The following is a 57,671-nucleotide window of genomic DNA, read 5'->3' as shown; positions in this document are numbered from 1 at the left end:
AATCAGCATTATGGGTAAGCATACTTTGTTTAAAGTGCCCGTATTAAAGCAGTTACTACAGTGGATGGGCATAATACCTATTGATCGTAGTGACAAAGGCTCAGTGCTACAAACCAGTATTGATAAATTCAAAAATGGCGAACCACTATTTTTAGGTTTATCGCCTGAAGGCACGCGTGACTATACTGAAAGCTGGAAAACTGGATTTTATTATCTAGCACTAGGCGCTAATGTGCCGATTTTGCCAGTGGCGCTTGATTACAATACTAAAGAAGTACGCTTTTTATCTCTGGTATATCCTACTGGCGATATCGAAGCTGACTTGCCAAAGATTTATGAGCAATATCGTGGTGTGCTGCCTAGACATCCTGAGCGTCTATCGCAGCCGCTACAGGACATCAACAACACTATTGAATAATCAGTTAGCACTAATGATCGGTTAAAACTGTGGCTGACCATTTGAAGCGCTAACGCCGCCATCAACAGGTAGATTGACGCCAGTGATCATAGCCGCATCGTCACTGGCTAAAAAGGTAATAGCTGCAGCGATATCTTCAGGGCTGGCAAGGCGACCAAGGGGACAGCGGGCTAAAAATTTCTCAGTCTTAATTTCATTATCTTGAATGGCGCTAGTCATGTTGGTTTTAGTTACGCTCGGGTTGACGGCATTCACTCTCACCCCATCAACGCCATGATCTAGCGCTAAAGTTCGAGTTAGATTACTGACACCAGCTTTTGCGGCGTTGTAAGCTGCCATGTTCCAGTCACCGCCGACCCCAGAGAGCGAGGAGACATTAACAATGTTACCTTTGGAGGCGATTAACTGAGGCATAGCCGCTTTGCAAACGTAGAAAGTACCGTTTAGATTAATATCTATGGCCGATTTCCACTGTTCAGCAGACAGTTCAGTTATTTTACCTTGAGTTGCTTTGCCAGCGTTATTCACTAGCACATCAATCCTGCCGAATTTTTCTACTACTAGTGCTATCATTTCTTGCACTTGGTCTTCTGTACTAATATCACAAACCACCGTTAAATAATTATCAACGTGAATCCAAGTACGATCTTTGGGAAACTCTTTAGCAGTGTCTTGCAAGGTCTTAAGAGTACGGCCCACTAATACCACATTAGCGCCTTCATTGGCGAAGCGTAGGGCGGTTGCACGGCCTATTCCTGAGCCGGCTCCAGTAACAATAACCGTTTTTTCTTTAAAGCGTTTCATGATCTCTAATCCTTGTGGTCATAAAGCAGGGTTTTATGAATGCATTTAATAATTGGTTAAAATACTATATTTTTACTTCTTGGTATATGGTGTTTCATCATAGCAAGTCATGATTATGAAAGCGACAGCTTGTCAGGCAGACATTTATTGCCTTTAGCCTGAATGACATTATATTGTTAACAGTTCTAGCCATCATAAGTGATAACTATAGGGCTAGTAGCTGCTAATGTCTCGATTAATAGCGTAAGGGCTTGATAAGCACCCACAAAAAAAGACAGCCTAAGCTGTCTTTTTTATATCGATAAATAGACGTCTATAAAAGCTTATAGGTTAGTATCATCATCAACTAAACCGGTACCAGGCAATAAGCTCTTTTTAGCATTATTACTAATATCGGTAGTATTAGTATGAAGAGTACTAGTATCTACGATATCTGTGCGCAAATCGTTAGTAGAAGTTGTTGCTGCTGAAGGCGTGTTATCACGAACAGACTCTGCAACTTTTTCTTGAGTAGATTTACTAGGAGTAAGTGCTGATTTTGCTTTAGCTTCTTTATGTTCATCATCCATCTTATCTTGCATTTTACGCAGGAAACGACCGGCAGCTTCTTGACCACCAAGACCGAATGATAGAGCAAAAGCTACTGCTACTGCGCCTAAAGTTAGACCAAATGCTAAGTTAACGATAGAGTCAGCGATACCCATGGCTTTTAGACCCATAGCTAATACTAAGCCCATAATTAATACACGGACGATATTGGCTAGGAATTGTGAGCCTTTTTCAGAACGTTCAACCACACCAGCAATGATATTAGCAAGCCAGAAACCGATGAATAGGATAACTGCGCCTAATATGATGTTGGCACCGAAAGCGATAAACATAGTAATAATAGCGGAGATAGGTTCGAAACCTAACAAATCAGCTGCGGCGATAGCAGCAAACAACATAGCGAAGAAGATAATCGCATAGCCAACTAGATCAGAGATCTTTTTGTCGCCCATGGTTTCTTGCAAACCTACTTTGGCAGGCAATTGATTGATCTGAGTGTTCTCTAATAAGCCTTTGATGATGTTAGCGACCATACGTATGACATAATACGTCACTACTAAGATAGCAGTTGCCATAAAGATATTAGGCAGTGCTTCCATGATCTTATTAAGCATGTTGGTTGCAGGACGAGCGATTACTTCAATTTTCAAAGCATTTAAGGCCGCGATGATAGTTGGAATAATGACTACTAAGAACGCTAAAGAACCAGCGATATTAGGTAAGCTGTTTTGCTGACTTAAACCTGCTTTTGAAGCAAGTTCTTGTACATTAAAGGTAGAAACAAGATTGGTTACAATACCACGTACAACCTTGGCGATGATATAACCCACCACAAAGACCACACCAGCAATAAGAATATTGGGGATAAAGTCAAAAATCTTGCCAACCATGTTAGTTAATGGAGCAAACAAACCATCAAGCTCTAATTGACCTAAAACCATAGTTAGTACGATTAATAAAATGAACCAATAAACTATGTCAGCGATAGTGCTGCTCATAGGCTTAACGCCAGCATGACTGCTTAGGCGCTCATCCATAGTCGTTTTAGCTAACGCTGCAGTAATAGCAGTACGTACTACAGTGGCGACAACCCAACCAATGATACCAACAGCAATAGCTGCAATAAGATTAGGGATAAATGACAAGACTTGACCTACCATATTTGCAAATGGTGCTGAAATAGAATTTAAGTTCAGTTGATCGAGTGCCATGGAAATAGCGATAATAAAAATAAACCAAAACACGATTTTAGAAATAATACCTTCTAAGTCGTAAGATTTACCTGTTGAGGTGTTCATGCGCTGATTGATATTAATTCTTGCTAATACATTACGTACTAGCGACGCTATACCAAGGGCAACCAGCCAACCAATGATAAAAATCAAAATAGCACCGATGATAGAGCCGATTGGCCCGCCAAGATAACCATTAAACGATGTAAGCATTGGATTCATCCTTTGTTCCTCTAATTATAATATGTTAACAGTGAGGAGTTTAGCTCTTAAAGATTGTTAACATATAAATAGTATTTTTAATTAAAATTATTCTTGCGCTGATTTCATTGCTGAGCAGTAAAATCGTATTGTTGTGAGTAGCTAATAATAGGTATCAAAATAGACAATAGTCGTTAACTACTTAAGTACTGACATAACTACAGTATATACAATAACAGTAGCTATATATTTATAGTAAAGTCTACCAATCTAAATAATTGATGGAATACCTTTATTTTCAGTGGCTATGCTATGGATAGAAGTGCTTTAAGAATGGGCGACTATTATATTAACTCATACTGTCAGTGTTAATGAATAACCTGATAGAAGGTGGATATAAAGTTTACTCGGTAAGAATTTACATAAGATTGGTCATATTTTAGCAATTGAAATACTAATTCACAGATTATGAGTCATTATTTAACTAAATTCAGCTTAGCCGATCTAGCGGTATAGTTAAAGATAGAATGATTAACATCGCACTATAGTTGTGTGATAACTTGTTATCTTAGCTATCATAATTAACAAGAACTATACACTGTATCGATAATTTCATCTTATTAATAGCCCATAAAACTAAGATTTGTTATGATGTGATTCAGGTAAAAACTAATTAATGTTCTGATCATTCGAGAGTAATATATGAAAAAAATCACCACTTTGACTTTTAGTGTGCTGGCCAGTGCTATGCTATTAACTGGTTGTAATACTAATACCAAAGAAACTGCTGCCGCTAGCATATCAGTAACTGAGCAAAGTACAGCTGAACAAAAAGTAGGCTATAGCTTGGGTTATATGATGGCTGAAGGCAACAAAGAGTCTATTGCTGATTTAGACATCGATACCTTTGAAAAAGGCTTCCGTGATGGTTACGAAGGCAGTAAGTCAGCTTTGACTAAAGAACAAATGGAAAAAGTATTGACGGACTATCAAAAAGTACAAGAGGAGAAGTTTGTGAAAGATATGGCAACTAAAACTGCAGAGAATAAAACTAAGGGCGCAGCATTTTTAGCTGAGAACGCTAAAAAAGAAGGGGTTAAAGTAACCGCTTCAGGCCTACAATATAAAGTGTTGACTCCTGGTACTGGCAAATCACCAAAAGCTACTGACGTAGTCGAAGTAAACTACGAAGGTAAATTGATTGATGGTACAGTGTTCGATAGCTCATATGAGCGTGGCGAACCAGTTGAATTCCCGTTGAACCAAGTTATTGCTGGCTGGACTGAAGGCGTTCAGTTAATGAAAGAAGGTGCAAAGTATGAATTCTATATCCCTTCTGATATTGCTTATGGCGAGGCTGGCAATCAAGGCATCGACCCTAACAGCACGTTAGTATTTGTCGTTGAACTACTAAAAGTAAAATAATTGAAAATACAATAACTGAAAATACAATAACTGAAAATAACACTGTATTTTAATAAGTTATTTTAACCTTATAAAAAAAGCCCTCATATTTATAGTATGAGGGCTTTTTTTATAAGGCTAATAGCGGACATTAAAGCGACTATCTATAGCTTTTTCTGGAATACTTTAGAGTTACGTCCATTATGGTATTGCTGCTGTCGGGATTCAGGTAAAGCACTAGCGTCAACTTCTACAAAGCCTTGCTCTACAAACCAATGCGCAGTACGAGTAGTCAATACAAAAAGTTTGAGTAGTCCATGACTGCGAGCTTGTTGCTCCAAAAATGCCAATAGATCAGTACCGCGACTGCCTTTACGATAATCAGGATGGACGGCGACACAAGCCACTTCTGCTGAATCGTCATCTAATGGATGCAATGCGGCGCAGCCTAAAATCATACCATCACGTTCAATCACACTATACAGATCAATCTCTTGCTCTAAGCGCTCGCGTGAACGGGCTACTAGAATGCCTTGATCTTCTAAAGGGGCTAATAATTCTGTCAGACCAACGACGTCATCGATATTGGCATGGCGAATTTCTTCATAAGGGTCATGGCTAATTAGAGTGCCAGAACCATCACGAGTGAATAATTCTTCCAGCAGGGCACCGTCTTTGGCATATGAGATGATATGGGTGCGATGCACTCCCTGACGGCAGGCACTACTAGCACAATGTAAGAAATAATTAATTTCATTATTAATATCACGCTCACGCAAGAAGCGATCGACTTCATTAGGAATCATCTCATGAAGTGGGCGACCATTGTCATTAATATCAGCCTCTTCGCCTAAGAAAATAAGCTTATCTGCGCCTAGCGCTACTGCGGCACTAAGAGCGACGTCTTCAGCCAAGAGATTGAATACTTCGCCAGTAGCTGAAAAACCCATTGAGCCTAGAATAACAATATGATTATGCAGCAGATTGTTTTTTATCGCATCAATATCTATCGAGCGAACTTCCCCAGTCATCTGATAGTCAACGCCGTCACGAATACCGTATGGGCGTGCTGTGACAAAATTGCCTGAGACAGCATCGATACGCGAGCCATACATAGGAGAGTTGGCCAAGCCCATTGATAGCTGCGCCTCAATTTGCAGACGAATAGCACCAACCGCTTGTAGAATAGGCGGCATCGCTGTACGTGGTGTGACTCGAATGTCTTTATGCAGTGGCGAGACAATACCAGCTTCTTGGAGACTATTCTCAATTTGTGGTCGCGCACCATGCACTAGTACCAGCTTAATACCTAAGCTATGCAATAACGCAAAATCATGGATAAGCGTACTAAAATTTGCATGTTTAACCGCCTCACCACCAAACATAATCACGAAAGTTTTGCCGCGATGAGTATTGATATAGGGAGCAGAATTACGGAACCAATGGACGTATTCAGGGTTTATCTTTGGCATGGCGCTAGTAGTCATAGTAGGAACACGAAGTATTAGAAAGAAAAAGGAAGGTTGAGTAAAGTTTTTATCGACTCTAAAGATTTACCATAGCAAAAAATAGGGTTGTGAGCTATCTTTTTATTTTAGAGTGCTAAGTCCAATTTTATACACAACCTAAACACGGGGTTAATATACCTATAAATACTTTTTGCTATGCTAATAGCTGTTATATTCTCTATATCTTAAAAACAATATAAAGTATAAGATTATGATAAAGATGCAGCCCTTTAGTGACTGATCGATAGTAATCGATATTCAGTGACTAATTTAAGCAGCCAAAAAGTCGCCTTTGAACTTGTAATCCTCTATTTTTATTAGTGTGGTTTTACCGACACCTTAATTAGGAACCCTAGATATCATGAAAAAAACCAACTCTTTTGCTAATCCTTTTGCCGCTTGGAGCGGTCATCGTCTATTCCATGTCGTTGCCGGTACGTTAGTTGGCGCAATGGTAGTTACGCAGGCGTCAGCTATGCTCCCAACGCCAGAAGCGGCTACTAATAACCCTGTCGCTATGCAAGTCTCAAGCAATAACACTAGTTCAAATGCTCAGGCGATCACTAGCAGAATCACTGCTTCGCTTATTAGTGTTGATGCTAACGGCCAAGAGCTGTTGGTTCCGGTAAATGAAAATACGCGTTTGCAGTCTGGTAATATCTTAGAGTATCAAGGGTTTTTTACTAATACCAATGCCGATCGCGTACGCAAGATGACTGTTAGTCTAAGCATTCCGCAACAAGTTGAGTTGTTGGGTGCTGTTACACCAGACTTTGCTTTTGCTAGTGTTGATGGTAATGCTTTTGCACGTATGCCACTACGAGGACAAGTCAATGGTCAGACTCAAGAGATACCATTACAATACTATCAGGCGCTACGCTGGAATCTAGAAGGGGTTGGCTTAAATGATACGGTGATGGTTAAATATCGTGCCCGAGTTAAATAAGTTACTTTAATTTTAAATCTGAAGCTAAATCTGAAGCTAAATCTAAAGTACAAGTCGATAGCCATTTTGTCGATTCAGTATCTAAAAGCACTATCATTGCTTATGGTAGTGCTTTTTTTTGCCATGTTTTTAGCTAGTCCTTTATTAGTACTCAGTTGAATAGTCCGCTAAGTGTCATCGTTCTTTCATATTCAGCAAGTACTATTATTAGTAGTGATATAACGAACTGTAGACAAGCGCAGTCAGCAGTCGCTCACTATTACGGCCAACTATTCATCAATAAGGACATTGCCAATGCTTGATGCCAACCATGCCTCGATACTAGCTAATAAAGATCAGCTGATCACTAAGTGGATAACAGTCGCGCCAGCAGACCAAAAATTAAGGCGTAAGCTAGCCCGTACCGCTATAAGCTTAGTGATGCCAGCCTTTTTTATAACTGGGTTAGCAGCTTGCAATGAGGATAACAATGGTATTAACGGTATGGGTGGTGGTATAGGCACTGGTGATGTTTCTGTAGGCAGCGTTTACTCTAAAGTGAATTTTGTACCTGCTGGTAGTTATGTCCATGGCAGCTTTGATGAGTCTGCTGCTGAAATTATTGCTTTTCATCCTGCTAGCCGACGCTCTTTTGTGGTCAATGCTCAAAATAAAAAGGTTGATGTGATTGATTTAACTGACATCAATAGTCCGACGTTTATAAGCTCGCTTGATGTAGCCGATATTGGTAGTACAGTGAATAGTGTGGCGGTGCATGGTGACATTGTGGCGCTTGCAGTACAAGCCAATATCAAGACGGATAAAGGTCATGTGGTACTGTATAACGCTAGTACTTTAGAGCGTATTAGTAGTATTGAGGTAGGCGCGCTACCGGATATGGTGACTTTTACTGCTGATGGCAATACGCTACTAGTGGCCAACGAAGGGGAGCCCGATGATGACTATATTATTGATGCTGAAGGCTCAGTAAGTGTGATTAATATTATCGATATCAATCGTCCTATCGTCAAGACCGCTAGCTTTGATAGCTATAATTCGCAGAAGCAGAGCTTAATCGATTCTGGTGTGCGCATCTTTGGTCAAAAAGCAGATGGCTCGATGAGTTCTGTAGCTGAAGATTTAGAGCCGGAGTATATTGCAGTGTCGCAAGATGGCAAGACTGCTTATGTGAGCTTACAAGAGAATAATGCCATTGCCTTGATTGATATTAATAGCGCTACAGTAACGGGTATTAAGGCGCTAGGGGCTAAAGATCATGCCCAAGTCAGTAACGAGTTAGACGTGAGTGATAAAGATGGCGCTATCCATATTACTACTTGGCCTATTATGGGCATGTATATGCCAGACGCCATAGCTACTTACTCTATCGGTAAAAAAACTTATTTGGTGACTGCCAATGAAGGTGATGCACGCGAGTGGGGTAACTTTAGCGAAGAGATGCGATACCCAAAAGGGCAAGTTAACACTGGCAAGTATGATGCTTCTGCGTGTCATGGACTGGACTGCGCAGATAAAAAAGCGCTAGGTAGGTTGGCCTTTTCATCAGTCATGGGCCGTGGTAATGATGGACTTTATAATACCTTATATAGTTTTGGCGCACGCTCTTTTAGTATTTGGGACACTGAGAATATGAGCACGCCTATCTATGATAGTGGCAGTCTCATGGAAAAATACATCGCTGAAAAATACCCTAATAACTTTAATGCTAGTAATGATAATAATGGCTTCGATAATCGTAGTGATAATAAAGGAGTAGAGCCTGAAGGCGTCACTATAGGTCAAGTCGGCTCGCAGACTATCGCTTTTGTAGGGCTTGAGCGTATCTCTAGTATAATGGCGTTTGATGTGACTGATCCCATAAACGTCAAACTGCTCGGTGAAATAAATACCCGTAGCTTTGATGACGCCAAATTATCGGCTGCCCATGCAGGGACGGCACTGGCTAATGCTGATGGCGATTTAGGCCCTGAGGGTTTGACCTTTGTCTCTAGTAAAAATTCGCCGTCTGGCAAACCGCTGTTATTGGTTGGCTTTGAGGTCAGTGGTAGCTCAAGAGTATTTGAATTAGATTTTCTAAAGTAAAAGTAATAGCGCACTCATATTCCTATGAGTATGGCTGGTGCAACTTGATATAAAAACAGGTTACGGCATTACTGTTGATCATTGAATTCTAATCGACTCCCCATAAGCTAACTATCGCTTATGGGTTTTTTTATCGCTCAAGATTATCCCGAGCCGCTAGAGCATTAATAAATAGGAGTTTACGCACTGAGGCAGGCTACTAAAGCAGGTTGCATCTTTACAAGTAGATACTGCTGCTAGCAATTAACTTAAAGAGTAGTGTACTTACTATTCGACTTCTCAGCGATCAATTGCTTGATAACCTTAATTTGTGAGGTAGTAGCCGTTCGACCTGCCTCGATCAAGGCACGACGTTGGCTGCTATCTAAAGAGCTAATATGACCGACGTCAGGAGTAATCACCACATCTGCCCGCTGCAGCTCGCCCGCTTTTGAGCGACTGCTGTTAGCAGCACCAGCATTGGCTGTAGACGCAACATTATTCTCTAACAAGCCCCAAAAGCTGGTTAGCGATGTGAGTGAACTCAGTTTCGATAGCTTATTAGCATTATTGCTCGAAGCAGGTGCTGTAACATCAACGGCGATAACCATATCCGCTCCCAATTCAATAGCACTATCAACTGGCACAATACTGATCACCCCACCATCAATATATTTTTTGCCAACAGTCTCTGGAATGCGTGGGGCAATAAAAATATTAGGCACGCTACAAGAGGCTTGTACAGCTAGTCCAGCATTGCCAGTAGTGAACACCGCCTTTCTTAAACTGTCTTTTTCTGCTGCTACAGCGGCAAAGGTAATAGGGAAATCCTCTATCGACTGCCCAGCTACTTTGGCGTTGATAAAGTTTTTGAGCTTAATACCTTGAATAAAGCCTTGATTGGATAGGGTGAAATCTATCAAGTCACTATCCGGAGTAGTTACCGCTAATTGCTCAAGATCATCAGCCGTCATGCCACTAGCGTAGAGACTACCAATTAAACTGCCCATGCTAGTACCCACTATTAACGTTGGGGTAATCCCATTCTCTTGCAACGCCTGAATGACCCCTACATGAGCGAAGCCTTTGGCACCGCCACCACCTAATACTAGAGCGACACTAGGTGCTTTTATAGCCGATTGAGTAGCGGAAACGGTGGGTGTCAGGCTGCTACAAGCGCCAGTAAACAGCGTCAAGGTTACGACAAGACTTAGACGCATAGAGAGCTTAGTAGTTAATAATACAGGCATAAAAAACCTTAATATAAAATTATTTTAATAAAAATGTTAGTATCTTAAGTGGTTAACAAATCAAAAAAACACTACTGTTTAATGCTTAGCATAATTCATTATATTATCAGCTATAATGCTAAGAGTAAGTTTTTTGCTAGCGGATTGATTATTATAATTTAATAGTATTAACTTCGCTGTCATAAGCTATGCCATCCTAAGCCGAAAGTATTAGGCAGAATAAATACTTTAAGCCACAGCCTAATGGTTTACGCTTAGACTGTCCTTAATAGCAGAGTCATATTGTTAGGATCTTTAATGCCCACACCTGCAACACAGTCAATCATCCGTCCTATAAATAACCAGCCTGCCTCAGCATTGGATATGTCGATATCTGCGCTGGGGGGTGTTGGACCCAAAGTCGCTGAGCAATTGGCACAATTGGGTATCGTACGCATATTTGATCTGCTTTTGCATTTGCCACGTGGCTATGAGGATCGCAGTCGTCTATTATCGATAGCTGATGTAGGGCATGGGCAAGCTGCGCTGATTACTGGTCGTGTGGTGCACGTCGATAATAAGCGTAGCGGTATGACGGTGATAATAGATGATGGTACCGGCACGGTAGGTTTAAGGTTTTTTAAGGTTTATCGTGGTCTACAACAAACCATGAGCTTAGGTACTGAGCTGCAATTATTTGGAGAAGTTAAAGTCACCCGCTATGGCAAGCAGATCCATCACCCTGAGTACCAAGTGATTACCGGCAATACGGCAGTGACCGATATTGGTTTGCAGCCTATCTATCCTACGGTAAAGGGACTGCATCAAAATAAGCTGCGTACGCTGATTAAACTGGCGCTGCAAACGGTGCGTAGTGAGGGTCTACCCATGACCTTATTAACTAGAGATGATTTTGCTACGGTTGCCGATTTGCCCTTAGCGCCTTTTCTAGCCCCGCAGATGGCAATAACCGAAGAGGTCGATGCAGAAGATGTATTTGCCACTCTGGCGCATAAAGTACCTGATAGCAGTGTTCAAAAAAACAATCCTGCTGTTTATGACCATACGCTTAGTAAGGGCCACACTACAGTCAACCCTCAGTCCGATAAGCTAGCAGCAAGCAATCTTAATAATAACGTCTATAATTTAACTATATTTGAAGCTCTAGTATTACTACATACGCCGCCTACTTATACCGATGCCACTCAGCAGTATAATCTGTTGACCCAACTAAGTGCACGTACCCACGCCGCCTGCCAGCGTTTGATCATTGAAGAGCTGACTGCTCATCAGCTAAGTTTATTGTATCGGCGTCAACAGTTGCATCAGTTTAAAGCGCCAAAATGCGCCAGCCAAAGCCCATTAACCGACAAGTTGTTTGCTGCTTTACCTTTTGAGTTAACTGGTGCCCAGCAGCGAGTTATGAAAGATATCACGGCTGATATGGCCACTTCTATTCCGATGCTAAGGTTGATACAAGGCGATGTGGGTTCTGGTAAGACTTTAGTAGCAGCTGGCGCGGCAGGTTACGCATTAGATAGTGGCTGGCAAGTGGCGGTTATGGCACCGACTGAAATTTTAGCCGAACAGCATTTATCAAATTTTAAACAGTGGTTTGAGCCGTTAGGTATTGGGGTTGGCTGGCTAGCTGGCAAGCAAACGGTAAAGCAGCGCCGCGAAGCTCTAGCAGCAGTTGCGGATAATACGGTGCAGATAGTAGTCGGTACTCATGCACTGTTTCAAGAAGCTGTGCAGTTTGCCAAACTAGGATTAGTTATTATTGATGAGCAACATCGCTTTGGGGTTGAGCAGCGTATGGCGCTGACTAACAAAGGGGTGGCTGGTAGTACGCCGCATCAGCTTATTATGACGGCTACTCCAATACCACGTACGCTGGCGATGAGTGTCTACGGTGATATGGATACCTCTATTATTGACGAGCTACCGCCAGGGCGCACACCGATCACCACGGTGACTATTGATCGTAATCGCCGTGACGAGGTCATTGAGCGTATCGCTATCAATTGCGCAGCTGGGCGACAAGCTTATTGGGTATGCTCGCTAGTAGAAGAGTCTAGTGTGCTTGATGCCCAAGCTGCTGAGGCTACTTATGAAGACTTAAATGAGCGCTTAGATATTCGTATTGGGCTAGTACATGGCAAGATGAAGTCGGTCGACAAGCAACAAATCATGCAGCAGTTTAAGGCTGGCGAGTTGGATTTACTGATTGCTACTACAGTCATCGAAGTCGGCGTTGATGTACCAAATGCCTCATTAATGGTCATCGAAAATGCTGAGCGTTTGGGTCTATCACAACTGCATCAGTTACGTGGACGAGTAGGCCGTGGCTCAACTAAGAGCTACTGTGTGCTACTTTACCAAAAGCCATTATCGGATATTGGTACTGAGCGCCTAAATGTATTGCGTGATAGCACTGATGGTTTTGTCATTGCGCAAAAAGATTTAGAGCTGCGGGGACCTGGCGAATTGCTGGGTAAGCGGCAAACAGGTAATATTGGTTATTACTTAGCGGATCTAATTCGTGATGAGCAGTTATTTGCGATTGCGCAAAGCCTAGCTAAGCATCTGATTAATGACACTGAACGCAAGGCTGATGTCAGTCAACTTATTCATCGCTGGATGCCAGAGGCAAGCCGTTATACTAATGCTTGATGTTTGATATTGATTGTGGATATTTGTGTTATTAATTAACGCCTGTATAGCCGTGTTAAAGTCATTGCAAGCTGTAGTCTAATGTCTCATTAAGGCTTGCCTCTTTTACTAACAGTCAATAAAGGTTAACTGGGAGTGTTGGCATTAGAAATGCCGTTGGGTTGGCTTTTATAAGCTATCGCTAATCCTGCAGAAAAATCGTCGCCATTATTAAAGCTAACAATGCTATCAATGCCATCAACGCCATCAAGGCCATCAACGCCATCAAGGCTACTATGACACTAATTAGGTCGCTAGCTTTATCGAAGTAGACACTTCTGTATTATCAAATACTGTTGCTACTGCCCCCTCTTCTAAAAATTCTAGATAAATCTATTATTTAAAATCCTGTTCTAAAGGCCTAGTCTCAATGACCACTCCTACGTCATTTCCCATCCTCACTCTCAATATTTTTAACAAGTTAACTTGTCCATTAAGTTATCAGTACTAGCTTTTCGCACCTATTTTATACCTGCTTTGCTTAATGATATTGTTGGGCAATAGCAGGATAGTGACTCTATAAGTTCTAGCTAATTTAACACCCTCAATGCAAATCAAGTATAATTACTAGTCATTGTTATTGAACAGTTTTTTATAGCCATCGCTTAATGTCATTACTGCCCCTGTTTATAGAGACCGATTATGAGTGACCTTCCAGATCTTAATAGTAAGCAAGCGCCTAATGCTAATGAGCCTAAGCCGGTAGTGGCGTCTGAACTACCGCCATATCGTCAGGTTGATAAAAATATACCCGCAGCAAAGCTACCAATATGGCTGTGGCCAGTATTGCTTGCGGTACTTATTGGTGGGGTATTGTTAGGTAAGTATTGGGGTGCTGATAAGGCCGATGATAGCGTCAATGGTAATGTTGGCACTACTAGTCAAACTACTAAGGCGCCTGAGGATAATAAGGCTAATGTTAGTGCTGAGCAAGCGGTACTATCAGTCGAAACCGTTATGCCAAGTCAAGATAATATCGGTAGTACGCTCAAAGCTGACGGCACTATTAGTGCCAAAGATATCGCTAACGTTAGCGCTAAAGTCAGCGGCGTGGCTATCGAACGAATATTAGTCGAGGAAGGTCAGCGCGTCAAAGCTGGTCAAGTATTGGCAATATTTGACACTGATGCTGTGCGTCAACAAATAGTGCAAGCAGAAGCTGATGTGGCTGAAGCTGAAGCTACGCTTGCTAATGCTAAGGCAGATGCGATACGAGTATTACCTTTGGTAGATATTGACGCTATCAGCAAACAAGAAGCCGATCGCTATCGTACCTCAGAGCTACAAGCGCGCGCAGCATTACAAGCGTCAAAAGCACGACTTAGTAGCCAAAACTTAGCCTTAAACAATGCGCAAGTAGTAGCTCCTGTTAGTGGCATTATCAGCGAAAAGAAAGTGGACGTAGGTATGGTTGCTGGTGGCGAGCCGTTATTCACTATTATAAAAGACGGTATATTGGAGTGGCAAGCTGACATCGATCCTAAGCTAATAGCAGACGTAAAAGTGGGGACTCCAGTGAAAGTGAGCTTGCCACAAGGCCAGTTAGTAATGGGCGAAGTACGCCGGATCGCGCCAACAGCTGATAATAATCGTCAAATCACTATTTATGCTAGTCTCGCTAGTAATTCAAATGCTCGTGCTGGTATGTATCAAACGGGTGAATTTTTATTAGGTAGCGAAAATACTCAAACGGTCCCTAATAGCGCGATTGTCAGTAATGATGGTTATGATTATGTGATGCTAGTGACCGCTATTGAGACTAAGGATAACAAAACAATAGGGAAAATTAAGCAGCAGCGAGTCACTTTAGGCGAGCGTTTAGGCAATAATGTGGCTGTTGTTGAAGCTTTGCCAGCAGGTAGTAGGCTAGTTAAGCAAGGTGGTAGCTTTTTAAATGAGGGCGATTTGGTACGTATTGTCGATAGTAAAGGTGCCGCTACCTCATCTTCTGCGCAAAAACAAGCGCAGGCCCCATTATGAACTTTAACGTATCCTCCTATTCAATCAAAAACCCATTAGTAGCGATTCTGCTATTTGTCTTGCTAACCATGGGCGGATTATTTGGCTTTCGTCAAATGAAAGTCCAACAGTTCCCTGATATTGATTTACCAGCGGTAGTAGTGACAGTGACCTTGCCTGGAGCAGCGCCGGCGCAGTTAGAAAATGATATTGCCAAAAAAATAGAAAATAAACTCACTAGCATTAATGGTATTAAACATATTCGCAGCACCTTACAGACGGGGGCTGCAACTATTGCTACTGAGTTTGTATTAGATAAAGATATCCAAGAAGCTGTCGATGATGTGCGCTCGGCAGTCGGAGAAGTACGTGGTGACCTCCCCGCTGCGGCGAATGACCCTATTATTACTAAAGTTTCTACCTCCGGCTTTCCGGTGGTTACTTATTCAGTAGCTGCTGACAATATGAGCGTTGAGGATCTATCTTGGTTCGTTGATGATACGATTACTAAGCGCTTATCTGATATCCAAGGGGTCGGCTCAATCAGCCGTATTGGTGGCCTTGAGCGCAAAATTACTGTAGCAGCAGATCCTATAGCCTTAAGTGGATTGCAGTTGTCTATCAGTCAGCTGTCACAGCAAATCTCTGGTATTCAGCAGGACAGCTCAGGTGGTGAATCGGAAGTCGGGAACAGCACCCAAACCATTCGAGTGTTAGGCGCTGTTGAGCGTGCCCGTGAGCTCAATGACCTACAGATAGCGGTTCCTACAGGCGGTACGCAAGCGCTAGGACGCATGGCTGAAGTCACTGATGGTCCTGACGACCCAAACTCTATCGCTAAGCTTGATGGAAAAGTGGTGGTGGCCTTTAACGTAGTGCGCTCGCGTGGTGCTAGTGAAGTGGAGGTGACTGAGCGTATAGATACTGAACTGGCTAAGCTGGCGACGGATATGCCTAATATCACGGTAGAAAAAGTCTATGATCGAGCAACGCCAGTCGCTGAGGACTATTCAGCATCATTACGGATGTTGATTGAAGGGGGGATTCTTGCGGTTATCGTAGTGTTTTTATTCTTACGAAATATCCGTGCCACTATTGTCACCGCTGTAGCCCTGCCACTATCGATTATTCCTACCTTTTTAGGGATGTATTTATTTGATTTCAGCCTCAATATTATCTCGCTACTGGCCTTGTCCTTAGTTATAGGGGTGCTAGTCGATGATGCTATCGTTGAAGTCGAAAACATCATGCGCCATTTACGCATGGGTAAGACGCCTTATCAAGCAGCGATGGAGGCAGCTGATGAAATTGGCCTAGCAGTAGTAGCCACCACTTTTACTTTGATTGCGGTGTTTTTACCTACTGCTTTTATGGGCGGTATTGTTGGTCAGTTCTTCCGTCAATTTGGTTGGACAGCAGCGTTGGCTATTTTTGCCTCGTTAATGGTGGCGCGTCTTATTACTCCAATGATGGCCGCTTATATCTTGCGTCCTGAAAAAAAGCACGTTGAAAAACAAAGCTCGATGATGACTGGCTACCTCAAGGTAGTCTCCTGGACGCTAAAGCATCGTTGGCTGACTATGGGTGCAACTTTAGTGCTGTTTGTCGCCTCGCTGGGATTAGTTAAACTACTGCCTACGGGTTTTATTCCTGATAATGATATCGACCAGACACGAGTAGCGATTGAGCTGACTCCGGATGTAGAATTGGCAGATACAGAACGGGTAGCCGCGCTGGCAAGTGAGCGTATATTAGCTTTGCCCGAGGTCACCCATATCTTTACCTCTATTGGTGAGGGACAAGCCTCTATGGGCTCAGAATCTAGCGGTGGTAAAGCTAAAAACATTGCTGGACTAGATATAGTATTAGCTCCACGAGCTGAGCGTGGCTCTAAGCAACAAATTGAACAACAGATCAGTTCGATATTGTCAGAAGTCCCCAGTGCCCGTTTCACTGTTGGCTTATCAAGCGGCGGTGAGACCGGTTATAATTTTTCGTTAACTAGTACTAGCCCAGAAGTATTAGAAAAAACCGTACAACAGATTATGAGTGATATTCGTGCTTTACCTATGGTGGGTTCGGTCACCAGTGACCGTAGTCTGCCACGTCAAGAGCTGACGGTAACCCCTGATCGCTTAGCGATGGCCGATAAAGGGGTGACTACCCAAGCTATAGCTAACACTTTACGTATCGCTACAGTTGGCGACTATGAGCAGAGCTTATCTAAGCTCAATTTAGATACACGGCAGATACCGATAGTAGTACGCTTGCCTGATATCGCCAAACAAAGCGTTAATCAGTTAGAGGGGTTATACGTACCTACTAGCCAAGCAACTGGACAAGGGGTGCGAGTAGGGGAAGTGGCCAGTTTAGACTTTGGTACGGGGCCTGCCCAAATTAAGCGACTGGATCGTGAGCGTGCTATTAGTATTACTGTGCAGCCTAATGATGGTGCGCTAGGTGAGCTAATAGAAGCGGTAAAAGGTACGCCAACTATGCAGAGTTTACCGGCCTCTATCACGGTGATTGATCAAGGCCAAGCCGAAAGTATGGCTGAGCTATTTAGCGGTTTTGTTATCGCCATGTCAGTCGGCATTGTCTGTATCTTAGGGGTACTGATCTTATTATTCGGCAAGCTATTGCAGCCTTTTACTATTCTTATGGCCCTGCCATTATCTATTGGCGGTGCTTTCGTCGGGCTAGTCCTTACTAAGAGTAGCTTATCGATGCCATCGATGATTGGCTTTATCATGCTGATGGGTATCGCTACTAAAAACTCTATTTTGTTAGTGGATTACGCTATTATTGCGCAAAATCGTGGGCTGATGCGCTTTGACGCTATTCTTGATGCTTGTCGCAAACGGGCACGGCCTATTATTATGACTACGATTGCAATGGGTGCTGGTATGCTGCCATTAGTATTTGGCTGGGGCGAGGCTGATCCGACCTTCCGTCGTCCGATGGCGGCCGCTGTGCTAGGCGGTTTAGTGACTTCTACATTATTAAGTTTAGTGGTGATTCCAGTGGTTTATACCTTAATGGACGATGTGTCAGGCTGGTTTAGCCGATGGCTGATTCCGCATGGTAAAAATGCTCACAATTCTAATGATGAACCACAACCTGTTATTGAAAATGATAAATAGTAACTGTTACCTATCAGGACAGGGCAATCAAAAAGTAATAGGTTGCGCTGTCAGCTTAGGAGCAAATACTAGCAGGATAAGTTTGAATTACTAACCGACTTGGCAACCTTACCAGCAAAGGAATCATCAGTCGCTGTGTATTATTGCAAGCCATAGCCCTTTATAGCAGTAGGCTAAGACTAAATAGATAAAGTCTTAGTCTTTTTTATGGGCTTGTTAAAGTCGATGACCATTAAAAAAGTCGATAATCTGTTACTCTGAGCTGACCGCCTTATCTTAATACCGAGCGAGACTAGCAATGAATGAATTAGTGCCACAAGGGACGCTTGCTCATAGCAATGCTTGGTTTATTCCTTTTTTATGCCTGTTAGTAGGTGGCTTACTATTGGGCATATCTACCAATTTGGCCAAGTACGCTAGCGAAATAGGGTTGACCCCATTAGCATTTTTGTTTTGGTCAATCTCTGGAGCAGCACTAATTCTATTAGTAGTAGCCTTAGTAAAAAAGGAGCATTTATCTCTTAACGCTCGTAGCTTGGAGTACTATACGATTGCCGCATTAGTCAGTGTTGCCGGCTCTAATTTGATTTTCTTCTCTGCTATTGCGCACGTAGGTGCTGGTTTTGTTGCTTTAATTATTGCTCTACCACCGTTGCTTACTTATCTGGGTGCTCTAGCGTTACGCATAGAGCGCTTTAGTCGCTTGCGTGCCTTTGGGGTGGCGGCGGCGTTAGCTGGAGCAGGAGTATTGGCTGCACGTAAGTTTGCTGCGCCAGATGCCAGCATATTTTGGATTTTGTTGGCGCTCTGTGGCCCTGTATTACTAGCTATCGGTAATATCTATCGGAGCTTACGCTGGCCGGATAAAGCTTCTGCAATTGCGCTTGCTCCTGGTATGTTGATTGCCGCTGCCTGTATCCTCGCTATCGTTGGAATGTTACCAGGTTTTTCCTTGGCGCTACCGCTTGGCGAAAGTAAGACTGGCGGATTAATATTGCTGCAGGCTAGTATTTTTGCTGCTCAATTTTTACTGCTATTCTTATTACAAAAGACTGGTGGCCCAGTGTTATTAAGCTTATTAGGAGCAGTAGGTGCAATAGTTGGAGTACCTATAGCGGTATTTTTGCAGGGCGAAGCGCCACCAGAGGGGCTTATTTTAGGGGCTTCACTGATTGGGCTTGGGGTGATTTTGGTCACTTGGGGTGGAGTAAAAATGGCGGCAGCCATCAAGAGTGATAGCTAAAGAGATAAATCATTACTAATAAAAGACCAAGGCCTCTTTAATCTTCACTAGTAAACCCTGCTGTTAGCTAATAAAAAAGGTATTAGTACTAAAATATTTAGGCTATACAAAATCATGAGATAGGGGGTTCTTCGAGCGTTATTAAAATACCTACGTCCACTAGTAAGATAGAGGGCTATAAATACAGGGCTATAAATAGAGAGTTATAAAAAGTCAGAAAACTATAATGTCGCAATAAATGCAGTTAACGGGTATAACAACATTAATCGCTGCCACAGTCTAGCCCTTTAGCTTGGTCAAATAGTCCAAGTTAAAGGGTCAGTTCATAATAAAACAGTGCTTTTTGCCTTCTACTATTTCAGTAAATTTTTAACTAGTGATTTCTATTGCTAGTTAGCTTGCTACTTTCATCCTCCTAGCGACAATCACTCAAAACAAATATGCGCCGCCTGATTACAGAAGGTTTGCTTACCATTTTTGAATCCTGCCAAGGCTTGTGCTACGGTTCTAATAGTTTCTACTGAATCCTTGGCTTCTACTACTACTAAAGTAGCCATTGCCCCTACTGCTATCTCAGTGTCGAGCGCCAATAACTTAGCCGCATTTTTGCTAATCATATCGAATGCCATTGCTATTTCATCATCGGTCGATAGCTGGGCGATATTGGCATACAAGTTGGCCATTCTAATCAATGAGGCGTCGCCGTAAGGGGTAAAAGCATTGAGGATATTATTAGTAGAAATCGTGGTATTAACTCCTAACTCTGCAAACTGATTAGCATTGACTGTGCCTCGGGGTATCAAAGACTCACAATCACTGCCATTGATATAGATATCAGTAGCCGGTAACACGATCAAGGTAATATCTGCCATTTTTAGTAAGCCAGCCATCTCTCCACGCTTCATCTTATCCATAGCTGAGAGCTTAGTAACGTGACCGATAGAAACGCGGCCTTGATAGTTGCGCTTAATGGTTTCTTCGAAAACCTTTGGAATACTTGATCCTTCTGGGTCTAAATCAAAATCCAAGTGAAAATCGACATCGACGTCAAACTTTTCAGCTATATCAAATATCATTTCGATATGCTGCTCTGGATTTTCATCTTTATAGGGACAACCCCCTAGCAGATCCGCGCCTTGGGCTAATGCTTGCTGTAATAACTGCTGGGTTAGCGGTTTAGTGGTCAAGCCTGACTGCGCAAAAGCACAAAGCTCTATATCGATAGCAAAGGCGTATTTATCCTGCACTCTTTTTAGCGCTCTAAAGCTACGCATTTCAGTTTGTTCATCCGTTTCAACAAAAGTACGCATGGCTACCGTACCTTTTTTGATAGCCATCTCTATGACCTTTGAGGCGCGTTCGAATACATCTTCTTCAGTGAACTGTTCTTTGGCTTTACCCGTCTCATCAACGGCTTCTTCTAGAGTGCCTTGTTCTACACTACAGCGATCTAAAATACAGGCTTTGTCAAGGTGAATATGACTCTCATAAAACCCTGCACAGACAAAATTGCCTTGAGCGTCATAAACTCTGCTACTGGCTGCCGCTTCACTATCATGGCTATCATCACTATTAATAGCGTTTTCTATATCATCAATACGCTTGATGTGAGCGCCTTCTATGCTGATATTAACTAAGTTTTTACGGCCCGCTAATTGAGCATTTTTTATAATTAGATCTATCATTATTATTTATTCCGTTTTTGAGGATGTTAGGGCCAATTGGTTTCAAAATCTGCGTTTTACTAGTAAAACGATGATATTCAATAGAGGTTAGCATCAGCTAAGGTTTGGGTAAAATAATAGATGAGTTTGCCGATATTCGCTAGGAATTATTATCTATATCTGATGCTTATTACGTAGCTGAATTTAATGATAGCTTATAAACCTTAAGTCCTTATTAACGTGAATGAGGCAGAATAGTTGCTAGGAACTTATAAATTCTGCAAGTTTTGAGCTTACAATTATATTTTCATCGAGGTGTTTTTAATTTTACCATCATGGCGTTTTGGCTGTGTAGCTCTGCTGTGATACTAAAGCTCTCATACTAAAGCTGTGATTGAATTTATTCTAATATTTCGTCACTTTTAGCAGCTATGTTTTTAGTTTCCTCATAGTGCCGACTATAGTTCGCTAACGTATCTTCACAATAAATAATTAATATATTTATTGTTTTGTTAACAAAATTAGTTAACAATGTTTGTTAACAATTATTCTTTCGTCACTAACTAAGCAGTTGTCATAACCTAATTAATTGATAACAGCACGCTGTGAGGATTCTAGTTATAAGCCGCAACTCAACAATATCTACGACCAATAAAATCGTAGTAAGCGCCCGTAAAACAGCGCTTGTTGGTACTACAATTCTTGCAGCTTTCACAGTGAATTCTCCTGCCTGTATTCAACGATATTATGATGAAGACAAGCTAAAGACAAAGGCCTGAATGCCGTAGCAGTAGCCTGTTCTGATGATCCCTCTATTAGGGTCTGTTATGAATTATTTTCAGGCTTAGCCGTTGGGATTTTTGCACTGCTATGACCGATTTAACTGAATGGTTAACATAAAAAGCCGTTATTTAGCTGATTGACAGCGTCAAGATAGCAATGCACAAAGTCGAGGCCTTAGTAATAAGTGGAATGAAAATGAGCAAAATTGGAGCATAAGTGCTGGCAATTTAATATCAACAAAGTATGACCCACTAAAAATTGTTCCAAGGAAGGGAAGTGTTATGAACTCTAAAGAAGATTATGTAGCGACAGCAGAAACAAGAACTACCCTTGTTGAAACTACAGGTGACGAAACTCTAAAGCCAAATGGCCCAGAAGATAGAACTTTAGGGGCGCTTGGCTACATGTCTTTGTGGGTTGGAGACGGTGTGAACATGGGTAATATGACGCTCGGTGCGAGCGTTATAGTTGCTGGTATGGCAGTATTGAATATTTGGCAGACTATCACAGCTGCATTAATTGCCATTGCCATTGTTTCCACCTTTTTTGCATTAAACGACAGAGCAGGCTATAAATACGGTATTCCTTACGTTGCTCACTTAAAAGCATCGTTTGGTAAAAAAGGAACACTGCTCTCTTCACTACTCCGTGCAGTGCCTGCTGTCATCTGGTATGGGGTTCAAAGTTGGATCGGCGGTACCGCATTAAATGAGGTGTTCAAAATATTATCAAGTGGCGCTTTTGATAATGTCTTTGTTGGATTCATTATTCTCATAATTGTGCAAATATTGCTTTCAATGAAAGGCTTTCATAGTATTAAAGTCGTTGAATCGGTGGCATCTGTGGTGCTGATGGGTATCGTCATTACGGTATTTATCATACTAGTTAAAGACCATAGCGCAGCCATTTCAACTTCTTGGATTAATGCCAAAGGCACATGGGGAATCGAGTTCTTTGCCTATATTATGGTCTTCCTTGGTAACTACGCCGCTATATTTTTGAGTGCAGCAGACTATTCACGCGAACTAAAAACAGGCTACACGGACAAAAAAAGAGGACTTCTTTACTTTATACCGATTATCGTAGCTTATGGCTCAGTAGTGGTTGTAGGCGCTATGCTTGCCAGTGCGACAGGTTATACCAATCCAGCACTAGGGTTACCAGCATTATTTGACAACGTTTATATGCAATTATTCATCTCTGTATTCATTGTGTTTGGCGCTATCGCGGTCAATTTAGTAGCAAACATTGTTACGCCAGCTTATGTTGTTCAACTATTTACCAAACTGAACTACAAAGCTTCAGTAACCATTACCGGAATACTTGCGATGGGATCATTTCCATGGCTGTTAGTACAGGATGATAATGCAAAAGGATTGGATACTTTCGTTCATGTCTACTCAGCTTTTCTTGGACCTCTGATTGCTATTCTTCTTGTCGACTTCTATTTTATGAGAAAACAGCATATCGATATCAAAGAACTATACAAAACAGATGGGGACTTTGAAGAGGTGAATTATGCTGCATTGCTAGCGCTTGCTATCGGTACAGCAGCAGCATTCATATTCGTTGATCTCGCTTGGTTAATCGGACTAATCGTTGCCGGTATTGCTTATCCGATTATTACCAAAACAATGTTTAAAGGTTCTACATTCAAAAAAGGTACTATTTTTGAAAAGGAAATTTAATACTATAACAAGAGCAGTAAAATCGATAAATTTCTGCTCTTTTTATTCTAAATAAGCCAACTGTTGCGTTAGATGACCAAGCTGAAAAGAGTCCGTTTCTATTAATTTAGTAAGGCACTATCACTAAGAGTATTTATTCTTACTAATATTAGGGCGTATTGAACATTCGATCACAGCGTTGATAAATCAGTAGCTACCAGCAGTGGCTACTTGTGAAGACTCAACAGGCCCTAATCGTTATAGCTATTTTGTGACAATAAAAAATCCCTAATACTGTTCAACACGGTATTAGGGATTTTGGTAATAAGTACTACTACTTTATATCTGTCAGCGAGTAATAAAGTATCATCCTAACATGCTCGTAAGCTATTGATTTTATTATATGGCATTTTATACGAAAAATAATAAAGTATCATCCTAGCACTATGCTTTTAACAAAAACTCTTCTTCTTGGAGTAATAAAGTATCATCCTAGAAAAGTTTTAAAATTAGAGTTATTAACTTTAGATTACTTTAAGTTAGTTTCAAATCATTGATTGTGATTGTGATTGAGTAGTTAGTACTTTGAGCGCTTCCTAGAGTGGCATAACCCACTTGTCCAATAGCCTGCTGCGGTTTGTAAGGGTTAAACAGCTCATCGAGAGTGTAATGAAAACCACAATCCTCTATTCCAAACACGTAATCAAAAAATACCTTTGCCATAGCAGACTGGGGGTGACTAGCGTCACGATAAGACTTGTTAGGATACCAACTACCACTAGATATCTTACTGAAAACCCGTTCGATATTACCTGAAATAGAGTTTGATGCATGCTTTCTAGTAATATTCGGTTTTTGCACGAAGGCAGCAGCACTTTCAACCGCTTTATAGATTATATAGTGCATAACAGATACAGAAAATTCAGCTAAACAAGCTCTAAGTAGGCTTACGAGCTTGTCACCAATAGGCGGTGCCAAGTTGTTTAGTTTTGCCCTAGTAATCAAGTAGCTTAGGCACTCTCCTAGCTGTATTTGCTGACACCACATTTCAAACTGAGTATTACTGACTAAAGCACTAGCATTCTTTTTGGATTTAGCATCTACCATTATCTTAGTCAGGTCATTAGTGTGATAAGCAAAATCAAAAGTTGCCTGATAATAATCAATCTCTAATTCTTGCTCTTTATTAACACTAATATATTCATAGCTCTCTTCAGGAGCCAATAAAAGCAGATTTAGCTTGAAAAGATGGTGAAGTATTTTTTCATCTAATCCAAAGAACGGTGATAAAAATAGTGATATATTATCGCGCAGAGAGATCGTAGTTTTTAGATTTTCTGCGCCTAAGCTTTCTATCGTTGTAGCAAGTAAAAGCTTATCTACTTCATTAAGCTCAGTTATTGGCGGGACCTCAGTTAATTGAGTACCTCTGTAATCATTAATATACTGGAGAGCCGCTTGTCTTCTTTCTTCTTCTAAACGCTTTTGTTCAAGCCGATACTCTAGATACTCTTGTTCTCTTCTTTCTTGAAGCACTTTCCAACAACCGTCACAACGCCAACTATCAGGTTTTAATTGAGTCAGCTGTGAACGAGTATAGCAAACCTTAGTTTTACCACATTCTATGCATTGGCAGTCTAGTACAACAAGATGAGCATTTGCTTTAACAATACTGGGTATGTCTTGATGTTTAAGGCCAAACTCCTGACCTATCTCTTTACAAGTATATATATAGCTACTTCGTTTATCGCTCTCACGTAGCCAGTACTTCTCACAGATAAGTTTATTAGTTTCTGTAGCTTCTGGCTGATACTCTAGTTTTGTTTTCATACTTACCTTTAATACCGACTATATCCCGTGGATATTATAGCTGACCACTGTGAGTATTGCTATTTTTAGCGGTGGTTAATAAGATGACGACAGATGAGCGTATGATTGCCTTTGGAAAACGCGTTCGTGAGGTGCGAAAAGGCAGAGGAATATCTCAAGAGAGACTGGCAGAGATGGCTGGTATTGATCGAAGTTATATGGGAAATATAGAGCGGGGCGAGAAAAATATTACGCTGAAGAAGGCGTACGAGATATGTGATGCGTTAGAGGTGGATATTAAGGAGTTGATTTAACAGAATTAGTATATAGGAATTGAATAGCGCTAAACCGTGATGAGATTGGAAAGGTCCATGAGCGATGTAAAACGGAGAACGATAAGGGAGGTGAAGTTGAAGATAACTTAGAGGAAAGCCTTCATACTGCCCATAGGGCTAAAATAAAGTTGATAAGGTCTGCACTAAAATAGTTAACTATAAGTTGTAAAAAACATATCAGATAATTAAGTAAAGTCCAAAATGATATGTTTTAATTGGCCTATATTGGCATGGTTATCCGACTCGTAATAGCTGCTATGTAACGGGGATGTTTTAGACACTAAGCTTTCAGCACTTTTACCATCTGATAAAAGTAGCTTATTAATGCCTTCTACTGTTTTTTGCTCATTACCTTCTAAAAGATAACCTACCATATTTCCTAATGGATATTTTTGAGAAATGAACCTATCCATACCCTCATTGATATAAGCTCGCTTTAAAGTCGAGTCTTTCTCTTTCAAACGTTTGGCTTCCATCTGGCATGTATATCGATTTTTACTCCATATTCTGAATAACACTAAATCTAATCTTGAAAGTTTATCGGCATAACCTTTGGTTTGATTATTTAGAGATGCTAATAACTTACGCTCAGTTATAGCAGTTATTTCCCTATCTATAGATACTTGATCGCTATTGATATAGCAACAAAGCATTTCTGTAAAATCGTTTTCATACCATTCTGATTGATACTTTTTTTCAGAAAGCGCCTGACTATAGGCATTTATCAGTAATTCAATACAGTCTTTCTCGAAAGAATTTTTGAAAACATTTTGAATTGCAATTGATAGTGCCATTTAAACCCCACTAAGTATTTCAAGGATTAAATTGGAACCATCTTCCATCGCCATGGATTTTGACCAAAATCGACGTTGGTTTGGACGAATAATGAAGATATCATCATCTGCTTTGTAGTTTAATGTTTTTCTGACATAAATATTACTCGCCTTTTCTTCCCAAAGTTTTTCATCTAGTTGCTTTAATTGAGCTGATACATTCTCATTAGAAACATGTATTGTTTCTTTTTCTTCAGAAAATGATAGCTTCACCATCATCAGCGAGCTGTAATGGCTAATATTGAAAATAGTCGCATTCACATATAAGTTCTGCCCTTCAATAAAGACATTCAACTTATTGACGATAACACTTACATATTCTGTTAGTTGCCCTTTCAGAACCGAACTCAAAGCAATAGATTTGGATTGGTTATGAAACAAATCCAAATTAAACAATATTAAGTCATTAATTAAATCTTTTTCTTCATTAGATATATTAAGGCACTGGAAAATAAGTTCATCAATTTCTTCAAGGTGTACCTGAATATTCATATCATTACGTAAAGGGTTGTTTTTTATAGATATAAGTACTTCTTTTGTTTTTTTAATAATCTGATTTTTTTGTTCCTCATACATTTCAAAAGGGATAGATAAATATTCATTCTTCATAATTTGCTCTCGTTCAATACCATATGAAGAGATTGTCATGAATAAAAAATATGTACTAAATTTGGAGTTAAAGTAAGCCAAGAGTAGAAATAATTCATCAATATATTTATCTTCTACAAAAAACCCATACACACCATCTCTAAAAGAACAGTTTTCATCTACATAAGATGCGCAAATAGAATTATTTTCTAATCCTTTTTTAACGATAATATGTGGGTTCGTGAAAGCTTCTAAGTTTCCTAGCCGTCTAAACACTTCAATTTTTTTTATATCTCTAATATTAGAAACGTTATAATACTTTTCATAGAATTTAGTTGCTTTAGGTGTTTTTATCGATTCTTTGACATCCTGAAAAAGATTTGAGTGCGTATAGTATTTGGTCATAAACACAGTATCTAAATACTGTAACTCTGATAATTCCTTACTTTCTATAACCTTATCTTTAGTCTGAGTTAACAACTGAAAGCCCACACCTGACTTTATCCCAGAAACATTGGTAAAGCTTTCGATATTATGGTCAAAATTAGATAATTTTTTTATCAACTTCCAATCTGCAGTACCGCCCCACATAGCAACTTTCCATACCTTACTATTTGGATTTTGACACTCTACTCTAGGTAAATGCTTTACATCAGTAGTATCAATCTGCAACCCATCAATCACATTAGACTTAACGTAAGTTTTGGGTACAATATATTCAATTTGAGTCGATGGATTTTCAGGTGTTTGACTTTGATAGTAAACAATACTTATTGGGCCAACAGCATCACCAAATAAATGACCACCAAAACTCTTTGGAGCTTTCCTTAAAATGGAAAAATTGAAAACTTTTTCAACATAGCATTCATTAAACAGCCATTGCCTAAAATTTTGGTATGTGCTGCTCGTATTAGTTAATATCTTGGTATTGAAGATCAGTGCAATTTCTCCACGGGGTGCAAGATCGATTGCTTTATGTAAAAAAGGTAATACCATTTCTTTAGCAAAATTATACTTTTCGCAATACTGCCGAATGGATGGCAGTAGCTGTGTAATTCCAAAAGGCGGATTGCCAACGATTAAATCAAAATTATGACTCTCAACTTCTTTATTTACTTCGATTGTATCTCTACAAAATAAATTATGACCTTGAACCTTTAGTGTGTGATCATTTGGATCATTGATTAAATTAGGTAATAAATGACTTTCTTTTTGCCAAATATTCTTTGGATCTAGAAAGTCGACCAAAGCAAGGTATAAACTAAAAGTTGCCACTCTAATTGATTGTGGCTCTATTTCTATCCCAAAAATGTTTTCTGTCAGTAGTTTCTTTAGTTTTTTAAAATCAGTGAGCTTCTCGCCATGATGGTTTTCATAACGTTTGACAAGGCGTTTAAAGCTTTCAACCAAGAAGATCCCTGAACCACAGCTAGGGTCAAGAATTTTGACATTATAGTTAGTGTATGATGTAGCGGTTGGCAATTTTTCGTTAAGAATAAATTCAACTAATGATGGAGGTGTATAAAATGTTCCTGACTGTTTTTTCTGTTCTGGATTAGAATCTAATAAAAAACGTTCGTATATTTCACTCAAAAGTTCAATTTGAATAATACTGAAGTCAAATAGTCGCCATTCGGAGAATAAATCAACTTGCGTAATATCTTCATTACCACTAATAAAGCACTTACGAATAACGGATAGCTGTTCTTCAGTAACTAGCTCCATCTCTTCTGCTTTGACAGTAAATACATTACCATTGAAATGTGTTTCTAGCTTTTGGTATAGATGATAAGTGTCTTCTACATTTTGTAGAATATCGAAATAGCATGTGGCTTTGGAGTTGATCTGCTGGTATAGATTGTCATCAGTTGCACCACGATCTTCTAGGTATAACAAAAAAAGCGAGCATAATATAAGCTTATGAATTAAATCTTTTGATAGTCCGTCAGCTTCAAGTTGTTTGGTGGTTTCTACCAAACTGTCAACTAAGTATCTATCAACTCGACGTTTCAAGTTTATTTTCGTGCGAATCTTATCAGATTCTTCTAATGTCCATACAATACCAGTATCTATCGCAACTCTAGAGAAAATTTTATCTAATTCTTCTAGGTGTTGTTGATTAGATAAGCTATATTTTCCTATCTCCAAACCTTCTAGTTCTTTTTCATAATTTGTTTGTTGCGTTTTTAGAATTGGCTTTCCTGCACAGTTATAAATGCGAATTTCAGTATCAGAAAATACATATAAGAATAAAACCTTCTTATAATTCCAGATGTTCTTTTGTGTTTCAGCAATTTCAATAAGTGCTCTGGAATCAAATGTTAAAACTTTTTTTAGAAAAATAGCTGGGAAGCTAGAGCCGTTTTCATCAGTATTAAAATATACTGAATCTACATTTAATTCTTTAATCTGCTGTAAAATAATAGCTTCACTTTCCGTACATTCATTTGAATGAACAGAAATCGCTCTATTAAAGCCTAAAGTGGCTATTAAGTCTTTGTCAGCATCGATTAGCATAGTAATTTCGGCAAGCTCTTTGTGATAAAAATCAACTCTTTATCATAGCATTTTTACATTATAGTATCTATTATTAAAAGCTCACGCCGAGCCCGTTTGCTTCCATTATAGATTATAGTAATATTATCAGTGGTGTATCAAGTAGGATGTTGAGGAACAAAAGGATAGTGACAACCGAAGCAAGATAATATATCTGAGGCCATGAAAATACAAATAGATATCAGCTGTCCCGACTGTCACAGTTAGAGTCTGAACAAAAACGGCATCAAAATTTATGTTAAGCAGAATTGCTAGTGTAAGGACTGCAAACGACAGTTCATTGGCGATCATGCTTTAATCTACCAAGGTTGTCGTTCTCAAATAGCAGTTAAAACATAGATAATGACAGTTTATAGTTGCGGTGTTAAAGATATAGCTGTTACAGCCTCTACCAGCATTGGTAAAGTACTTAGTATTATATGTTCATCTGTTTATAAGATTGCGCCTAAAAAGAGCTATTATGAATGCTCAGAAGTTGATGAGTTCTGGACTTGTGTGTTTCAAAAAAAGCGTAAAGTCTAGCTTATTTATGCTTATGACCTTGCTACTAATCAGCTTGTGACCTATGTTTGTAGCAAACGCGATTTGAAAACGGTTAAGAAACTAAGAGCCCATCCTAAGCAACTTAACATTAGCTATGACTCTATTAGAATGGGATAACTGAGATAGCTTTATAACTGCCTTTAAAACAGATTATAAACGCATCGGCAAACAGCAAACTATGGGCAGAGAAGGTAATGATTGCCGCCTGAGACACCGATGAAGACGGACCGTTCGAAAGACTTATTGTTTCTCAAAAAAGCTTGATAATCACTTTGAGGTATTTGATTTAGTGTTTTTTTATATCAATCATAGCTATGCTTGATTAAAGCATACTTTTTAGAACACCACCCAAAATTTAATTGCTTGAATATTGCAATACTTTGTCAGAGCTTAAATGGATATCATTTACAATCAACTTACCGTTGACAAGGAATACATCTATTTCGTCTTGTTCCATAAGGTAAGATAGAATATTAAAGCTCTCTAACTTTGATTCCAACAAAACAAACAACTTACCGTTTATTCTATTAATAAAATCAGTATGCTGTTTTAGCTGAACCCTTAAACCATCAAGTTGATAACCGTCTAGACTTTTATTTTGCTCAATTTCCTGTTTTTGTTCGTCTGTAAAGTTATCGAAAGCATCTATACGATACTCCATAAGTTTATCAAGCTCATTTTTAATTCTAGTCACAAAATCTCTGTACCTTTGAATATTGTTGTCGGAGTAGTTTCCACTAATAACTATTTCGCAAATTTTACCTGCTACCAAACGTTCAAAAACTGCAAATACAGGATGAGTTAACACTTCTCTTTCAAAGAACTGACCTGGATGAAATTTTTGATTTGTGTTTGAATCGGTATAATAAAAATTACATCCTGTTGAGAAGATATTTTGTTTTGAGTTTAAAAGGTCACTAAATCTAAGCCTTTGGGAGATATACAGTTCGTAGCAATCATCATTATTTTTTACTATTCGAGACAAGTAAATATCTCGCATCGATCTATCTAACGATATATCAGGTATGCTCCTGAAACTGTCTACTATAGTTTCTGATATTCTTTCAAATCGAGCTTGCTCCTCAATAATCTGATGCTTTCTAATATCGATACATAGGTCAGAAATATATGACAAACTATTCTGAATTGAGCTGTACAAACTTATACCTAACAAAGCTGGCATTAAATCTAACTGATTATCCAGTTCAACTTTTTCCAAACCAGCAACGTCGCTGATTTTTCCTTTCTCAATACATGTTGTCGTAGGAAGGCCTTCTAATTCTCCGCTGTTTATTGTCATTAGCTCTCGAGAAGATCCTTTTTTGAAAACCAACCTGTAAAAGTACTCATCTTCGTTACCTTTTGCTAAATAACTTAGCTTCTGACTAAAAGCAGAGATAAAAAGTGAATTTGAGATTAAACGAGGATTGGGTATCAACTCACTAAGATTTGGGTTTTTTTCAAAAATAACTTGAATGCTTTTCGGTAAATTTTCCATCAATACTTCTCCACTCATTGCCCAAGTAAATTAAAATTTTCCACCAACGCCTTTAAACTTCTCAACAAAAGCTGCAATTTTTTGAAAAACATTTTGCTTTTGCGTTCGGTACTGTGGGTTCAATGGGCTAAGTTTGGGCAGCGCTTCATTAAGAGCAGTGCCATTTTCAGAGGCGTACTCACGTTTGAGTGATGACGCAATATAGCGTTTGGCAGCTTCTTCATTGAGCTTTTCAGAGGCAATAATGGCATCGGCTTCGCGCTTCTGCTCCGCCTGGGCGAATTTGAAGAAAGCGTCGATAATGCTGGCTTTGTCATTGATCTCATCTAGGTTTGTCTGGTTAATAAAATCAACCACTAAGCTCTCTTTCGCTCTATTACCAAGACTACCACGAATCATACGGCGGACTTCTTCAATCAAGCCTTCTTTGCTCTTGTTCTTCTTATTGTGATCAAAAATCAGTTCAAGAATGTAATCGAGGTTTATTTCCTGAGATTTAAGCAAATCAATTTCAAAGACCACATCGTCCCAGTCTACCGTTGACTTATCTTTGTCCTGGCCTTCTTTATCGCGTCGCAACCAGTCGCGGGTATCGTTGTAGGTAGAGCGATAATCTTGAATAGCACGCTCGCCTGGCATATCGATGGTTTGCATTGCCTCGATGTCAGCATCGTCCAGATAGTACTTTGACTTGAACTCTTCAACAGCTTGTTCATCACTGCTATCTAAGCTTTGCAGTGCTTTTAATCCAGCAAACTCATCGTAGTTTTGTAAAATATTTTCTGCTTTTAGGTATTCACCAAACAGCTTGGCAAATTCTTTTTTATCTTGTTCTTTTTCAATATTTTCTGGGTTTGGAAAGCGTTCTTTCAACTCTTTTACGATATCAACAAAACCTCGACGCGCTTGGCCAGTAGCAATATCGTTAAAGCCTTCCATGTATTCTTTGTAGCTCTTTTCCAACACCACGTTTTTGGTGTTTTTGTCACCAAACAAGGTGATGGCGTCAATGGTTGCCTGTTCCAAATCACGGAAGGTAACAATATTGCCAAAGGTCTTCGTTGCATCATAAATGCGATTGGTGCGAGAAAACGCCTGCATCAAGCCGTGATAGCGCAAATTCTTATCAACAAACAAGGTGTTGAGCGTAGGCGCATCAAAGCCCGTTAAAAACATACCGACCACGATGAGCAGATCTATTTCTTGATTCTTCACGCGCTGGGCAAGGTCACGGTAGTAGTTCTGAAAGCCATTACTGTCCACGCCATAGTTAGATTTAAACATGGCGTTGTAATCAGTGATCGCAGCGCTCAAAAACTCTTTCGCACTGCTGTTCATTGCACTGACTTCAAAGCTCTCATCTAAAATATCACCAATGGCGTCCTGCTCTTCATTGGCTGCAAATGAGAAGATAGTCGCAATGCGCAGAGGTTTACTTGTGGGTCCATTTTCGGCCTCGGCCTGCAATGTTTTAAAGGTTTCATAATACGCTTTAGCCGCATCAACACTACTGACCGCAAACATGGCATTAAACCCTTTTGCACCCGAATAGGCTCGATGCGTTTTCTGGTTAAAATGACTTAGAATGTACTGAGAGATTTCATGGATCCGCATCGGATGTAAAAATGCTTTCTTGTTCTCGGCGGCACTGAGCTTCTTATCATCCTGCTCAGTCTCAATGCTCTTAAATTGAGGGCGAACATCGTTATAGTCCACTTTGAACTTGAGTACTTTCTCATCACGAATGGCATCAGTGATTACATACGTGTGCAACTGCTGACCGAACACGCTGCCCGTGGTTTCAGCACCCAAGGCGTTTTCAGGGAAAATTGGCGTACCTGTAAAGCCAAACTGGTAGTACTTTTTGAATTTCTTCTTCAGATTTTTCTGCGCCTCACCGAACTGGCTTCGATGACACTCATCAAAAATAAATACCACTTGCTTGTTGTAGACAGCTAAATCGCTTTCACTTTTGATTAAGTTGTTGAGCTTTTGGATCGTGGTGACGACAATCTTGTTATCGTCTTTATCAAGGTTGCTCTTAAGCCCTGCGGTACTGTCTGAACCGTTCACACTATCAGGCGAGAAGCGCTGATACTCTTTCATGGTCTGATAGTCGAGGTCTTTTCTGTCCACCACAAAAAAGACTTTATCAATACAGTCTAAATCAGTGGCCAAACGTGCAGCCTTAAAGCTGGTGAGTGTTTTACCAGAGCCAGTGGTGTGCCAAATGTACCCACCGCTTTCGGTATTACTCCAACTCTTACTATTAAACGCGCTCTTTATCTTCCACAAAATGCGCTCAGTGGCCGCAATCTGGTAGGGGCGCATAACCAGCAAGGTGTTGCTGACATCAAATACGGAGTAACGCAAAACTACTTCAAGCAGCGTTTCTTTCTGGAAAAAAGTAGCCGTGAAGTCTTTTAAATCCTTAATCAGTGTATTGTCTGACTTCGTCCAGTTCATTGTAAAGTCGAAGCTGTTCTTGTCACGCTTAGTGGTATTGGCAAAATATCGCGTGTCGGTGCCATTAGAGATCACAAAAAGCTGCAAGAACTTGTACAACGAGTTCTCGGCATTAAAACTCTCTTTGCTGTAGCGATGTATTTGGTTAAACGCCTCTCGAATCGCTACACCACGCTTTTTCAGTTCGATTTGCACCAGAGGCAAACCATTGACCAAAATCGTCACATCATAGCGGTTAGCATTGCTACCCGTTTGCTCAAACTGCTTAATCACCTGCACTTTGTTACGAGCAATGGTCTTCTTGTCGAACAGGTAGATGTTTTCTATATGGCCATCATCAAAGACAAAATCGAAGATATAGTCACTGTGCACCTTGCGGGTTTTGTCGAGAATATTGTCGCTTGGTGTGTTCAGGTATTGCTCGCAAAAGCGAGCCCACTCGGCATCGGTAAACTCGACCTTATTAAGGGCTTGTAGCTGCTTGCGCACATTCGCCAGCATGGTGTCTGGCGTCGTTATCGTAGGTAAATACTCATAGCCCTGGTTGCTTAGGTCCTGAATCAGTTCACGTTCTAAATCACCTTCGCTCTGGTAGCCCTCAGCTATTTGGTCTAGCCGTGTATATTTATCTAAAACAATAAAGTTATTCGATTCAGCAACCGTTTTATAATTAGTCATTTATACTTCCTGCCGCCAGAATCCATATTCACTACTCAAGTAATCAACTAAATATTCTAACTTTTGTTTATCATTTGCTTCGACTTCTCCTGTTTCTTCACCAGCGTGTGCAGAGTGACTAGAAAGATTAAGAATCCGATTAGCAAATGGATCAGGGTTACCATCATCCGCTTTAGGAAGAAGCTCTGCCCAACCTTTATGCCCCAAAAATGTCGCTGTTTTCTCTAAAATATTTCTGACAAAACTGAAATGATATTTTCTGACTTGATTACTAATCAGTGCTTCCCTTATTTCAGCTAACAAAAGCAAGTGGTATGAAAACGGAGTATTATCTCCAAGAATGGTAAGCTCAAAATCTCCTGCTGAGTCCTTATCAAGGCGATACTTTTGAGACTCTTTAGACCTATATAACCACTTAATATCTACCGCGTTGGGATCTTTGGCTAGTTTATTACTAAACTCATTAGAAAGAACATTATAAAATAGTGGGTTATGCGTCGTAATAACAAATTTCAAGCCGACCGAGCTGGATTTCACTAACTTAGCTAAGTCAACAGCAAGCTCAATTAAGTGACTATCATCGAGAGAGCTCACAGGATCATCGATGAACACATATTCCAAACCATTAAATTTATCCGTACTTCTGTCATCTTCAGTGCTGCTCAATTCTTCAATAGCTAGATCTAATAGGCTGTAAAATACACTCCAAACTAAGTTACTTTCTTCTCCTTTGGAGATCTTAATAGAGGCACCTTTAATATCACTTTTCATTTTAAAAGCGATTTCCGAGAAATCAGTACTGAATATTGGCTCTATAGTACCACTGCTCAATTTTTGAAAGTGTTCAATAATTGCCGGCCCCCGTCCTTGTTCCTCCAACACCCACTTAGTGAACTCATTCGGGTGTATTTTGAGCATTCTATCTACATCACCATCTAAGTCATTATCCCAATAAAACAAGTCCTCAGTGAAGGCGTTGTAATACAGGGCTTTCAATGTCGCTTGCTCCCCATTTTCGTCAACCTTTGGGGAGACTAGTTCTTTAAATAATCTAGAAAGACGAGTTTTCCCTGTACCGTTGAAAGCATAAATCAATTGAACTTTTTTATTTAAAGCTTTGAGATCGAGTGCAATCTCATCGAGTGGTTTACCCATCTTACGCACCCTCCATTACTTCAGGCTTAGGAAATCTTAACAACAAATCACGATAATATTCGTATTGTTTCTGACGCAGCTCGATTTCGCGTGGGAGACCTTCTGTGATCGAGTTGGCTAGAGCGTCAAATTTATCGAGAATGGCCACGATACGCATTTGCTCGGCAAGTGATTTCTCATAGTCGTTTGGATATGGAATAGGAATGCGTACCTTTGAAATTCCGTCGATTAATAACCTTTTTACTTTACCTCGACTTATGTGTTTAGCTTTCTTCGAAATAAAATCTTCAGTTTGTAGACAATAAGATAAATATTTTGGATTTAAAGAATGACGAATAGCGTAGCTATCATCATGAATGGCTACCTTTCCTTTACCCAGCCAAGCTACAGCCTTGCCAACATCTTCAATAGTTTCACCCACGCTGGCGACAATCACGTCATTAGTTTCAGCATAACGGAGCGATTCAGCTAGGTCTGATCTAACCTGTGAAATTGTAATTTTAGACGATGTTCCATAGTGAGTGTAAATTTCACCATAGTGGATGACGTCAACACCACCATCTACTACGTAATCTTTTTTAGTAAATCGTTTTCCTCGGATAAATTCGGCAAGCTCACCCAATGGTTTCCACTCTACTTCACCAGTTTCAAAGCTTAACAACTGATCGCGGTAGTAGTTGTATTGTTTTTTGCGCATGTTAAGCTCGGCGGTCAGCTCGGCGGTCATGGCGGTAAATGCGTCCAGAATGCGGACGATTTCGGCCTGGATTTCCAGGGATTTTTTTGGGTTATTTGGGCATGGGATGGGTATTTCCAGCTCTTTTAAACTACCAGCATTAAGTGCAGGTATGCCATCAAATGTGCACAGCGATTGAATAGCAGATTGCATTTGATACAAGAGGTGATAAAGATATCTTACTTCAAGGTTCGCACTATCTTTGATCGTTACAGAATAATTTAGATTCCCTCTAAAATACTTTCCTTCTTGCCATGTAATTGAACCAACACCGGCCCCCCGGGTAGTTATTCCAATAGGGTCATTGTCAGTATTCCATTTATCGATAAATCCTAAAGGCTCCCTGCCACTATTTATCACAGGGTATTGGCCTGGATTAGTTGATATGGCTTGTTTGCTTACTGCTTGCCCTGTTTTGATTAACGTTACGTCGCCAAGTGCAATCCACTCTACGATTTCTCCATCCAATAGCTTTTCTAAATAGTTCAACTGACTCATGCCTCAAGCTCCTCAACTTCAATCTCCGCCACAATGGCGTCAATATCACTGCGAAGCACATCAATTTTAGCGACGGTGGTTTTAAGTTCGGCATTAAGCTCTGTAATGTCCACTAGCTCGCGGTTGTCTTTAGCTTCTACATAACTGCTTACCGAAAGGTTGTAGCTGTTGGCTGCAATGACATCCAAATCAATGGATTTGGCAAAGTGCTCTACGTTTTCTTTGCTGGCAAACACTTTTATGATGTCTTCAATATGCTGATTGGTAATTACGTTGGTATTAGTTTCCTTTTTGAAGTAAGCCTCGCTACTAGCATCAATAAACTGAGTGGTGGTGTCTAGCTTGTGTTTAGAAAGTACCAAGATATTTACGGCTATGGTGGTGCCGAAGAACAGGTTAGGTGCTAGTGAAATCACGGTTTCTACGTAGTTGTTATCAACAAGATACTGTCGAATCTTTTGCTCGGCACCACCACGGTAGAAAATACCAGGGAAACAAACAATGGCCGCGCGGCCTTTGCTTGATAGGTAATTCAATGCATGAAGTACAAAGGCAAAGTCAGCTTTAGATTTAGGCGCGAGTGTACCTGCGGGTGCAAAGCGGTCATCATTTATTAAGGTTGGATCGTCGCTGCCAATCCATTTCACTGAATACGGGGGGTTAGAGACAATCGCATCAAATGGTTTGTCATCTAGAAAGTGGGGGTCGGTTAGGGTATCGCCTAATTGAATGTTAAATTTGTCGTAGTTGATATTGTGCAAAAACATATTCATACGTGCCAAGTTGTAGGTAGTATGATTTAGCTCTTGACCAAAGAAACCATCTTCAATTATGTGCGCATCAAAGTGCTTTTTTGCTTGCAATAGTAACGAACCTGAACCTGCCGCAGGATCATAGATTTTATTGACGCTGGTCTGACCATGCATGGCGAGTTGAGCAATTAATTTTGAGACGTGCTGGGGCGTAAAAAATTCGCCGCCGGATTTACCAGCATTAGAGGCGTAGTTTGAAATTAAGTACTCATAAGCATCACCAAATAAATCAATTTGGTTATCTTCAAAATTGCCAAAAGTTAATTCTGCAACGCCTTTTAGAACAGCAGTAAGTCGCTTATTTTTAGCCTCTACCGTGTTACCAAGACGATTGCTGGTAGTATCAAAATCAGCAAACAAGCCTTTAATGTCTTTTTCAGAATCATAGCCATTGGCGGAGTTTTCTATTGCAGCAAAAATAGCAGCTAAGTCTGTGTTTAAGTTTTCGTTTTTATGGGCATTAGCTGTCACATTGCTGAATAACTGGCTTGGTAAAATAAAATAGCCTTTGGTGCGAATTGCACCATCTTTTGCTGCTTTTATATTTACATCATCATCTGACATTGCAGCATAGTTAACACTCGCGTCGCCACCAGTGATATATGCGTTAAAGTTCTCACTTATAAAACGGTAGAACAGTGTTCCAAGCACATACTGCTTAAAGTCCCATCCATCGACGGAACCTCGTACATCATTGGCAATTGCCCAAATTTGTCGTTGAAGCTCAGCACGTTGTTGATTACTTGTCATTATAAAAAACCTTATAAAATAAAAAAGGTATAAGTAGAAAGAGTTGGTTTAGCTAGATAGAATCAGGTTTCTAAGATACCAGTTAGTCGGCTTAGCCATCCATTGAATTCAATACTGGAGTCAGTTAGTTGAAGAGAATTTGATGGATGTCTCATTCTTTTTACTATTCCAAAATTTTCTAAATACTTGTTGGTAGGCCAATTGATTGAACGTTGGACTATTAGCTGCAATATATCTTCAAGTTGCTGAGACCACAGCTCAGTATCCTCTACTTTAATTATTAGTGTTGATAGCATTCTGTTATTGTCACTCATGTCAACTTCTAAAACGATGAAATTAGCTTTATCTGTTTTTATCTGTACTTCAAGTAAAGATCGCTTATTACCGTCAATTGTTCTATGCAAACTCGATCGACCAACAGCTGGCAAAAAATGCAATTCTTCATGGCAGTCAAGATCATGTTGTTCTAATAACTTTTTGATTAGTAGCTTAAATGCTTCAAAGCGTTGAATATAGAGCTCTAAGACCTCACTTTCATCATCAATCCCTGAGAAGTCAGTTTGGCACGCAGTACCATCAATCGTAGCTTCATCTGCACTCAGATCGAGCCCTACGAGATCTTCATATTCTTCAGATTCTATTCCGTTTGAGCTTGCCACTCTTTTTTTAACGACCTTTCGAGTTTCTATTGCGTTTACAAAGCTAAAAGATGTTGTTGGAATATCTAACGTTTTTAACTTAGTATCAATATCTGCATCCTGCTGATCATCAATAGTGTTGCTATCTGCTGAACTAACTGACTTAGCTCCATTATCTTTAGCGCTACCTGTCATACCAGTTTTGAATTTCTCGCTATAAAACCGCACGGTTTTAGGCAAAGAAGAAGGAATGTTGCTAATGCCTAAAACCTCATAAACGTAGTAATTATCAGTGTCCTTATCCATCCAACCTCTAGTCTCTAGCGAGATGTTGTCAAGTCGTGGCGGACTAAATCTAAAGCGCCATATTTTCTTGTCTTCAGTTTCCTGAACTTCTTCAGTAAAATTTTTGGCAATACTTTCATAGGATGAGCGCGCGTTCTTATCTAATAGTATCCAAGCCAGTAAGCGTCTCTGTCCTTCATTTTCAAAAGATTTTATAGGTAAAGAGCTTATAGGCAGAATATTTACTAAAATTGAATCATCTTGTATGTCCTGAATCCAAAATTCTCTACTAAGTAATCCCTGATCAATACAGTTTCGAGCAAGGTAAGCATTATGAAAAAATAAAATTCGTGCAAACTCAATCTGAGGAGTATGAACTGTTACCGTTGACTCATCTGATCTGATATAGTCAAACATAAAGGTATTACCACCGCCTTCTGAATCAGTACCTACTTGCCAATTAGAAGTAGAGATATCACTCAAACTAAATGAATAGCCACCTTTACGAGACTGCCCATCTGAAGGGTTTATAACTCTTCTTTTTGCGAGAGCTGGTAAATTCGATAGCCTAGTATGTAATACCTGATCCTGCCCATCGCTTCTTACACATAGCTCAAGGTTCCATGATTTCAAATGCTTAAACTTGAAAATATTAGCAACGTACATTATTTTCGAGTTTTCAGTAAAACCTTTAGCTATCATATACTCACCTTATTTATCCGCATATCTGCAATACTGTGCGCCTGCTCTAGAAACCTACTAGACTTAGAAGTAATTCGCTCATCGCTTAATTTAGCCAGTCGTAATATTTCCCAGCGCTGTAGAGTCTGATTGTTCAATATGCTGTCAATCAATACATAACTTAATCGTCTTATCTGATAGTCACTAACGTCTTCGCTATATCTGTTCAAAAATGCTGAGACTAAAGGTAGTTTATTTTGATTCTTTTCAATCATTGAAACTGAATAAGTTTGATTCATCCACCACTTTTTTGATTTACGAGGTGATGTTAAGTCAAAACACACTTGATCGTTTGTTTTGATAAAGGACCTCACTAATTCAATATCTTTCCTTCGCCAATCTATAATGAATCCTTTAGGGATATGACGCTGATGGTAGCTTTTGTTTGTATCCGTAAACCATGCTTTATCATTCCTATATAGCCATATATAAAGAGCTTGGTTGATTTTTCTAGATTCTTTGATAGATTGGTTGTCTTTAATCAGTCCCATCCAAAGATTTCGATTTTCCTCTATTATTCTACTGTCAGGCTTTAAAGTATTTTTTGTTTGGGTGATTTCATTTGGCAGTATAGTTGTCTGGCTTTTCACCTGCATTAATATTTCTTCAAAGGACCATTCTTGCTCTAATAAAGACTCAATAACGACAATATGCTCAAGATAACTGAACGATTTACGATGTTTACGAAAAATACCCCTAAGCCAACCTGTTTCACTGTTAAGTATATGAAGATTGTTCGTTTCCAAAAATTCTACTGACCATCTATTTTTAATTTTTTCTAGTATATGAAGATGATTGATATGTTTAGACCCTCTTATACAGTCGTGAGATCGAGCTAAATTGTGATAAAAAGTGGTCCACTGCTCAAAGGTTGGAGAAGGTTGTTCGCCTAAAGATAAAAGCTCAGTTATTTTAGAGGTGAGAAATCTATCACCCTCACTGATGCTTTCTTGTTGTTTTATAACACAGTTATGCGGAGTAGGGGCAATAAAATCATGACGGGAGTTAGGGCGATATTCAACTGAAGAATCCACTAATTTTCCATGCTTGCTACAACAAGTTATTCCTGAAATTTGCCATATACGTGACCAATACCATTCACCATGGTCTTTAAACTGCTCAACAAGACATTGTGGACAGTAACGGATATATTTTACAGAGGGCAGTCTTGATGCATTATTACCTATTGCTAAGTGAATAGCGCCTTGCGAATGGCTAGCCATCCATCTCAAACACTCTTGTCGTCTAGACTCAGGTATAAAAGGGGCATATAAAGGAAAAAGCGTATACTGATAAGCGATATAATTTAGATTAAAATGGTTATGGGGATAATGCCTCGTAATTTTAGATAAATGACACGGTAAATCAACTGTTGCAACTATACCTCTGTCTTCAAAAACATCATCTAATAACTGCTTGGGGCTAACTATTCCCGCTCTGATTTTATATCTAGCAACTGTGCTATAAATTAGCTCTTCGTCATATGGAATAGGGAGGTTGATCATATCAACTTACCTTAGGTAGCCAATCATTAATGTCAAATATTAGCGATGTAGAGTCTTTTAAGTGTTCATAAAATGAATTGCCTTGTTCCTTTTGAGTGAACTGATAGCGTAAATCTTCAGAGTCAAGAGTATGCCAATCTGTCTGTTTTATATATTTTAATTTTTTGTTACAAGCACTTGTTTCAGAGTCACTTTGTAAAGCGCTATTTTCAGCTTTAATCTCTTTCAACCATTCTAAAATAATAGGTATTAAATCAGCCATAGATGCTTCAGGTAGCTCAGAAACTACTTGTTTGACCGTAGGAACTAGTAGAGGGGAGTCTTGCCCCATATCGACTAACATACGATGTAATCTAATGCTTAGTTCGCAACCCTGATACTCTGATACCTCATCAAATTCAAAATTTTTTTGATGTAACTTACTTTGAAGCTGTAATAACTTTTTATCAATATCCGGTATCACCAGATCTGAGAACTGGGCGATTTTATCTGCTCTACCAGACTGTAGGGCTTCTATCATAGGGTGTATAGGTCTTAAATCTTCATCGTAAGTAGTTTGCAGTAATTTAACCGTAATACGTTCTAAACCTGAATCTATAGCCCTAAGCTGAGCAAGCACAAAAAGCTTAACTACTATATCTAAAATGCCTTGTGACAGATCGTACCAACGACTTCTTATGTCATCAGATAATATGATATCTGCTTTTTTCAACCATTGATGTTTCCACAGGTTGTCTGTAAATCTGTTCCATTCAGACTTATATGTTTTGCCATCTGCTAAAACTATATTTAGCTCTTGTACCATCTGCTCCCAAAAAACTGAGCCAAAACCTGCTCCACGACGAGCTGACCTTAAATCTCCTTCAAAAATGAACCTAGCTTTTGGTGTCCCAACCATAACTACAGGAAGACCTACTGTATTTACTAGCGTCACGAAAAAATTCAACATTTTTTCAGCACCACCAGATTTATTGACACTGAGATGTTGTATTTCATCTATTACTAATAGTCCAATAGCATGATGATTAGAAATTTGACGCATTAGATTCAACAAGGTTTCAATACTGTGTCGTTTCAATGCATACTTCTTTTCATAATTAGAGTCTAAAGCTTGGTCAATTGCTCTAAAAAAGTGAAGGCATAAGCTTTTAAGTGAACCATCATGTGGACAATCTACTCTTAGGTAGACAATTTGAGTAAAGTTTAATTCTGAATGGTAAATGACTTGAGGGTAGGTCGATAGAATTTTATTAAGCGTGGTCGTTTTACCGCTACCTGAACAGCCTATAAAGGCTAAGCTCCGAGCTGTAGAAGTCACTGTAGGAAACCTAATGACATCGTCCTTACCGGACATTAAACGCTCATAGCCATTTTGAAGATGAGTATTTAAAGAGCCGTCTTTAGGATTACGTCCAACATATCCTTCACGAATCATGATTGATAATTTTTTCTCAAGATCAATATGACGATTAATAGGCTGAAAAAATAGCCCCATCATTTGAGAGATTAAGTGGGCTCGAACAGAAGATGAAGCCTGACAATCAGAATGATTAAACTCTATGCTACCTTTAAGTCTTTTGGCTACTTGTGCTGGTTCTAAAATGTAAGGTAATGCCTCAATAAATGGATTACCTTTGTATGAACCAAAACTCTCCCTGTACACAGCATTAATCATCATTACCTCTAACCTTCTATAGTCAATCATCTTCAGATAAAATATCATGATAGACTGGAAACTTGAGCGCTAGCTCTTCATCACCCAAGTCTGTTTGGTCCTTATTGCTTCTTGCCGTCGTAGGCAGTTGAATTACCTGTCCTTTTTTAAATTTACTTCTTTGCCTTTCCTGACGTTCCTCATCTTTAGCCAACCTCTTGTTATCAGTAATATTAGCCAACTGAGCTGACTTAGTCTTAAAGGTTGTTGGTTTAGCCTTAATCGCTTCTTGTATGATCTTCTCATTTTCTCGCTCAAGTGTTTCTAACGCTAAACTACTTTTGAGCTCTTGATTTGCAGCTACATTTTTTTGCTCTTTCTGTATTTGCCAGACCTCCCAAAAGCTACAGCCTTTAAATTCTCTTGAACGATCAGATAAATGAGCTTTCCAATAATTAAGACTATCTTGTTCATAAAATATATAAATTGTGTCTGCATCTAGAGGATCATAAGCAACCTTGAGTGACTTAGGTCTACTAATTGTACTTTTTCGATGAAGCCAACCTTTTTCTCTTATTTCAGTACAAATATAGTAATTACCAAAAAGCTTAATACCTAGATCTGATACTGTGGCTTTCTTTCTAGGCAATAGTGCAACATATAAAGCTTGCTCTGAAACAGCACGTAACCTACCTGTCCGATGTTGTAGCCCCCAATTCCACAGTTCAATAGGAACTATAGGTAAATCAGAAGGCATATCATTATCTCTATCATAATGGCTTAATTGATGAGCGTTGTTGTGCATTAAAATTGAATTAATCATAATCTTCTTGAAATCTGTAATCGTTAGAGTGGAGTCTAAACGGTAGTCGTTTCCTCCTTTTTTCTTCTCTTTAACACCCGTGACTACTCCTGGAGCAAACGGTTTGAATTTTGCTTGCATCGTTTTGAAGTAGCGTTCTACAACAGGTTTTAAGTCACCACGATAAGGTGGGGTATTTTCAATTCGAACTGAAAAGCTTTTTTCTAAAGTTTCAATCTGATGTCCTAGTAACTCTCCACGATCTGCTAAAATCGCGTCTGGTAAACCCATACAAGGCCAATCATCAGCTGTGATGTTAATCCCATAATTTTTACAGTAGTCTTGTTTATTGATTACGGCCATTTCTAACGCTTGTATGCTAGCGGCATACGAAGGGTTTTCAAATCCAATATAAAAGCCAGCTATCATACGACTGAATACATCAGTTACAAAATAGATTACAGGACGACCTACAATATTCTGTCTATCTGAATTGGATAAAAGATAAATATCTGCGATTGTAGCGTCTATCTCATAGCGTGAACCAGGGCCAAGCACTTGAGTGTTGACAGTCGATCTTAACTGTCTCACATCTTTGTTATAACTAATTTTGTTATGTCTGGCTTTGAGTTTTTGAACGGAAGTAAAGTTCTTGTTATAAAAATATTTAAACTGCCAGACACTTGGAAAGTCTTCTTCTTTAACGTCTGGATTTAAAGAACGATACATAGTCTTAAATTGTCGGTAAGCATAAACAACTGTATGTTTACTATCATTCAAGAGATGTTTATTGATAACGATTGAGAACAGCCTTTCAACATCCTCACTAATTATAGCGGTTGTACCCTGCTTGTGAATCCTAGGCCTGCCAAGCTTTTTATCTTTAGGAATACGTTTTTTACCCTTTGCTCCAGAATTTTTATAGTTTGGAAGCAGCGCATTAGGTACTTGACCCCTTCGCCAATATTTTCTGATGAGCCGATAGAGAGTTTGATTCGTACTTTTATCTGAATTGACAATCTCATTAATTATTTTTGAACGCACTTCAGGAAGGTAATATAATTCATTCGAGATAATCGGTTGTATCAACTGATAGTTCTCATCTCTCTTTATTTGAGCTGTGGTACCGTTTTCTGGTGATTGCAATAGCAAGTATTGGTAAGGATCATCTGTTAAATGACATTCACCTTCTTCAACTAAATCGACTAAGCTTTGCGTTTTTATTAATTCAGGCAGAGCTACAGTCTCGTTGATATCGATCCAAACAAAAATGTCATTTGGCAACTCTTTTAGAATTCTGTATTCTTTGCCCTGATTGTTGTAGATATCATTGATTCGAAACATATCGAAGCTCCTCAGCTATTAAGCTCCAACAATCAGTTCTATCTACACTCAGATCACTGCATTTAAGCTTCCTGAAATCAACACGCAGATCGAAAGTGAAAAATCTTTGGGCTAATATTCTTCTAAGCTCGTTTAAGGAAGCTCCAAGGTCACTATAATAGGCGTTATCGATTTCTTTACACAAATTAATAATTGAGTTGGTGGGATTTTTTAGTATCTGTTCGGAGTAAAAATTTAGCTTAGTCTCAATGTCAGAATAGATGTCACTATCGGACTCTGGATATAACCATCTGATATTATTTTGAACTTCTAAAGGAATATCTTTTTCCGTAACTATTTGCCAAGGAATCCCTTTACTCTGCCAATAACGACGTTCTATCTCTAACTTTTCTATGACTCTAGGATTATTTAAATATTTTGAATACTTAGCTTGAAGAGCAAATTGGTTGTGAAGGGTATTAGAAGTGACCACGTAGAAGTCTGAGGTCATTATATGTAGCTTACCCCTAATACTAGGATGCTTGACTTGCATTGAGTTGGCGATCTGCTGGGTATCTTCATATTTTAGAGGAAACTGTTCTCGTATATCAGTTATATCAGCACTCCATTCAAGAACTAAGAAAGCAGCTAATTCTAAATCCGACATGAGATGATGAGTTCGTCTAGTCTTATGTCCAAAGGTTCGGTGAGAACGTCCTGTTGAGGATATGTCAGAGATTTTGATCCAAGGCTTATAATCAGCTAACTCTCCTTGACCTCGTTCTTCTTCAATCCACTTCTGTTGTTTTTTGGAGAGCATAAAAAACCCCTGCTAATGTTTTATTAAACAATAGCAAGGGCCAGTGCCCGAGTCAATAGGATGATACTTTATTACTCAGGATGAAACTATATTACTTAAGATGATACTTTATTACTCGCCTACACAAGTGAGAGTCAGTAAGAAAGTGTTTACTCAACCGTAACAGATTTTGCCAAATTACGTGGCTGATCAACGTCCGTACCGCGCATGACGGCCACATGATACGACAGAAGCTGTACCGGCACACTATAAACAATCGGTGCAAGAGTTTCACAAACATCAGGTACATTGACCACATGCATACGATCCTCGGCGACCATTTTGCTGGATTCACTAGCGAATACGAACAGCTCACCATGACGAGCATGAACTTCTTGCATATTGGCTTTAAGCTTATCGAACATGCTGTCTTTAGGGGCCAACACGACGATAGGCATGTCTTTATCAACCAAAGCTAATGGACCATGTTTGAGCTCGCCTGCTGCGTAACCTTCAGCATGGATATAAGAGATCTCTTTAAGTTTCAGTGCGCCTTCAAGGGCTATTGGAAACTGCAGACCACGGCCTAAGAATAGGCAGCTTTTCTTATCCTCAAAGCTTTCGCTCATGGTTTTGATAGCAGCGTCTAAATGTAAGCTGGCATAAAGCTGACCAGGCAACTGCTGTAGTTCACTAAGTAAAGTGCCTAAACGCTCGCTATCCATACGCTGCTGAGTAGCGCCGACTTTTAATACTAGTAACATTAAAGCGACCAGCTGAGTGGTGAAAGCCTTAGTCGAAGCTACGCCAATCTCAGGACCTGCAAGGGTAGGCAAGTAAATATCAGTCTCACGGACTAATGACGAGGTGGCGACATTACACAGGGCCAGACTCACCAAGCCAGTAGGCTTTTGCTTTTGAGTATCACGTAGAGCCGATAAAGTGTCAGCAGTCTCACCAGATTGCGAAATGCAAATCACTAACGAGTTATCGACTACTACTGGGTTACGATAGCGAAATTCGCTTGCCACTTCAACTGAGCAGGGCAGACGGGTTAAGTTTTCAAACCAGTACTTAGCCACCATGCCAGCATGATAGCTAGTACCACAAGCTAATATTTGAATGTTACGAATACCGGACAGCTGATCCTCATGACGTTGTAAGAAATCATCACGTAGCTTTGAGGTGTTAGTGCTATCAATGGCCATCTCTAAAGTGCGAGCGACTGCATCTGGCTGCTCATAGATCTCTTTGAGCATATAGTGCTTAAACTCGCCTTTATCGGCATTATGTTGCTGTGCATCTATCTCATGAATCTTACGACTGACTTCTACACCATCAGCAAATATTTGAATACTATTACGAGTCAGCTTGGCAATGTCACCTTCTTCTAGGTACATAAAGCGGTTGGTTACTGGTAACAGTGCTAGTTGATCGGATGCGATAAAGTTCTCACCGATGCCTACACCAATCACTAATGGCGAGCCTAGACGTACGGTAATTAATTCCTCTGGGCTATCTACATGCACAATGCCTAGGGCAAAAGCGCCATGTAATAAGGGAATGACTGCACGTACTGCTTCTAATAAATCAGGAGTCTGTTTATAAAGGTCATTAATCAGATGCGCCACAACTTCAGTATCAGTTTGTGAAGTAAACTCATAGCCTTTAGCGATCAGCTCTTCTTTGAGCTCAGCATAGTTCTCAACGATACCGTTATGCACCACAGCGATTTTGCCAGATACATGCGGATGTGCGTTACGCTGTGCAGGTTCGCCATGAGTCGCCCAACGGGTATGAGCAATACCGATATGACCATCAAAAAACTCAGGATTGATAGCGACAGCATCGACCAATGCTTGCACTTTGCCAACTTGACGTTCACGATGCAGCTCGCCATCACGAATTACTGTGAGACCAGCAGAGTCATAACCTCGGTACTCTAAACGCTTGAGACCCTCAAGTAAGATATTGGCAATATTACGTTCAGCGACTGCGCCTACGATTCCACACATGGCTATTCCTTAAATTAAATATATTTGGTTATTTGGTTATTTATTAAATTAGAAGGGCTGTAAAAATATAGGTTAGTTAAATACTATTAAGCAGCGCTGCAAACCTTGCTACGCTACTTGATATTTATTAGGTTGTTCATACCAGCTAGAACTATTTAAGCTCTTAGCGCCATGCCATTACTTGATGGGTCTTTGAAAACCTGACTTCTGAACTTGGCGTCCTCGAGCCAATGCCAAGGCATCAGCGTCTACATCATCAGTAATCACTGAACCAGCACCGACCGTAGCATTTTTGCCGATAGTCACTGGGGCGACTAAGCTTGAATTAGAGCCAATAAAGGCATTATCGTTGATAATAGTTTGTGACTTATTGACACCGTCATAGTTACAAGTGATAGTACCAGCACCGATGTTAGCATTAGTACCAACGGTTGCATCGCCAATATAGCTAAGGTGATTGACCTTACTGCCTTTACCGATAACCGACTTTTTGATTTCAACGAAGTTGCCAACTTTACTGTTATCAGACAATACGGTATCAGGGCGCAGATGAGCAAACGGACCAACATCTACCCCAGCACCTACTTGCGCATGATCGATGACACAATAAGGCTTTATGTGGCAAGCGTTACCTAGCTGTGAGCTCTTAATGACGCAGCCAGCTTCGACATAGACGTTATCCCCTAAGGTACAATCGCCCTCAAACACTACGTTAATATCTATGAATACATCTTGACCAGCCGTCAAGCTGCCCCGAATATCAACTCGTGTCGGATCAGCAAACTGGACGCCAGCCACTTGTAAATCATGGACTAGCTTACTCTGCCATGAGCGCTCTAAGCTTGCGAGCTGCTGACGGTTATTAACCCCTTCGATCTCAAAGGCATGCTCAGGCTCAATCGCTGCAATACTAATACCATCTGCTACCGCCATTTTTACGATGTCAGTGAGATAGTACTCTTGTTGCGCGTTATCATTGGACAATTTAGGCAAGTATTTATGCAGTAGGGCATTATCAACGCAGTAAATACCACTGTTAATCTCAGTAATCTGCTGCTCAGCGCTACTAGCGTCTTTTTGCTCAACGATAGCTTCAATGTCACCATTGCTGTTACGCTTAATACGACCTAGGCCAAAAGGATTATTGACTGTCAAAGTTAGCATTGACATGCCGTTGGTATTGGCCGCTCGCAATAAAGTCAAAGTTCGACCACTAACTAACGGTACATCACCATATAGGATTAGACTTTGACCTTCTTTAGGTAGCTTATCTAGAGCAACCTTTACCGCATGGCCAGTACCTAACTGTTCTGTTTGTGCCACCCAAGTGATAGATAAATGTGCATATTGATCATCAATTGCTGTCTGCACTTGATCGCCACCAAAGCCATAAACCACGATAGTGTCATCGACAGTCAGCTGATGACAAGTATCTAATACATGACCTAATAAAGACTTGCCCGCTAAGGTTTGCAATACTTTTGGCTTAGCCGATTGCATACGAGTGCCTTTACCGGCAGCGAGGATAACGACAGAAAGAGATGAAGTCATAGTATTCCTAAAAGATATTGCTAAAATAAAGCCACAAATGTAACAAGGTATGACTTAATTATAACGCAAAGTTGTTGATAAAAACTTGTGAATACAAAAAATATATAATGTTATAAAAGTGTTAGGTCTATATCTTTTTGCTAAACCTGTGCTTAGATAAGACCTATTTATCAAATTAATAGTGATAAAGCACTTTTTATCAATACTATTTATTTTGATAAATACTCTTTATAAAGCAGTTAATAGGCTTAGTATTAGCTCTTATGATGGCCACTATAGCTATACAATAAAGCTTTAAAGCATAATGCCCGTTATGGCGATCATCCATATAACGGCAGCCATAATACCAGCTATGATATCGTCAAGCATAATCCCCAAACCGCCAGCGACTTTCTTGTCCGCCCAATCAATTGGTGGTGGCTTAATAATGTCAAAAAACCGAAACAGGATAAAAGCAAGGGCTAAAGAGAGGATGCCCAATGCTTGGGTAATATCATGCCAAAAAGTAGCAGTACTTACGCCTAGATAAGAAAAAGGCAATAAAGTAATCCAGATACCTGACCACTCATCCCAAACAATATGCGGATCGTCATGGACACCCATTAGCTCTGAGGTACGCCCACATATCCATACCCCAACCACGCAGGATAGCAAAGTAATAATAAAAAATGCCGTAAAGCCTAAGCTCATGAGTGGTACGGCGATAAGCAAGCCACCGACTGTACCCCAAGTACCTGGCGCACGACGTGGCAACCCACTGCCTAGACCAATACCTAACCAATAGACAACACTATCCAGCGCACTGGCATTGGCGGGTAGAGACGGGCAGTCATTAGCTTTGCTAATATCAGGCTTAGTGCTATGTTTAGATGAGTCGTCAGTCATGATCTAACCTGTAAAGTGTTGATAACCAGTGAGCGTAGGTAGCGTATTAAAAGGTGCTGGCTGCTCAACAGTTACTGCCTGTCCTTGATAAAACAGGATAGGATTTAGCATTAAGGTAGGGTTGCTGTTCTGATCTTCAGGGGTATCAGCAGCGATGGCAATAACCTCGCCGATACAGCTAGCGGCAGTATTATCGATAGGCGGTTCGATATCAGCGGGCAAAGTAAAAGCCAACTCATAATCATCCCCACCTGCTAATTGGCATAATAGACGCTCAGATAAATCAACTTTGGCTAAAGCACTGCTGGTTGGCAAGCGCTCAAGATCAATACGCATAGTGACAGCGCTTTGTTGGCAGATATGACCTAAGTCTTGATAAAGGCCGTCAGAGATATCTATCATCGCCGTCGCACCGATTTGTGCTAGCTTAGCCCCCAGCGTGATACGTGGAGTGGGCATATGTAAACGATGGCTGAGCTCAAGCCCAGTCACATTATCAGGGTGTTGCAACGCATAACTGGCATCGCCAAGGGTACCCGAAACATAAACTTTATCACCCACTTGTGCGCCTGACCTATAGACCGCTGGCGTGTTCGAGTTCAAAAGACCTTGAGCACTAACGCTCAATACTAGATTGTCGCTACGCGTAGTGTCACCGCCAATAAGGGTGACGCCAAATAATTGGCAAGCATGAAATAGACCTTTGGCAAACTCAGTTAACCACTGCTCATAAGCAAGGCGCTCAGGCAAGGCTAGCGCTAATAAAATGCTGTGTGGCGTTGCACCCATAGCCGCTAAGTCTGAGACATTAACCGCTACGGCTTTATAGCCAATAGCAAAAGCCAGTCTTTGCACCTCTGACCAATCAGCGCTAAAGTGCCGCCCTTGAACTAAGGTATCGATACAGCTGACTAAGCGCGCCCCAGTAGGCAGGCCCATGACCGCCGCATCATCGCCAATACCTTTTTCGATATCAGCCGGTAAGGGTAGCGCTGCTTGCAACTGGCAAAATATACGCTCAATCAGCTCAAACTCAGTCATGATTAGTCTTGGCTTCTATTAACAGTAGCATCTGCAACAGTACTATCAGTTGCAACAGTATCTGATTGTTCGTTATCTGCTTGATCGCTGTTAGTCACCTTTTCTGCAGTTTGCTCTGCTACGTTGCTTGTTATTGTTTCTGCTACTGCATCATCTGCTACTAGACTATCTTCTACGGCTAGTACAGCCGCGCTATTATCGACAGTAGCATCATCGTTAGCGACAGTCGTTGCTACCGTTAATACGCTATTTTGTTCAGCAGTAGTATCGATAGCTTTTTCATTAATAACCTTGTCATTAATAACCGCATCTTCAGCAACACTTTCGTCTTTTTGTGGCGCAGCTACTGGCTTTACGCTTTGTTGTTGCGCTTTTTTGGTATTGGCTGCTGCCGCTTGAGCGGTACTAGTTCCAGCGTTTACTTTAGTGGGACGGTTACGTTTGACACTAGCATTATTAGCACTAATACGTGGCTTAGTAGAAGCGGTTGCGCTGCTATCTGTTTCAGCACTAATGGCTGGCTCATTTGTACTAGCGGCTACTTTTACTACAGCTGGTTTTTGTGAATTGCGCTTATTAGCCTTAGTGTCTGCTTGTACTTCAGCAGCACGTAACTCAACGGCCATTCTATCGAGTACCGCATTAATTAATTTGTGTGCATCAGTAGCACCAAAGTGATTATTAAGCTTCATCGCTTCATCCATAACTACTTTATATGGAATTTCTAAGCGGTTTTGCAGCTCATAAGCACCAATAAGCAAAATAGCATGCTCAACAGTATCTAACTTATCGACTTCACGGTCTAACTGCTGACTAATAAGGGCATCTAGTGCTTGGATTTGTTCTGGAATATCACGCATCATTTCATGATAGTAACCAATATGCACTGTATGCATAGCATTAGTGGCACGAGTACGCGCAGCAATGTCATGCGGCGCATTGTCTTTCCAACCTAGTTTACCGCTGGTATCAAAGCGACGATCAGTCATTAGCCATTCATAAAGACCTTGCATAGCAAAGCGCCGTGCCTTACGCACAGCAGTGTGACTAGTCTTATAAGAAGACTCACTCATATCGAAGTGTTGGTCACCAGCACTACTGCTCGCTAAGCTTATAGCTTCAGCTTGCTCAAAATTGGTTTGTGCTGTTTTCGCAGCGCTAATGGCGCGCTTGAGTTGGTCAGTCATAAGGGAAAAATACCTAAATGTTAAATAGTGGTTTTAATCAATAGTGTTCACTAACGATTCTAAACAATGCTGTTAAATAGTAGTCGACTGATAAATATTATCAGTACATCTTAAAGCTTAAACGCCATGATGGTTAACCACAGCGCCTATTAAATTATAATCAGACAATAAAATTCAAAAAGCGGTAATCAGCTGCTTATCAACGCTGTCAAATTAAGCAACATCATCGCTATCGTCGATATCTAACTGCGACAATACAGCGATCATTTCTAGGACTACCATGGCAGCTTCTGAGCCTTTATTGCCAGCTTTAGTACCTGAACGTTCGATAGCTTGTTCAATAGTATCAGTAGTCAATACCCCATTACTTACTGGAATATTATAATCAGTAGCAACACTACTTAGACCTTTGGCTGATTCGCTAGCTACAAAGTCAAAGTGTGGCGTGCTACCACGGATAATAGCACCCAAAGCTACGATAGCGTCAAAACGATCTGATTCGGCAGCACGCTGAGCAACTAACGGTAATTCAAAAGCACCAGGCACACGGATAACAGTGATATTGCTACCCAAAACGCCATGACGTAATAAGGCGTCGATAGCGCCATCAACTAATGACTCAACTACAAAACCGTTGAAACGAGCCACGACAATACCGATACGAGCGTCTTCATTTTGATGCAAGTTGCCATCAATATGAGTAACATCATCACGCTGCTGTTTTAGATTTGACATAAAGCTATCCTTTGTTACTTATTAAAATGAGGAATTAAATTATTGTTTAAGGCTTCAATCAATTTTTAAACGACTAATTGACTAAAAACAAAACGAAAATAAATAGTTAGCGCTATGATAGCATTTTTCTATATAAAGGGTCTGTTGAACATTGACAAATATGCACGACATTTGGCTACTAATGGTATTTCAAAGTCAGGTTACAAACGCATAGCTATGCCTTGAGCAGTCATGTACTGTTTGGCCTCAAGAATAGTATGTTCACCGAAGTGAAAAATACTGGCAGCTAGCACCGCATCGACGCCACCTTTTAGTACTCCATCAGCTAAATGTTGCAGGTTACCAACGCCACCTGAGGCAATTACTGGCACATTAACTAAGCTAGTAATTCGCTGCATAAGCGCTAAATCATAGCCTTTTTTAGTGCCATCGCCATCCATTGAAGTGACTAACAATTCACCTGCGCCTAGAGCCGCCATTTTTGCCGCCCAAGCAACGGCATCAATACCAGTTGGCTTACGTCCACCATGAGTGAAAATCTCCCAACGTGGTACTAGCAGGCCATCAACCGTTATGTCAGCTACGCGCTTGGCGTCGATAGCCACTACGATACATTGATTACCAAATTTCTGTGCCGCTTCGCCTACGAATTCAGGAGTAAATACTGCTGCTGAATTAATCGCTACTTTATCTGCGCCAGCGTTAAGCAAATTACGGATATCAGCAATTTTGCGTACCCCGCCGCCAACGGTTAACGGTACAAATACGGTCTCTGCCATACGCTCAACAGTATGATAAGTAGTATCACGCTCATCATTAGTCGCCGTAATGTCCAAAAAGGTAATTTCATCCGCCCCTTGTTCATTGTAGCGTCTGGCCACTTCAACTGGATCACCAGCATCTTTTATATCGACAAATTGTACGCCTTTTACCACGCGGCCATTATCGACATCCAAACAAGGTATGATACGTTTTGCTAGCATGAAACCGCCTATTGGATAGTAGAAGAATACAAAGGTAAATAATATAAAATGCTATGATACTCGTTACTTTTTTACAAAACAAATGCTAAGGGTATTTATGTGTCAACTGCTTGGGGTTAATAGTAAAAATCCTGCAGATATTGGTTTTTCTTTTGGTGGATTTCGCCGTCGTGGTGGCTTAACTGATGATCATGTTGATGGCTTTGGTGTGGCCTATTTTGAGCCTACTGGGTTGCGCATCTACTGTGATGATCGTGCAGCTATGGACTCACCAATTGCAGAATTAGTAGCTAACGCTAAGATTAAAGCGCTCAATACTATAGTGCATTTACGTAAGTCTGATGATAGCTTACTGCGCAATGCCCATCCTTTTGTACGTGAGATATGGGGCGAGTCTTGGGCGTTTTCTCATAATGGTAAGATGACTATTGAACAGGCGACTGACAGCGACCCTATCAGGCAAGGAGTGTCTCATTATTACTGTCCAGTAGGCGACACTGATTCAGAATTTGCCTTTTGTTATTTACTTAATCAGCTCAAAGATAATTTTGAGCAGAAACCTGATGATAAAACCCTTTTTGGCTTTTTAACTGAACAATGTCGCTTTTTGGCCGATTATGGTCTATTTAACTGTCTATTATCCAATGGCGACTGGTTATTAAGTTATGCTAATACTTTATTGTTTTATGTCACGCGCCAAGCGCCTTTTGGTCTAGCTACTTTAGTTGATGCTGATATCAGTATTGATTTTCAGCAAGTTAATGATCCTGATGATGTTATAACCGTATTAGCAACTATACCGCTGACTACTAATGAAGATTGGCAGCAGCTAGCAGTCAATGAGTGCGTGATTTTTGCAGAGGGTAGAATCGCCCATCAAGATATCCCTAAACAGCCGATTTATTTATCAATTGAAAAAGGCTTACAGATCGCCAAAAGTGCATAGCCTATACGCTTCTTGACTATGACTATGACAAATTGGCTATTAATACTAAGTGTCTATGCAGATAAAGTCGCTATTAAAATAAAATGGCTATAGTCGGTTTTGCCGTTTTTGTTTGATCAATAGCATTATACAATAGCCGTTTACGACAGCAGCACCCTGTTATAAGCATTAAGCTATTATTTTAAACTGGCTATACTAAAATCATTACTATATTCGGCGCATTTTCGCCAAATTTCTACCCTGCTATTTAATGTTTGCTTATAGATACCTTTATTGTCACTATTGTCATCTAAATTTTAGCTATTAAACTTCTTATTGATCATAATTTCCTATTCATTCATTTTTTACGAGAACGCCCATGTCCGTTTATACCCAGTTAACCAATGAGCAATTTTCAACCTTTTGTCAAAGCTTTGGGGTGTCTTTTGCCCGAGCGATTCCTATTACTCAAGGGATCAAAAACTCTAACTGGTTTATTCAAACGACGGAAGATAGCGATGGTGAGCACTCTTACGTCTTTACCTTATTTGAAGAGCGTCCAGCAACAGATATCGAAAAGATGGCGGTGATACTCAATCAGCTGGTTGGTAAATTACCGGTTGCTGCCCCGCTAGCGTTGCTTAATGCAGCAGATGCTAATGTTAATGATGCTAATGTTAATGATGCGAGCGACGATCAACGCTATGTCATTCATTACCAGAACAAAGCCATAACTCTAGTGCCATGTTTGGCTGGCGAGCATCCTAAGCAAACCACTCAAGCGATGTGCCATGAGATTGGAGCGGCTTTGGCGTTGCTGCATGAAACCCTGCAAGCGTTGCAGCCTAGTGAAGATTATGGCGTTGCATTATACCCGTGGGCGCAAGTACGTGACCGCGAGATCCAGTTTATGCCGGGTGATGAAGCCAAATTAATGCGCGATATTTGGCAATCCTATACTGACTTGCCGCTGGCTACTTTGCCTAAAGGTCTCTGTCATCTCGATATGTTCGCTGATAACACCCTTTGGGACTTACCCGCTAGCAATGGACCACAAGCCAATGCCAAATTGACTGGTTTGCTCGATTTTACTGAAGTTAGCGTCGACCATTATGTAATGGATATTGCCATCACTATTAATGACTTTTGTACTACTTGGGGTGATGCCGAGCAAGGGGAGTCAGTTAATTTTGATCGTAGTAAAATGAAAGCTTTCTTAGACGGTTATCAGTCAAAAAGAATGCTGGCTAGTGATGAGCAGCGCGCGTTACCAGTGATGCTAGCTAAAGCTGCGGTGATATTTTGGTTATTGCGCCTAAACGTTATTCATTACAACCGCACTGAAGGGCGTACTGGCGATAATATTATGGTCAAAAACCCTGACTTAATGAAACGCCTTGCCGCTTATCATTGGTCACATGTTGAAAAAGCTCAAGATACAGTGTATGTGCTTGAGCATGCGGTTTATAAAGATGATAGCCGCACAAATGATGTCGAAGATTTTAAAATAATCGGTGTTTTTACTACTGAGCAACAAGCTCAAGCGGCGATTAAACAGCTACAAGCTCAGCCCGGTTTTAAAGATTATCCTAATGGTTTTCATATCGATAGTTATCCGCTTGATCAAATTAATTGGTCTACAGGGTTTGGCGGCTAGTAGCAGTAATCCTAGTTTATCTCTTACTATTTTGTACAGGCCTATTGCGCATTGACCTTATCTATTATCAAGACCTTAGCTACTTATAGATTTTCTGATTTATTGGCGACTAAGGTTACAAAAACTAATAGCCTAGACCCGAAGGATGACCTTATGAGCAACCAA

General features: G+C 40.2%; 38 protein-coding genes and 1 pseudogene (2 of these 39 cut by a window edge). 14 read left to right on the top strand and 25 right to left on the bottom strand.

Annotated features, from left to right (window positions below; genetic code table 11):
- A protein-coding gene (locus tag KZA12_RS08160) for a lysophospholipid acyltransferase family protein (RefSeq protein ID WP_201623392.1) crosses the window boundary here: on the top strand, positions 1-418 show its 3' portion. 263 nt of this gene lie to the left of the window's left edge; only the last 418 of its 681 coding nucleotides appear in the window; its start codon lies off the left edge, out of view; its stop codon occupies positions 416-418.
- Positions 419-439: 21 nt separating this feature from the next.
- Here KZA12_RS08160 and KZA12_RS08155 read toward each other — a convergent pair whose 3' ends face one another.
- Positions 440-1,222, bottom strand: a complete 783-nt coding sequence (locus tag KZA12_RS08155; protein WP_201623391.1) for an SDR family NAD(P)-dependent oxidoreductase — start codon at positions 1,220-1,222, stop codon at positions 440-442.
- 323 nt (positions 1,223-1,545) lie between these two features.
- Complete coding sequence (locus KZA12_RS08150) at positions 1,546-3,225, bottom strand: mechanosensitive ion channel (RefSeq protein WP_201623390.1); 1,680 nt, start codon at positions 3,223-3,225, stop codon at positions 1,546-1,548.
- 681 nt (positions 3,226-3,906) lie between these two features.
- Here KZA12_RS08150 and KZA12_RS08145 point away from each other — a divergent pair.
- On the top strand, positions 3,907-4,629 hold the full coding sequence (locus tag KZA12_RS08145) for an FKBP-type peptidyl-prolyl cis-trans isomerase (RefSeq protein WP_218689884.1): 723 nt from the start codon (positions 3,907-3,909) through the stop codon (positions 4,627-4,629).
- Between the two features lie 143 nt (positions 4,630-4,772).
- Here the strand turns inward: KZA12_RS08145 and argA are convergent, their stop codons facing one another.
- Positions 4,773-6,095, bottom strand: coding sequence for an amino-acid N-acetyltransferase (gene argA, locus KZA12_RS08140; protein WP_201623388.1), 1,323 nt, complete (start codon positions 6,093-6,095; stop codon positions 4,773-4,775).
- A 382-nt stretch (positions 6,096-6,477) separates the two neighbouring features.
- Between argA and KZA12_RS08135 the strand changes: the two genes are divergently transcribed.
- A complete protein-coding gene (locus tag KZA12_RS08135) occupies positions 6,478-7,062 on the top strand; it encodes a hypothetical protein (RefSeq protein ID WP_218689883.1) in 585 nt (194 codons plus the stop codon).
- A gap of 294 nt (positions 7,063-7,356) precedes the next feature.
- A complete protein-coding gene (locus tag KZA12_RS08130) occupies positions 7,357-9,144 on the top strand; it encodes a choice-of-anchor I family protein (RefSeq protein ID WP_218689882.1) in 1,788 nt (595 codons plus the stop codon).
- A 248-nt stretch (positions 9,145-9,392) separates the two neighbouring features.
- Here KZA12_RS08130 and KZA12_RS08125 read toward each other — a convergent pair whose 3' ends face one another.
- Complete coding sequence (locus tag KZA12_RS08125; RefSeq protein WP_218689881.1) at positions 9,393-10,373, bottom strand: patatin-like phospholipase family protein; 981 nt, start codon at positions 10,371-10,373, stop codon at positions 9,393-9,395.
- Positions 10,374-10,670: 297 nt separating this feature from the next.
- On the opposite strand from KZA12_RS08125, the gene recG reads away from it, so the two are divergent.
- The 4 genes from recG to KZA12_RS08105 all read left to right on the top strand — a co-directional run bounded on the left by recG (position 10,671) and on the right by KZA12_RS08105 (position 19,409).
- The gene (gene recG, locus KZA12_RS08120) at positions 10,671-13,025 is read left to right on the top strand and encodes an ATP-dependent DNA helicase RecG (protein ID WP_218689880.1); all 2,355 of its coding nucleotides are present in this window, start codon (positions 10,671-10,673) and stop codon (positions 13,023-13,025) included.
- A gap of 681 nt (positions 13,026-13,706) precedes the next feature.
- Positions 13,707-15,044 carry an efflux RND transporter periplasmic adaptor subunit gene (locus tag KZA12_RS08115; RefSeq protein ID WP_218689879.1) on the top strand — a complete coding sequence of 446 codons (1,338 nt, stop codon included), beginning with the start codon at positions 13,707-13,709 and terminating at the stop codon, positions 15,042-15,044.
- The gene (locus KZA12_RS08110) at positions 15,041-18,166 is read left to right on the top strand and encodes an efflux RND transporter permease subunit (protein ID WP_218689878.1); all 3,126 of its coding nucleotides are present in this window, start codon (positions 15,041-15,043) and stop codon (positions 18,164-18,166) included. Before KZA12_RS08115 ends, KZA12_RS08110 begins: the two co-directional genes overlap by 4 nt.
- A gap of 298 nt (positions 18,167-18,464) precedes the next feature.
- A complete protein-coding gene (locus tag KZA12_RS08105; protein WP_201623381.1) occupies positions 18,465-19,409 on the top strand; it encodes a DMT family transporter in 945 nt (314 codons plus the stop codon).
- 425 nt (positions 19,410-19,834) lie between these two features.
- Here the strand turns inward: KZA12_RS08105 and KZA12_RS08100 are convergent, their stop codons facing one another.
- On the bottom strand, positions 19,835-21,094 hold the full coding sequence (locus KZA12_RS08100) for an amidohydrolase family protein (protein WP_201623380.1): 1,260 nt from the start codon (positions 21,092-21,094) through the stop codon (positions 19,835-19,837).
- 1,043 nt (positions 21,095-22,137) lie between these two features.
- Here KZA12_RS08100 and KZA12_RS08095 point away from each other — a divergent pair.
- Positions 22,138-23,544 (top strand): NCS1 family transporter, encoded by a 1,407-nt coding sequence (locus tag KZA12_RS08095; protein ID WP_201623379.1) that lies wholly within the window; start codon positions 22,138-22,140, stop codon positions 23,542-23,544.
- A gap of 513 nt (positions 23,545-24,057) precedes the next feature.
- Here the strand turns inward: KZA12_RS08095 and KZA12_RS08090 are convergent.
- Positions 24,058-25,353, bottom strand: coding sequence for a hypothetical protein (locus tag KZA12_RS08090; protein ID WP_218689877.1), 1,296 nt, complete (start codon positions 25,351-25,353; stop codon positions 24,058-24,060).
- A gap of 83 nt (positions 25,354-25,436) precedes the next feature.
- On the opposite strand from KZA12_RS08090, the gene KZA12_RS08085 reads away from it, so the two are divergent.
- A complete protein-coding gene (locus KZA12_RS08085) occupies positions 25,437-25,646 on the top strand; it encodes a helix-turn-helix domain-containing protein (protein WP_218689876.1) in 210 nt (69 codons plus the stop codon).
- A 206-nt stretch (positions 25,647-25,852) separates the two neighbouring features.
- Here the strand turns inward: KZA12_RS08085 and KZA12_RS08080 are convergent, their stop codons facing one another.
- Both KZA12_RS08080 and KZA12_RS08075 read right to left on the bottom strand, forming a co-directional pair.
- On the bottom strand, positions 25,853-26,461 hold the full coding sequence (locus tag KZA12_RS08080) for a hypothetical protein (protein ID WP_218689875.1): 609 nt from the start codon (positions 26,459-26,461) through the stop codon (positions 25,853-25,855).
- The gene (locus tag KZA12_RS08075; protein ID WP_218689874.1) at positions 26,462-29,605 is read right to left on the bottom strand and encodes a class I SAM-dependent DNA methyltransferase; all 3,144 of its coding nucleotides are present in this window, start codon (positions 29,603-29,605) and stop codon (positions 26,462-26,464) included.
- 249 nt (positions 29,606-29,854) lie between these two features.
- On the opposite strand from KZA12_RS08075, the pseudogene KZA12_RS08070 reads away from it, so the two are divergent.
- Positions 29,855-30,509, top strand: a pseudogene (locus tag KZA12_RS08070) (IS1 family transposase).
- A gap of 33 nt (positions 30,510-30,542) precedes the next feature.
- Here the strand turns inward: KZA12_RS08070 and KZA12_RS08065 are convergent.
- The 17 genes from KZA12_RS08065 to hisF form a co-directional block, all read right to left on the bottom strand.
- The gene (locus KZA12_RS08065; protein WP_218689873.1) at positions 30,543-31,685 is read right to left on the bottom strand and encodes a hypothetical protein; all 1,143 of its coding nucleotides are present in this window, start codon (positions 31,683-31,685) and stop codon (positions 30,543-30,545) included.
- Between the two features lie 30 nt (positions 31,686-31,715).
- Positions 31,716-34,829, bottom strand: coding sequence for an HsdR family type I site-specific deoxyribonuclease (locus KZA12_RS08060; protein ID WP_218689872.1), 3,114 nt, complete (start codon positions 34,827-34,829; stop codon positions 31,716-31,718).
- Entirely contained in the window at positions 34,830-35,984 is a 1,155-nt protein-coding gene (locus tag KZA12_RS08055; RefSeq protein WP_218689871.1) for an AAA family ATPase, read from the bottom strand.
- 1 nt (position 35,985) lies between these two features.
- The gene (locus KZA12_RS08050; RefSeq protein ID WP_218689870.1) at positions 35,986-37,218 is read right to left on the bottom strand and encodes a restriction endonuclease subunit S; all 1,233 of its coding nucleotides are present in this window, start codon (positions 37,216-37,218) and stop codon (positions 35,986-35,988) included.
- Entirely contained in the window at positions 37,215-38,780 is a 1,566-nt protein-coding gene (locus tag KZA12_RS08045; protein ID WP_218689869.1) for a type I restriction-modification system subunit M, read from the bottom strand. The genes KZA12_RS08050 and KZA12_RS08045 overlap by 4 nt, the downstream gene beginning before the upstream one ends.
- Positions 38,781-38,842: 62 nt before the next feature.
- A complete protein-coding gene (locus KZA12_RS08040; RefSeq protein ID WP_218689868.1) occupies positions 38,843-40,405 on the bottom strand; it encodes a Tn7-like element transposition protein TnsE in 1,563 nt (520 codons plus the stop codon).
- A complete protein-coding gene (locus KZA12_RS08035; protein ID WP_218689867.1) occupies positions 40,402-41,949 on the bottom strand; it encodes a TnsD family Tn7-like transposition protein in 1,548 nt (515 codons plus the stop codon). The genes KZA12_RS08040 and KZA12_RS08035 overlap by 4 nt, the downstream gene beginning before the upstream one ends.
- Position 41,950: 1 nt before the next feature.
- On the bottom strand, positions 41,951-43,627 hold the full coding sequence (locus tag KZA12_RS08030) for an AAA family ATPase (protein ID WP_218689866.1): 1,677 nt from the start codon (positions 43,625-43,627) through the stop codon (positions 41,951-41,953).
- 19 nt (positions 43,628-43,646) lie between these two features.
- Positions 43,647-45,749 carry a Mu transposase C-terminal domain-containing protein gene (locus KZA12_RS08025; RefSeq protein WP_218689865.1) on the bottom strand — a complete coding sequence of 701 codons (2,103 nt, stop codon included), beginning with the start codon at positions 45,747-45,749 and terminating at the stop codon, positions 43,647-43,649.
- Positions 45,733-46,548 carry a TnsA endonuclease N-terminal domain-containing protein gene (locus tag KZA12_RS08020; RefSeq protein WP_218689864.1) on the bottom strand — a complete coding sequence of 272 codons (816 nt, stop codon included), beginning with the start codon at positions 46,546-46,548 and terminating at the stop codon, positions 45,733-45,735. The genes KZA12_RS08025 and KZA12_RS08020 overlap by 17 nt, the downstream gene beginning before the upstream one ends.
- 149 nt (positions 46,549-46,697) lie before the next feature.
- Entirely contained in the window at positions 46,698-48,542 is a 1,845-nt protein-coding gene (glmS, locus tag KZA12_RS08015; protein ID WP_218689863.1) for a glutamine--fructose-6-phosphate transaminase (isomerizing), read from the bottom strand.
- Between the two features lie 177 nt (positions 48,543-48,719).
- Positions 48,720-50,093, bottom strand: a complete 1,374-nt coding sequence (glmU, locus tag KZA12_RS08010; protein WP_218689862.1) for a bifunctional UDP-N-acetylglucosamine diphosphorylase/glucosamine-1-phosphate N-acetyltransferase GlmU — start codon at positions 50,091-50,093, stop codon at positions 48,720-48,722.
- Between the two features lie 294 nt (positions 50,094-50,387).
- Positions 50,388-50,978: a phosphatidylglycerophosphatase A gene (locus KZA12_RS08005; RefSeq protein ID WP_201623376.1), complete on the bottom strand. Its 591-nt coding sequence runs from the start codon at positions 50,976-50,978 to the stop codon at positions 50,388-50,390.
- A 3-nt stretch (positions 50,979-50,981) separates the two neighbouring features.
- A complete protein-coding gene (gene thiL / locus KZA12_RS08000; protein WP_218689861.1) occupies positions 50,982-52,019 on the bottom strand; it encodes a thiamine-phosphate kinase in 1,038 nt (345 codons plus the stop codon).
- Positions 52,020-52,021: 2 nt separating this feature from the next.
- Positions 52,022-53,206: a transcription antitermination factor NusB gene (gene nusB / locus KZA12_RS14900; RefSeq protein WP_256932889.1), complete on the bottom strand. Its 1,185-nt coding sequence runs from the start codon at positions 53,204-53,206 to the stop codon at positions 52,022-52,024.
- A 213-nt stretch (positions 53,207-53,419) separates the two neighbouring features.
- On the bottom strand, positions 53,420-53,941 hold the full coding sequence (gene ribE, locus KZA12_RS07990) for a 6,7-dimethyl-8-ribityllumazine synthase (protein WP_201623373.1): 522 nt from the start codon (positions 53,939-53,941) through the stop codon (positions 53,420-53,422).
- A gap of 200 nt (positions 53,942-54,141) precedes the next feature.
- A complete protein-coding gene (hisF, locus tag KZA12_RS07985) occupies positions 54,142-54,924 on the bottom strand; it encodes an imidazole glycerol phosphate synthase subunit HisF (protein ID WP_218689860.1) in 783 nt (260 codons plus the stop codon).
- Positions 54,925-55,021: 97 nt separating this feature from the next.
- Between hisF and KZA12_RS07980 the strand changes: the two genes are divergently transcribed.
- The 3 genes from KZA12_RS07980 to KZA12_RS07970 form a co-directional block, all read left to right on the top strand.
- Positions 55,022-55,870, top strand: a complete 849-nt coding sequence (locus KZA12_RS07980; protein WP_218689859.1) for a class II glutamine amidotransferase — start codon at positions 55,022-55,024, stop codon at positions 55,868-55,870.
- 358 nt (positions 55,871-56,228) lie between these two features.
- Positions 56,229-57,506: a homoserine kinase gene (locus KZA12_RS07975; RefSeq protein WP_218689858.1), complete on the top strand. Its 1,278-nt coding sequence runs from the start codon at positions 56,229-56,231 to the stop codon at positions 57,504-57,506.
- A gap of 153 nt (positions 57,507-57,659) precedes the next feature.
- Positions 57,660-57,671: the 5' portion of a hypothetical protein gene (locus tag KZA12_RS07970; protein WP_227677266.1), read on the top strand. 327 nt of this gene lie beyond the right edge of the window; only the first 12 of its 339 coding nucleotides appear in the window; it begins with the start codon at positions 57,660-57,662; its stop codon lies beyond the right edge, outside the window.

It is taken from the genome of Psychrobacter sp. BF1, assembly GCF_019279065.1.
In the GTDB taxonomy this organism is placed as follows: Bacteria; Pseudomonadota; Gammaproteobacteria; order Pseudomonadales; family Moraxellaceae; genus Psychrobacter; species Psychrobacter urativorans.
The sequence above is the reverse complement of the archived record's forward strand: the minus strand, read 5'-3'. Positions and strand labels throughout refer to the sequence as shown.

What these genes read in the sequence shown, in the direction of transcription:
- KZA12_RS08155 (WP_201623391.1), bottom strand. Translation starts at nt 1,222, where the DNA reads ATGAAACGCTTTAAAGAAAAAACGGTTATTGTTACTGGAGCCGGCTCA.
- KZA12_RS08150 (WP_201623390.1), bottom strand. Translation starts at nt 3,225, where the DNA reads ATGAATCCAATGCTTACATCGTTTAATGGTTATCTTGGCGGGCCAATC.
- KZA12_RS08145 (WP_218689884.1), top strand. Translation starts at nt 3,907, where the DNA reads ATGAAAAAAATCACCACTTTGACTTTTAGTGTGCTGGCCAGTGCTATG.
- argA (WP_201623388.1), bottom strand. Translation starts at nt 6,095, where the DNA reads ATGACTACTAGCGCCATGCCAAAGATAAACCCTGAATACGTCCATTGG.
- KZA12_RS08135 (WP_218689883.1), top strand. Translation starts at nt 6,478, where the DNA reads ATGAAAAAAACCAACTCTTTTGCTAATCCTTTTGCCGCTTGGAGCGGT.
- KZA12_RS08130 (WP_218689882.1), top strand. Translation starts at nt 7,357, where the DNA reads ATGCTTGATGCCAACCATGCCTCGATACTAGCTAATAAAGATCAGCTG.
- KZA12_RS08125 (WP_218689881.1), bottom strand. Translation starts at nt 10,373, where the DNA reads ATGCCTGTATTATTAACTACTAAGCTCTCTATGCGTCTAAGTCTTGTC.
- recG (WP_218689880.1), top strand. Translation starts at nt 10,671, where the DNA reads ATGCCCACACCTGCAACACAGTCAATCATCCGTCCTATAAATAACCAG.
- KZA12_RS08115 (WP_218689879.1), top strand. Translation starts at nt 13,707, where the DNA reads ATGAGTGACCTTCCAGATCTTAATAGTAAGCAAGCGCCTAATGCTAAT.
- KZA12_RS08110 (WP_218689878.1), top strand. Translation starts at nt 15,041, where the DNA reads ATGAACTTTAACGTATCCTCCTATTCAATCAAAAACCCATTAGTAGCG.
- KZA12_RS08105 (WP_201623381.1), top strand. Translation starts at nt 18,465, where the DNA reads ATGAATGAATTAGTGCCACAAGGGACGCTTGCTCATAGCAATGCTTGG.
- KZA12_RS08100 (WP_201623380.1), bottom strand. Translation starts at nt 21,094, where the DNA reads ATGATAGATCTAATTATAAAAAATGCTCAATTAGCGGGCCGTAAAAAC.
- KZA12_RS08095 (WP_201623379.1), top strand. Translation starts at nt 22,138, where the DNA reads ATGAACTCTAAAGAAGATTATGTAGCGACAGCAGAAACAAGAACTACC.
- KZA12_RS08090 (WP_218689877.1), bottom strand. Translation starts at nt 25,353, where the DNA reads ATGAAAACAAAACTAGAGTATCAGCCAGAAGCTACAGAAACTAATAAA.
- KZA12_RS08085 (WP_218689876.1), top strand. Translation starts at nt 25,437, where the DNA reads ATGACGACAGATGAGCGTATGATTGCCTTTGGAAAACGCGTTCGTGAG.
- KZA12_RS08080 (WP_218689875.1), bottom strand. Translation starts at nt 26,461, where the DNA reads ATGGCACTATCAATTGCAATTCAAAATGTTTTCAAAAATTCTTTCGAG.
- KZA12_RS08075 (WP_218689874.1), bottom strand. Translation starts at nt 29,605, where the DNA reads ATGCTAATCGATGCTGACAAAGACTTAATAGCCACTTTAGGCTTTAAT.
- KZA12_RS08065 (WP_218689873.1), bottom strand. Translation starts at nt 31,685, where the DNA reads ATGGAAAATTTACCGAAAAGCATTCAAGTTATTTTTGAAAAAAACCCA.
- KZA12_RS08060 (WP_218689872.1), bottom strand. Translation starts at nt 34,829, where the DNA reads ATGACTAATTATAAAACGGTTGCTGAATCGAATAACTTTATTGTTTTA.
- KZA12_RS08055 (WP_218689871.1), bottom strand. Translation starts at nt 35,984, where the DNA reads ATGGGTAAACCACTCGATGAGATTGCACTCGATCTCAAAGCTTTAAAT.
- KZA12_RS08050 (WP_218689870.1), bottom strand. Translation starts at nt 37,218, where the DNA reads ATGAGTCAGTTGAACTATTTAGAAAAGCTATTGGATGGAGAAATCGTA.
- KZA12_RS08045 (WP_218689869.1), bottom strand. Translation starts at nt 38,780, where the DNA reads ATGACAAGTAATCAACAACGTGCTGAGCTTCAACGACAAATTTGGGCA.
- KZA12_RS08040 (WP_218689868.1), bottom strand. Translation starts at nt 40,405, where the DNA reads ATGATAGCTAAAGGTTTTACTGAAAACTCGAAAATAATGTACGTTGCT.
- KZA12_RS08035 (WP_218689867.1), bottom strand. Translation starts at nt 41,949, where the DNA reads ATGATCAACCTCCCTATTCCATATGACGAAGAGCTAATTTATAGCACA.
- KZA12_RS08030 (WP_218689866.1), bottom strand. Translation starts at nt 43,627, where the DNA reads ATGATGATTAATGCTGTGTACAGGGAGAGTTTTGGTTCATACAAAGGT.
- KZA12_RS08025 (WP_218689865.1), bottom strand. Translation starts at nt 45,749, where the DNA reads ATGTTTCGAATCAATGATATCTACAACAATCAGGGCAAAGAATACAGA.
- KZA12_RS08020 (WP_218689864.1), bottom strand. Translation starts at nt 46,548, where the DNA reads ATGCTCTCCAAAAAACAACAGAAGTGGATTGAAGAAGAACGAGGTCAA.
- glmS (WP_218689863.1), bottom strand. Translation starts at nt 48,542, where the DNA reads ATGTGTGGAATCGTAGGCGCAGTCGCTGAACGTAATATTGCCAATATC.
- glmU (WP_218689862.1), bottom strand. Translation starts at nt 50,093, where the DNA reads ATGACTTCATCTCTTTCTGTCGTTATCCTCGCTGCCGGTAAAGGCACT.
- KZA12_RS08005 (WP_201623376.1), bottom strand. Translation starts at nt 50,978, where the DNA reads ATGACTGACGACTCATCTAAACATAGCACTAAGCCTGATATTAGCAAA.
- thiL (WP_218689861.1), bottom strand. Translation starts at nt 52,019, where the DNA reads ATGACTGAGTTTGAGCTGATTGAGCGTATATTTTGCCAGTTGCAAGCA.
- nusB (WP_256932889.1), bottom strand. Translation starts at nt 53,206, where the DNA reads ATGACTGACCAACTCAAGCGCGCCATTAGCGCTGCGAAAACAGCACAA.
- ribE (WP_201623373.1), bottom strand. Translation starts at nt 53,941, where the DNA reads ATGTCAAATCTAAAACAGCAGCGTGATGATGTTACTCATATTGATGGC.
- hisF (WP_218689860.1), bottom strand. Translation starts at nt 54,924, where the DNA reads ATGCTAGCAAAACGTATCATACCTTGTTTGGATGTCGATAATGGCCGC.
- KZA12_RS07980 (WP_218689859.1), top strand. Translation starts at nt 55,022, where the DNA reads ATGTGTCAACTGCTTGGGGTTAATAGTAAAAATCCTGCAGATATTGGT.
- KZA12_RS07975 (WP_218689858.1), top strand. Translation starts at nt 56,229, where the DNA reads ATGTCCGTTTATACCCAGTTAACCAATGAGCAATTTTCAACCTTTTGT.